The organism is Janthinobacterium woesei, from assembly GCF_051380875.1.
Lineage (GTDB): Bacteria > Pseudomonadota > Gammaproteobacteria > Burkholderiales > Burkholderiaceae_D > Janthinobacterium.
The window spans coordinates 1-56,630 of record NZ_JBNYXW010000003.1 but is presented as its reverse complement, the minus strand read 5'-3'; the positions used below and the strand labels follow the sequence as shown (position 1 = coordinate 56,630).

Below are 56,630 nucleotides of genomic sequence, written 5' to 3'. Positions count from 1 at the left end.
GTCCGCCTTCGCCGCCAAGCCCCTCGTGATGGGCTTTTCGCAGGTAGGCGCCGAGAGCGAATGGCGCACCGCCAATACCGTCTCCATCAAAGATGCCGCCAAGAAAGATGGCGTCACCCTGAAATTTGCCGATGCGCAGCAAAAGCAGGAAAACCAGGTCAAGGCGCTGCGCTCCTTCATCGCGCAAAAAGTCGACGTGATCGCCTTTTCGCCAGTGGTGGAGTCGGGCTGGGATACCGTCTTGCGCGAAGCCAAGGCTGCCAAGATTCCCGTCATCTTGACGGACCGTGCCGTCAATGTGGCTGATAAATCGCTGTATGTGACCTTCATCGGCTCGGACTTCGTGGAAGAGGGCCGCCGCGCCGGCCAATGGCTGCTCGAGCACGCCAAGAAAACCCCGGATGCGACCCTGAACATTGTCGAACTGCAAGGCACGGTCGGCTCCGCGCCCGCTATCGACCGCAAGGCGGGCTTTTTGGAAGTGGTCGGCAAGAATCCGAAGCTGAAGATCATTCGCTCGCAAACGGGCGACTTCACGCGCGCCAAGGGCAAGGAAGTAATGGAAGCGTTCCTGAAGGCGGAAGGCAAGAAGATTAACGTGCTGTACGCGCATAACGATGACATGGCCATCGGCGCCATCCAGGCCATCGAAGAAGCGGGCTTGAAACCGGGCAAGGACATCATCATCATCTCGATCGATGGCGTCAAAGGCGCATTCGAAGCCATGATCGCCGGCAAGTTGAACGTTACCGTGGAATGCAGCCCGCTGCTGGGTCCGCAACTGATGTCCATCGCGCGCGATGTGGTCGCTGGCAAACCCGTGCCGGCCCGCATCACCACGGTGGAAGGCGTGTTCCCTGCCGAGGTGGCCGCCAAGGAATTTCCTAACCGTAAGTACTAAGCTTGCCGCATGATGAATACGCAAGCGCATCAAACGGCCGCGTCAGCTCCCTTGCTGGAGTTGCGCGGCATCAGCAAGTCCTTTCCTGGCGTCAAAGCCCTCAGCAATGTTGCCCTGCGCCTGTATCCGGGCGAAGTGCATACCCTGATGGGGCAAAATGGCGCCGGGAAATCGACCCTGATCAAGGTGCTGACGGGCGTCTACACGCCTGACAGCGGCCAGATTTTGCTCGATGGCAAGCCCATCGCCCCGGCGTCCACCTCGGATGCGCAAGGGCTGGGCATCAGCACCGTGTACCAGGAAGTTAATCTGTGTCCGAACCTGTCGGTGGCGGAAAACATCTTTATTGGCCGTTACCCGCGCCGCTTTGGCGCCATCGATTGGCGTTCCATGAAGCAACAGGCGCGTGCCCTGCTGCAGCAATTGCAGATCGATATCGATGTTACGGCGCAATTGTCCAGCTTTCCGCTGGCCATCCAGCAAATGGTGGCCATTTCCCGTGCGCTGAACATTTCGGCGCGCGTGCTGATCCTCGACGAACCCACGTCCAGCCTGGACGAGGCGGAAGTACACCTGCTGTTTTCCGTGCTGCGCCGACTGCGCGAGCAGGGTATGGCGATTCTGTTTGTCACGCATTTCCTGGAGCAGACGTACGCCATTTCCGACCGCATCACGGTCATGCGCAATGGCGAGCGCGAAGGCGAATATGCATGCAGCGAACTGTCGCGCCTGGCGCTGGTGAACAAGATGATCGGCGTGGCGGCTGACACCCTGGCGCAGGAAGATGATCTGGCGCAAGAAGCGGGCGCGGCCAGCTTCGGCGCCAATGTGCTCGAAGCCACGGGACTGGGCCGCAAGGGCGCCTTGCGACCCATGGATTTCCACATCCGCCAGGGCGAATTGCTGGGCCTGGCCGGTTTGCTGGGCTCGGGCCGCACGGAACTGGCGCGCCTGCTGTTTGGCGCCGACAAGGCCGATTCCGGTAGCATCGTGATCAAGGGCAAGCCGCGCCACTTCAGCGTGCCGCGCGAGGCGATTGCCCTCGATATCGGTTTTTGCTCGGAAGACCGCAAGCACGAGGGGGCGATTTTGTCGCTGTCCGTGCGCGAAAACATCATCCTTGCCTTGCAGGCCCGCACGGGCTTGCTGCGCGCCATCCCGTTCAAACGCCAGCAGGCGCTGGCCGACGAGTACGTCAAGGCGCTGGGCATCAAGACGGCCAGCATCGAGACGCCGATTGGCAGCTTGTCGGGCGGCAATCAGCAAAAAGCCTTGCTGGCGCGCTGGCTGGTGACCGCGCCGAGCATGCTGATTTTAGATGAGCCCACGCGCGGCATCGACGTGCGCGCCAAGCAGGAAATCATGCGCTACGTCAGCAAGTTGTGCCGCAAGGGCATGTCGATCCTGTTCATCTCGTCCGAATTGCCGGAAGTGCTGCGCTACAGCGACCGTATCGTCGTCATGCGCGACCGCAAGGCTTGCGGCGACTATGCGCGCGGCGAGCTCGACGACAGTTCCGTGCTGCAAGTGATCGCCGGAGAGTCAGCATGAGCCTGTCTACACCGTCCAGCGCGCCGCCTGCGGCGCGTCTGGTCTCCACCACGGATTCCTCCATTTTGCATACCGTTTTGCATCAACCCCTGAGTCGCCCCCTGGGCGCGCTGTTTTTGCTGCTGCTGGTGGATTTTTTCGCTATCCCCGGATTTTTCCATCTGGAAATTCGCGACGGCCATCTGTACGGCAGCGTGATCGACATCGTCAACCGCGCCGCGCCATTGATGCTGGCGGCGCTGGGCATGACCCTGGTCATCGCTACGCGCGGCATCGACATTTCCGTGGGCGCCGTCGTGGCCCTGTCCGGTACGGTGGCCGCCATGCTGATCGGCGGCACCATGGTGATGGAGCAGGGCGTGCCCACGTATGTCAGCAGTCTTCCCATGGGCTGGGCCTTGGCGGCAGCCCTGGGCGCGGCCCTGCTGTGCGGCGCCTGGAATGGCGTGCTGGTGGCGGGCCTGGGCTTGCAGCCCATCGTCGCCACCCTGATCTTGATGGTGGCTGGCCGTGGACTGGCGCAATTGTTGACGGATGGACAGATCGTCACCGTCTACTACCAGCCCTTCTTTTTCATCGGCAGCGGCTACCTGTTCGGCTTGCCGTTCTCGCTGTTCCTGGTGGCGGCCGTGTTTGTTATCACTGCCGTGCTGATGCGCAAGACGGCCCTGGGCTTGTTCATCCAGGCCGTCGGTATCAACCCCGTGGCGGCGCGCCTGGCCGGCATCAAGACGGCCACCCTGATTTTCTTCGTCTACGTGTTTTGCGCGGCCTGCGCTGGCTTGTCGGGGCTGATGATCAGCTCGAACATCAAGAGCGCCGACGCCAACAACGCGGGCCTGATGCTGGAACTCGACGCCATCCTGGCCGTCACCCTGGGCGGCACGTCATTGGCCGGCGGCAAGTTCAGCCTGGTGGGCAGCATGATAGGCGCGCTCATCATCCAGACCCTGACCTACACCATCTATTCGCTGGGCGTGCCGCCGGAAGTGAACATGGTCGTCAAATCGGTCGTCGTCTTCCTCGTCTGCCTGTCGCAATCGTCGCAATTCAAGCAATTGCTGCAACGGAGAAAAGCATGAAGGGCTTGCTGCACACCCCGTATTTCACCTCGCTCGTCACCGTCTTGCTGCTGGTGGTGATGCTGGGCCTGGGCGGCGCCGCCTACCCGGGACTGCTGTCCACGCAAGTGATCTTTAACCTGTTGATCGATAATGCCTTTTTGCTGGTGATCGCGGTCGGCATGACCTTCGTGATTGTCTCCGGCGGCATCGACCTGTCGGTCGGCTCCGTGCTGGCCCTGTCGACCATGATCGCTGCCTGGCTGCTCAACGTGGCGCACTGGCCGCCGATGCTGGTGATCGCCACCGTGCTGGCGCTGGGCGCCGTGTTTGGCGGTGGTATGGGCGCGCTGATCCATTACTTCAAATTGCAGCCGTTCATCGTGACGCTGGCCGGCATGTTCCTGGCGCGGGGCCTGTGCTATTTGATCAGCATCAATTCCATCACCATCGCCGACCCGCTGTTCGTCGCCATGTCGCAGACGCAGCTGCAGTTTCTGGGCGGCTTCGTCTCGCCCGGTGTGGTGATTGCCGTGGCTACCTTGCTCTTGGCCATCTGGCTGGCGCACGCGACACCATTCGGCCGCGCCGTGTATGCAATCGGCGGCAATGAACAGTCGGCGCTGATGATGGGCTTGCCCGTGGGCCGCACCAAGGTGCTGATCTATGCGTTCAGCGGCTTTTGCGCCTCGCTGGGCGGCGTGCTGTTTGCGTTCTACATGCTGTCCGGCTATGGCTTGCATGCGCAAGGCACGGAACTGGACGCCATCGCTGCCGTCGTCATCGGCGGCACCTTGCTCAGCGGCGGCTACGGCTACGTGGCGGGCGCCCTGTCGGGCGTGCTGGTGCTGGGCACCATCCAGACCCTGATCGCCTTCGACGGCACGCTCAGCTCGTGGTGGACCAAGATCGTCATCGGCGGCCTGTTGTTTGTCTTTTGCGTCGTGCAAAGACTGATGGCCATGGGCCAGAAAAATACCAACGGGAGCTAGTACGATGATTAGGCAAGGCAAACTTGCCGCAGCCATCGGCATGGCGGCAGCGCTCGCCTGAATACAAGCCAGCCTGCCCCCCTTCGCCACACGCACAAAAAAGGAGACACACCGATATCTATAATATCGATATTGAATTAGAACCGATATCGATCATGATATGATTTATTCATGGATACCCTCAACCCCAACTGGTTCTTGCGAGCCCGCCTGAAGACGCGGCAATTGCTGCTGTTGATCGCCCTTGACGAGCAGCGCAACATCCATCGCGCGGCGGAAGAATTGCACATGACGCAGCCGGCCGCGTCCAAGCAAATCAAGGACCTGGAAGAGATGCTGGACGTGCGCCTGTTCGACAGGTTGCCGCGCGGCATGGAGCCAACGATCTTCGGCGAGACGATGATACGCCACGCGCGCATGGCCCTGAGGAGCCTGTCGCTGGCGCATGACGATATCGTCGCCCTCAAGTCGGGCCTGACGGGCCAGGTGGAAGTGGGGGTCATCATGACGCCGGCCATGGCGCTGCTGCCGCGCGCGATTGCCCGCATCAAGCAGCAGGCGCCTTTGATGCGCATCGGCGTGCACCTGGAGCACAGCAATACCTTGATGGATATGCTGCAGCACGGCAAGCTCGACTTCATGATCGGGCGCATCCTGGAAAAGGAAAGCAGCGCCGGACTGATCTACGAAGAATTGACGGAAGAGCCGGTCAGCGCCGTGGCGCGCAATGGCCATCCTTTGCTCTCGCGCAAGAATTTGCAATTGAAGGACCTGGCGGGCCAGCCGTGGATATTGCCGCCGCAAGGCAGCATCCTGCGCCACCGCTTCGACATGATGTTCCGCCGTGCAGGGCAGGAGCCGCCCGTGGACGTGGTCGACACCACCGCCTTGCTGTTGATCACCTCGTTGCTGCAGCAAACGGACTCGCTGCACGTGATGCCGACCGAAGTGGCGCATTACTACGCCTCCCTCAACGTGCTGAGCCTCCTGCCCATCGAGCTGCCGTGCAAGATGGATGCCTTCGGCATCATCCGCCAGCAAGACCATCTGTTGTCGCCAGGGGCGGATATGCTGTTGAAAGCGGTGCGCGCCACGGCTACAGACATGTATTAGTCCGGTACTTAATCGGGCACTTCAAAGAAAAACAGCTGCACCAGCCGGCCATTTTCCGGCGTGTCGCCAAACACATTGCTGATCGAGTGAAAATAGTGTCCCTTGTACACGATCAGGCGGTTGTGGCGCATGGGCACTTCCAGCAGCGCTTGCCAACTGTCGCGCTGTTCCTGTAAGTCATTGAATTTCTGCACTTTACTGTTCGGCAGCCAGCGCTTCTGGAAATCCTTGAAGCTGGCATAGCCGCCCGCCTTGACGTCCGCATCAAGCAGGCGCCGGTACCAGCCGGAAGGCTGGTGACGCCAGAAGGTGGTGCCGCCCTGGCACTGCTCGGGCGGGTTCAGATACAGCACGCCCGCATAGAAATTGAAGTTGCTGCCTGTCTCGTTATCCACATGGATATCCGTGCGCGCCATGGCGTCGGCATAGCTGAGGCGGTAGGAGCCGTTGTCGGGCGAGCTGAAACGGACGGGGCGGCCCAGCGCCGTGGCGATGCGCTCCATGATGGCCTGGCAAGGCTGGCCATCCGTCTGGCTGCCCGGATAGTTTTGCCCCGCATAGCGCTGCTGCTCGAATGGCAGGGCCAGTGCCTGCGCGCGCCAGGCGGCGGGGTCGGGCAGGAAGTTGTCGAGGATGTGCAGATCTGTTTCGCGCAGGAAGTCGCGCAATGCATCGGCCACTTCCGGCACGCTGACCCGTTCGGGGCTGTCTGTGCTCGGGCTGGCAAAGCCGATGCGGCACGTTTGCGCCAGCGCAGGGTGCAGTGCCAGGCCTTGCGCGTAGCGCGCCAGCGCCAGTTCCTGCTGGCCCGTGCGGTAATACAGCTGGGCCAATCCCTGCAGGGTTTGCCAGCGCTGCGGGCGCAAGGCGTGGGCACGCTCCAGTTCGGCGATGGTTTCCGCCAGCCGTTGTTTGCCCATCAGCAATTCGGCGTGAAGAATGGCGAAATCGTGTTCATCCGGCGCCAGCCGCGCCGCCGTGGCGTAGCTGGCCAGCGCCGCTTCGCTGTCGCTTGCGCGCAGCACATTGCCCAGGTTGTAGTGGAACAGGGCGTTTTCCGGCTGTTGCTTGAGAGACAGTTTCAACAGGCCCAGGCCGATGGTGGCCTGGCCCAGTTCCAGCATGGCCAGGCCCTGAAAATGCTGGGCTTCGGCCAGGCTTGGCGCCAGTTTATACGCGGCCTGGTAAGCATTGATCGCCTCGATCAGCTTGCCCGCCTGCTGCAACCGTTGCCCGTTGGCCAGATGTTGTTCCGCCAGTGTATGTTCGCCCATGTCTCAGATCCCGATGCAATGTGGCCAACAGTGTAACCGAGCCCCTTCTGCAATGCAGCGCTGGCGGGAATTTCTTCCCCGTTCAGCTTGATCGCCACCTCGACGATCTGCGCCTTGAACTGCTTTCGGCCTGCTGTTCTCGCTGCGGGGCGCCAGCGTCGTATTATGGCGGCTGGCGGCACGCCGCATTCATGTATTGCAGGGAATTGACTATGCTTATCATCCGCAACAAAAATAAGGCGGCCGCACTGGCCTTGCTGTTGAGTATGTTCAGCGCGTCTGTACAGGCCGATTGCCTGGGCATGAAGGTGCACGCCCACCGTGGCGCGGGCTATGCGGGGGCCGGCAATGCGCCGGAAAATTCGCTGAGCGCCCTGCGCAACACGTATTTCGGCACCTGGGACGGCGTCGAGACGGACTTGCAGCTGCTGGGCGACGGCAACTGGGTGGTGCACCACGATTTACTCACGGGCCGGGTGGTCGATACGGGATCGCCCCGCACGGTGAAGCAATTGACGGCCGACGACTGGCGCGCCGCCAGCATGAAGCAGCACGGCGTGCTCACGCCGGAAACGCCGCCCTTCGTCAGCGATATCGCCGGCCTGGCGACAGCCTTTCCGCATAAAACCCTGAATGCGGAAATCAAGGATGTCGTGCCCTCGTGCGCACCGATCAGCGCACTGGTGGCGCAGTTGCGCGGTGGCATCAAGCATGGCAACTGGTTCCTGACCTCGGGCGTGCCGAACAACCTGGCCTGCGCACGCCGCGCCGACCCGCACGGCTATCTGGGCTTGCTGGTGTTGGAGGCGCGCCATGCGCAGGCGCAGGCCGGCGCGAAGGGGGGCAGCCGCTTTATCGCGAAAAACGCCCGCGCGCCCAAGCTGGACAAACCCTGGCTGCAGCGCGTGCAACAGCAGATCGGCATGCCCGTCGGCGTGCACGTCGATGCGCGCAGCCTGGACGCCAATCCGAATTTGCTCAGCGACGCGGCCAGCCTGGACATGCCCGTCTTCGTCTACGCCGTCGATGGCGATTCGGCCCTGGCCGCTTCCTTGCTGCGCGCGCAACAGCGCAGCCACCGCTGGCCCAGCGGCGTGATTCTCGATGGCAACCCGGAAACGTTTTGTTCGATGATGCAGTAGTCCCCCTGCTGCCGCCACCACGCCGCCATGCCACGGTGGCGGCCATTTCCCCACGGCGCGCCGTTTTGCCGTGCAGCAGACGCCTTCCCAGCCCCGCGCACAGGCAGGTTTTACGGCTTCCATGGTAACTTTTTTTGCGCATTGCAGCATCGATAATGTTTGCATCGGGCGGTCGGCTGGTTTATAAATGTAATCGATTACATTTTTTTCAAAACCCCATGCCGCCAGCCATTCCTTCTCACGCACCGCCAGAAACCGTCTCCATCAGCGCCGTCGCCGCGCATGCGGGGGTGTCGGTGGCGACCGTCTCGCGCGTCATGAACGAGCAGAGCGGGGTGCGGGCGCCCACGCGCGAAAAGGTGCTGGCGTCGGTCGCCGCGCTGGGCTACCGCATGAACCATCTGGCGCGCAGCCTGCGCACGGCCGAGAGCCGCATGCTGCTCACCATGGTGCCCGACGTGGGCAACCCGTTCTATGCGCAGATCGTGCGCGGCATCGATACGGTGGCGCGCGAACACGGTTACTTTGTGCTGCTGTGCGATACGGGCGCCGATGCGGGCCGCGAGCGCTCGTATTTCGACTTGCTGCGCATGCACCGCGCCGATGGCGCCATCTGCCTGGACCCGGATACGGTGCAGCATGCCTTGTCGCATGAGTCGGCCAGCCTGCCGTGGGTGGCTTGCTGCGAATTCGACCCCGGCGTGGCCGTGCCGTATGTGGGTATCGACAACCACCGCGCCGCGTCCGACGCCGTCGCGCATTTATTGTCGCGTGGACACACGCGCATCGGCCTGATCAATTCGGATGAGCGCTATCTGTATGCGCGGCAACGCCAGCAAGGCTACCTGGACACCCTGGCGGCCGCCGGCCTGCCTGCGCAGCCGCAGTGGGTGCACACGGTGCAAAGCCTCGATTACGCGGCCGGCACGCAAGCGGCGCTGGACATGATGGCCCAGCCCAACGCGCCCACGGCCATCTTTGCCGTCTCCGACACCCTGGCCATCGGCGTCCTGAGCGCGCTGCGCCAGTTGGGCAAGCGCGTGCCGGAAGACGTGGCCGTCATCGGTTTCGACGATATCGCCATTGCCGCGCAGATCGCCCCGGGCCTGACCACCATTGCCCAGCCGATGCGCGAACTGGGCGAGACGGCGGCGCGCTTGCTGCTGCAGCGGCTGGCGGACCCGGCGGCAAGCGTGCCGGGCGTGCTGCTCAACCATCATCTGGTCTTGCGAGGGAGTGCATAGTGAGCGTTGCCGTTGGTTTTGAGGGGGTTTGCAAGGATTTCGGCCCCGTGCGCGTCTTGCATGGCGTCAGCTTTACGCTGGCGCCAGGGCGCGTGTATGGCTTGCTGGGCGAAAATGGCGCCGGCAAGTCGACCCTGATGAAAATCCTCGCAGGCTATGAAAGCGTGAGCGAAGGGCAGTTGCTGATCGATGGCCAGCCGCAGCGCTTTACGAGTTCGCGCGCGGCCGAAAATGCCGGCATCGTGCTGATCCACCAGGAATTCAACCTGGCCGAGCACCTGACGGTGGCGCAAAACATGTTCCTGGGCCACGAAAAGACCCGTGGCTGGCTGCTGGACGAGGCGGCCATGAAGGACGAAGCGTCGCGCTACCTGCGCCAGGTGGGGCTGGAGGTATCGCCCGACACCAGGATTAGCGACTTGATTGTTGCCGAGAAGCAGCTTGTGGAAATTGCCAAGGCCCTCTCGCGCCGCGCCCGCTTTTTGATCATGGATGAGCCCACCGCTACCCTGACGTCGTCGGAGACACAGCGCCTGTTCGCCGTGATGGCGCAGCTGAAAGCGGACGGCGTCACCATCCTCTACATTTCCCACAAGCTCGATGAAGTCGAGCGCAATACGGACGAGGTCATCGTCATGCGCGATGGGCGTTTCGTCACGCGCGAGCCGACGGCCAGCCTCACGCGCCAGCAGATGGCGAACCTGATGGTGGGGCGCGAATTGTCGGACATGTTCCCCGCCAAAGTACCGCTGGCGCCCGATGCCCCGCTGCTCCTGAAAGTCGATGGGCTGTCAGTGCCAGGCTGGTCGAAAGACCTGTCCTTCGAGGTGCGCGCCGGAGAAGTGCTGGGCTTTGCGGGGCTGGTGGGCGCGGGCCGCACGGAATCGTTCGAGGCGCTGCTGGGCTTGCGCCCGCGCAATGCAGGCACGATCACGCTGAACGGCAAGCAGGTGGACATCCGCACGCCCCGTGAAGCGATGCAGCACGGCATGACGTACCTGAGCGAAGACCGCAAGGGCAAGGGCTTGCACGTGAACCTGGGGCTGCGCGAAAACCTCACCATGATGACCATGGAGCGCTATGCGCGGCCCTGGCTCAATGTCACGGCGGAGAAGGCGGCGCTGGCCAAGGCCGTCGGGGATTTCAATATCCGCACGGGCGACCTGGACAGCCGCGCGCGCATGTTGTCTGGCGGTAACCAGCAAAAGCTGGCGCTGGCCAAATATCTGCACTCTGACCCGCGCGTCATCGTGCTCGATGAGCCGACCCGTGGCGTGGACGTGGGCGCCAAGCGCGATATTTACTTTTTGATCCACCGCCTGGCCGCCGAAGGGCGCGCCGTGATCGTGATTTCATCCGAACTGATCGAATTGATCGGCCTGTGCCACCGCGTCGCGGTGATGCGCGCCGGTACCCTGCAAGCCACCCTGGCTGCTGACCACCTGACCGAAGAGGAGTTGATTGCCCATGCAACCGGCACGCACTGACACCACTGTTTCCCCGATTGCCAGACTGGGCGCGCGCATCAAGGGCTTTGGCCCCGTGCTGGGCTTGATTGCCCTGTGCATCGCAGGTACCTTGCTCAACGGCGATTTCGCCACCCTCGACAATCTGATGAACGTGCTCACGCGCACGGCGTTCATTGGCATCATCGCCGTCGGCATGACCTTCGTGATTATCTCTGGCGGCATCGACCTGTCCGTCGGCTCCATGGCGGCGCTGATCGCCGGCTGCATGATTTACTTCATGAATGCGCTGGCGCAAGGAGCGGGGGGGGAATCTGGCGCCGATGACCATGCTGGTGCTGGGCATTGCCATGGCCCTGGTGCTGGGCGCCGGATTTGGCCTGATGCATGGCCTGTTGATTAGCAAGGGCAATATCGAGCCCTTCATCGTCACCCTGGGCACCTTGGGCATCTTTCGCGCCGTGCTCACTTACCTGGCCGATGGCGGCGCGCTGACGCTGGACGCCACCCTGTCCGAGCTGTACAGCCCTGTGTATTACACCAGCGTGCTGGGCGCGCCGATCCCCATCTGGATTTTCCTGATCGTCGCGGCGGCGGGCGCCATCATATTGAACCGCACCACGTTTGGCCGCCATGTGCAGGCGATTGGTTCCAACGAGCAAGTGGCGCGCTATGCGGCCATCAATGTCGACCGCGTGAAAATCGCCACCTACATGCTGCTGGGCGTGTGCGTGGGCATCGCCACCGTGCTGTACGTGCCGCGCCTGGGTTCGGCCACGCCGACCACGGGCTTGCTGTGGGAACTCGAAGCCATCGCCGCCGTCGTGGTGGGCGGCACGGCCCTGAAGGGTGGCGAGGGACGCATCGTCGGCACCGTGATCGGCGCCATCCTGCTGTCCGTGATCAGCAATATCCTGAATTTGACCAGCATCATCAGTGTCTACCTGAATGCCGCAGTGCAAGGCGTGGTGATCATCGCCGTCGCCTTCCTGCAGCGAGGCCGCAAATAAAAGCATAGCGGCGTTCTGAAAGGGCAGCCAACGGGCGCCCACAACCTTGGAGGAGAGCAGCATGAAGAGCTTTATACGGGTAGCAGGCATGGCAGTACTGGTGATGCAGGCGTGGGCCTTGCCCATGGGGCAGGCGCAGGCGGCTGAAAAGCTGGTCGTCGGCGTGGCCATTCCCACGGCGACGCACAGTTTTACCTCCGGCATCGTGTGGTGGGCCAACCAGGCCAAGGCGGAGCTGGAAAAAGCCCATCCTGGCGTGAAAATCATCGTCAAGACGGCCGCCACGGCGCCCGAGCAAGCGAACCAGCTGCAGGATATGTTGACGGTAAACAAGATCAACACCCTGGTCATCTTCCCCATCGAGTCCGCATCCCTGACGCAGCCCGTGGCGCAGGTGAAAAACAAGGGCGTCTACGTGACCGTGGTGGACCGTGGCCTGACGAACACGCAATCGCAGGATGCGTATATCGCGGGCGACAATACGGCCTTTGGCAAGCTGCCGGCCGAATACCTGGCGAAAAGCCTGAATGGCAAGGGCAATATCGTCGTGCTGCGCGGCATGCCGACCACGCTGGACAACGAGCGCTTCGATGCGTTCAATGGCGTCATGAAGGGCCATCCCGAGATCAAGGTGCTGGACGCCAAGTATGGCAACTGGAACCGCGACGATGCCTTCAAGGTCATGCAGGATTACCTGACCCGCTTCAAGCACATCGACGCCGTCTGGGCCGCCGATGACGACATGGCCATCGGCGTGCAGAAAGCCATCGCGCAAGCCAAGCGCACGGACATCAAGCAAGTGTTCGGCGGCGCGGGCGCGAAGGGTGCCGTGAAGAAGATCATGGATGGTTCCGACCCGCAGATCGTGGCCGACGTGTCGTATTCGCCCAAGTTCATGTACGACGCCATCAAACTGACGACGGAAGCGCGCCTGAAAGGGGAGAAATTGCCGGCCAACACCATCATCCCGTCGGTGCTGATCACGCGCGAGAACGCCAAGCAGTTCTACTTCCCGAACTCGCCTTTTTAATGTTGTTGCCCCGGGAGTCACCTCCCGGGGCGTAAAGGAATCTCCATGAAAACCATCCAGGGTCCGGCCATTTTCCTGGCCCAGTTTCTCGGCGATACGCCGCCGTTCGACACGCTCGGGCACCTGGCGCAATGGGCCGCCGGCCTGGGCTACAAGGGCTTGCAGCTGCCCACGGCGCCGCAGTTGTTTGATCTGGAACAAGCGGCCAACAGCCAGCAGTATTGCGACGATGTCATCGCCTTGCTGGCGCGCCACGGCTTGCAGGTGACGGAATTGTCGACGCACTTGCAGGGTCAGCTGATCGCCGTGCATCCTGCCTACGATGTCCTGTTCGATGGTTTTGCGCCCGAGCACGTGCGCGGTGATCCGGTGGCGCGTACGGCCTGGGCCACGCAGCAGTTGCTGTGGGCAGCGACCGCGTCGCAGCGTCTGGGCTTGAAGGCGCACGTGACGTTTTCCGGCGCGCTGGCCTGGCCCTATCTGTATCCGTGGCCGCAGCGCCCCGCCGGCCTGGTGGAAACGGCCTTCGCGGAACTGGCCAAACGCTGGCTGCCCATCCTCGACGCCTTTGACGCCGCTGGCGTGGACCTGTGCTACGAACTGCACCCGGGCGAGGACTTGCACGACGGCGTGACGTTCGAGCGCTTTCTTGCCGCCGTGAATGATCACCCGCGCGCATCGATTTTGTACGACCCCAGCCACTTCGTGCTGCAGCAGCTCGATTACCTGGCCTTCATTGATATTTATCATGCGCGCATCAAGGCGTTTCATGTAAAAGATGCGGAATTCCGGCCGAACGGGCGCCAGGGCGTGTATGGCGGCTATGGCGACTGGCAAGACCGGGCAGGGCGCTTCCGTTCGCTGGGCGACGGGCAGATCGACTTCAAGGCGATCTTTTCGAAGATGGCGCAATACGACTTCCCGGGCTGGGCCGTGCTGGAGTGGGAATGCTGTCTGAAGCACCCGGAGGATGGCGCGGCCGAAGGGGCGCGCTTCATCCGCGAGCACATCATCCACGTGGCCGAGCGCGCGTTTGACGATTTTGCCGGCAGTAACGTTGACCAGGATCAAATCCATCACTTGCTTGGCTTGAAATAAGGAAACGACATGCAGCGACGCATAAGGCTGGGCATGGTAGGGGGCGGGCAGGGCGCATTCATCGGCGCCGTGCACCGCATCGCGGCGCGCATCGACGACCAGTATGAACTGGTGGCAGGCGCGCTGTCGTCAAACCCGGCGCGCGCGCGGGAGAGCGGCGCCGCGCTGCATCTGGCGCCGGAGCGCTGCTACAGCGACTACCGCGCCATGGCGCAGGCGGAAAGTTTGCGCGCGGACGGCATCGAGGCAGTGGCCATCGTCACGCCGAACCACTTGCACGCGCCAATCGCCACGGCCTTTTTGGAAGCGGGCATCCACGTCATCTGCGACAAGCCGCTGGGCATTTCGCTGGCCGAAGGGCAAGCGCTGGCGGCGCTGGCCGCACAGAAAAACCTGCTGTTTGCGCTCACGCATACCTACAGCGGCTATCCGCTGCTGCGCCATGCGAAGGCCATGGTCGAGGCGGGCGAGATCGGCGAATTGCGCCTGGTGCAGGTGGAGTATTCGCAAGACTGGCTGGCCGACGCGATTGCGCTTGGGGGCATGACTGAGGGCAACTGGCATAACGATCCGCTGCGGGCGGGGCCGGGCGGCACCTTGCTCGACGTGGGCGTGCATGCGTATCACCTGGCGCAGTTCGTCAGCGGCCAGACGCCGCAGCAGGTGCTGGCGGAACTGTCGACCTTTGTACCGAACCGGACGCTGGACGATCATGTGCAGGTGATGCTGCGCTACGCGAACGGTGCCAAGGGCACCCTGTGGGCCAGCCAGGTGGCGACGGGCTGCGAAAACACGGTGCGCCTGCGCCTGTTTGGCAGCAAGGCGCAGCTGGACTTTGACCAGGAACAACCGAATGCACTGTGGTTCACGCCGCAGGGCGGCAACCGCCAGCTGCTGCGTCCGGGCCGGGTCGACAGTGCGGCGGCGCGCCATGCCACGCGCGTGCCGGCCGGCCATCCGGAAGGCTATCTGGAAGCGTTCGCGCAGTTGTACCTCGATGCAGCCTTGCATATCCGCGCGCTGCAAGCGGGCTTGCCCGTGCCCGACGCCGCCCGCTGGCTGCCAACGGTGACAGACGGCGTGGCGGGCCTGGCCTTCGCCGAAGCCGTGCTGCGCAGCCATGCGGACGGCGCCCGCTGGACGGAACTGGCGGACTGTTAAACTGGGCGCATGAGCGCGCCCTTTCCCATCACCACCTTTACCATCACCCTCGTCCCGCAAGGCTGGCAATTCACGGCCGAAGCGGGCACGACCCTGCTGGCTTGCGCCGAACTGGCCGGTATTCGCCTGCTCAGTTCCTGCCGCAACGGCACTTGCCGCACCTGCCTCTGCCACATGCCCGAGGGCAAGGTGCGCTACACGGTGGACTGGCCCGGCATCAGCCCTGACGAACGCCTCGATGGCTATATCTTGCCCTGCGTGGCGGTGGCGGAAAGCGATCTGGCATTGCAGGCGCGGGCCGTGCGCACGGGCGGCTGACTCAGGATGGCTTGTCGCCCTTGAGCCGCTGCAGCAGTGCTGCCACGCTGTCGCCCACGGGCAAGCCGTGGCGGCGCAGCAGTTGTACGTGCAGCACCAGGTTTTCCAGCACCAGTTTGGCCGCCACGGCCAGCAGCGCCAGGTTGCGGTCTTCCGGGCTGAAACTTTCCATCGCATCGGCCATCTCGCACAGGTGGTTGGCGATCAGCCCGCGCAGCTCTTGCTCGTTGAAGGGCAGATCGGCAAAGTCGATCGGGTCGGCCACTTCCACTTCCTGCATCAGTAGCGCTAGTTCTTCCGGGGTAATTGTCATGCCTGGCCTCCTTGTGTGCTTGCCTCTATTTTAGGGCATGCGCCATTGGCCATTGTATCGTCCGCAAATCGGACTAGAATGAGTCCAGGCCGATGACGTCGAAGGGCAGCATGGCGCACCTGCATTTTACCCGCCAACTGGCGCGCTTCCTGGACGTCCCGACCCTGGACGTGGCCGCGCCAAGCCTGCGCGCCGCCTTGGAATGCGCTTTTGCGCAGCAGCCGCGCCTGCGCGGCTATGTGCTCGACGAGCAGGGCGTTTTGCGCCCCAATGTGGTGATCTTCATCGATGGCGCACGTTGCCGCGAGCGCCGCTTGCTCGACGATGCCTTGCGGCCCGATAGCCAGGTGTATGTCTTGCAAGCACTCTCGGGAGGTTGACGTGGCACAACGCATGGCACAACGTGCTTATCTGGGTAGCCGCAAGGGTTTGTTCCAGTTCGATGTGGGCGACGACGGCGCCTGGCAGCTGGCGCTGGTGCAGTTTGCGGGCGACCCCGTCTCCATGCTCTTGCACGACCGCCGCGACGGCGCCCTGTATGCAGCCCTGAACCTCGGTCATTTCGGCGCCAAGCTGCATCGCCGCGATGCAGGCGGGCAATGGCAGGAGATCGCCGTGCCCGCCTACCCCGCGAAGCCCGAAGACAGTAGCGATACGCTCGATTGGACGCTGCAGCAGATCTGGTCGCTGGCCCCCGGTGGCGCGGACCAGCCCGGCGTGCTGTGGGCGGGTACTTTGCCTGGCGGCCTGTTCCGTTCAAGCGACCGCGGCGACAGCTGGCAACTGGTGGAGTCCTTGTGGAACGTGCCGCAGCGGGCGCAGTGGTTTGGCGGCGGCTACGACGTGCCCGGCATTCACAGCATCTGCGTCGATCCGCGCGACAGCGCCAGGGTGCTGGTCGGCGTTTCTTGCGGCGGCGTGTGGCAAACGCAGGACGGTGGCGCTAGCTGGGCCTTGAGCGCGACGGGCATGCGGGCCGACTACATGCCGCCCGAGCTTGATGAAAACGAGGCCGTGCAAGACCCGCACCGCATCGTGCGCAGCGCCGGCTCGCCCGATGCGCTGTGGTGCCAGCACCATAACGGCATCTGGCGCTCGCGCGATGCGGGCTGGCACTGGCAGGAAGTGAGCACGGCGCCGCTGTCGCATTTCGGCTTTGCCGTGGCCGTGCATCCGCGCGATGGCGACACGGCCTGGTTTGTGCCGGCGCAAGCAGATGTGCTGCGCATCCCCATTGAGGGCGCGCTGGCCGTCACGCGCACGCGCGATGGCGGGAAAACGTTCGAAGTCTTGCGCGGGGGCTTGCCGCAGCAGCATTGCTACGACCTGGTGTACCGGCACGGGCTGGCGCTGGCCGACGATGGGCGCAGCCTGCTGATGGCGTCAACCACCGGCGGCGCCTGGTATTCCGGCGATGGGGGCGAACACTGGCAGAGCGTGTCTGCCCATTTGCCGCCCGTCTATGCCGTTTGTTTTGCCACGCCGTAATAGGCGAGGAACATATCGACGGCGATATCGATCACTTCCTTTTGCCGCACGGCGTCCAGCAGGGGCTTGCCCATGGTGATCTGTGGCCAGAAGGCAAAGGTTTTCAAAGGCGACACTAACAGGTGCGACACTTCCTGCGGATCGGCCGGCTTCAAGCGGCCATCTTGCTGCGCCTGGCGTATCCAGTTGGTCAGCCCCGTTTCCTTCTCGTCCATGCGCGCCACCATCGCTTGCGCCCGCTCGGGCGAATGGATGGTCTCGGCCATCGCCACCCTGGCCAGGTCGAGGTAATTGTCATCGCTGAGCAGCTGCATCTTTTGCTGCGCCAGTTCCAGCAGTTGCGTGCGCAGGGGCACGTCCGCCTGGTACGGCAGGGCTTGCTGAGTGGCGCTGCCTTCCCACAGGCGCTGCAGGATTTCCGCGAACAACTCGTCCTTGCTGGGGAAGTGGTTGTACACGGTGCGCTTGGAAACGGCGGCCGTGGCGGCGATCTTGTCCATGCTGGTCGCGTCAAAACCGTGCTCGCGGAACTCGGCGATGGCGGCATCGACGATGGCTACGCGCTTGCGGTCGGTGAGGCGTTGCGGTGAGGCCATGGCGAAAAATCTCCTTTGAAAACAATATTTTACACCTCTTGGTTTACTTTGCTTGAATTGGGAACTACACTGTGTAGTGTAATTTATACTTGTATTTTATCCACCGGATCGCATATGCACTTGCACCGAGTCGCACGTCGTCTCTTATTCCTGGGAGTTGTGGTCATCATGAGTTCTTGCACCCTGCGCGCCGCGCCTGCCGCGCCCACCGCGTCTACGTCCCCGTCTCTTACTTCGCCACAACGCCACGACGGCAAGTTCCGCAATCCCGTGCAGATGCACAAGCTGGGCACGGCAGCGACGCTCAAGCTGATGTGGACCTTCTTTTTCAACAAGCCCGACAGCACCGTCCCCGCCGTGGCCGTGCCCATGCAAGCGTTGAGCCAGGCGCAGTTGCTGGCCGCACCGGACAACAGCCTGTTTCGCCTCGGCCATTCGACCCTGCTGCTGAAACTCAATAATGAATTTTTCCTCACCGATCCCGTGTTTTCCCAGCGCGCTTCGCCCGTGCAGTGGGCCGGGCCCAAGCGTTTCCACCAGCCGCCCATCAGCATCGCCGAGTTGCCGCCGATCAAGGCAGTGATCCTGTCGCACGACCATTACGATCACCTCGACCATGCTGCCGTGTTACAACTGGCCGCCAAGACCGAGCATTTCGTCACGCCGCTGGGCGTAGGCGATACCCTGGTGGCCTGGGGCGTGCCCAGGGCCAAGGTGCAGCAATTCGACTGGTGGCAGGGCACAACGATAGACGGCGTCAAACTGGTGGCCACGCCGTCGCAGCATTTTTCCGGGCGCGGCTTGTTTGATGGAAATCAAACCCTGTGGGCTTCGTGGGTCATCGACGCGCCCGAGGTGCGCGTGTTTTTCAGCGGCGACTCCGGCTATTTCGACGGTTTCAAGCAGATAGGCGACAAGTACGGGCCGTTCGACGTCACCATGATCGAGACGGGCGCCTATGACAAATTATGGCCGGACGTGCACATGCAGCCGGAACAGACCTTGCAGGCCCACCTGGACTTGCGCGGCAAGTGGCTGATGCCCGTGCACAACGGCACGTTTGACCTGGGCTTGCACGCCTGGCATGAACCGTTCGACCGCATCACGGGGCTGGCGGCCAAGCGCGGCGTGAACCTGGCCACGCCACAGATGGGCGAAGCGGTCGACCTGAGGCAGCCGGAAAAGGGCGAAAAGTGGTGGCTGGCGATGTTGGCAGAGGAAATGGCGCAGTAATCCCGCTACTGAGTCAGGCCGTCACATCGATCAGGCGCCCCAAGGTCTGGCCGGGCACGGCGACTTTGATTGCCTGCTCCAGTTGCGGCGCCTTGACGGCGCTCGGGGTGCTGGCCTGCGCGCGCTGGCTGCTGCGCTCGGTCTGGCTCAGCGATTCCTGTTCCCGCGCCAGCAACTGACGGCTTTGCGCCAGCTGTTCGCTGTCGCGCTGCACCTGGTTCTGCCCTTGCTCGACTCTTCGCTGTGCCGTAGCCAGCGAGGCTTGCAGGTTATTGATGGAAGTTAGCGATACCACATTGTTCACCTTTTCTCAGTATGCCCAAGCGGGGAAGAGGGCGGGCCGCAGGCTGCTGCGCTGGCGCCATGCACAACATGCCACCTGATAATCTTTACCTGAATCAAGAGTAGGACAAATTCTCGCACAGTTCCAGTAAATTATGCTTTCTTGATAATTCTGGCGTGTGCGGCATGCGTGGCAAAGCTGCCATGTCGGCGCTATTGCCATCGCGTAGGAGTGAGCGCACGCTATCGATGCTAGTGACGCCTGTCTGGCATGGCTATCGACAGTCTCCACAGGGCAAAAGCGGGGCCTGAATCAAAGTATTGCTTTTTCTGCACTGAATTCTTGTTGTTTTTCTACCATTGCCGTCTGCGCTCAGGCGCGGCCAGTTTGGCGCTCTGGGCTATAATTGACGATACGAGTTGGTATGCCATACAGACAGGTAGTCAACATGAATCTCAAGAGCCTCGCAATTGCCCTCGGCATGTCGAAAACGACAGTCAGCAGGGCGTTGAACGGCTATCCGGAAGTCAATTCCCGCACCCGTGAAATCGTCCTGGCCGCCGCCAAGAAGGTGGGCTACCGGCCCAACCCGCTGGCGCGCAGCCTGGCCGTTGGCCGCACCAACGTGCTGGGCATGATTTACCCCTTGCTGCCCAGCGATCTTGGCGACAGCGTCTTCCTCTCCGTGGTCAATGGCATGTCGGACGCCGTCGAAGCGTCGAAGATGAGTTTGATCATCGCCCCCGTTTCGCCGCAGAACGAACAGCCGTCGTATGAAACCATGGTGCGCGGGCGGCAGGTTGACGGCCTGGTGGTGGGCCGCACCAAGGTGATTGATGAGCGCATCGCGTATCTGACGAAGGTGGGTTTTCCTTTTGTCGCGAATGGCCGCACGCGCATCGACGCGCCCTACGCGTATTTTGACTACGACAACGACTCGGGCATCGACCTGGCCGTGTCTTTCCTGGCCGTGCATGGCCACCAGCGCATCGCGCTGCTGAGTGCGCCGCTGGAGTTGCATTTCGCGCTGGAGCGCAAGGAAAGCTTCATCCGCTGCATGACGCAGGCGGGCCTGCAGGCTGACCCCCGCTACCTGCTGGATAACTCGCTCGATCGCCGCGGCGGCTATCAAGCCATGCAGCAATTGCTGGCCTGCTCGCCGCGCCCCACGGCCGTCATCGTCGACAACCATTTGTCCGGCGTGGGCGTGGTGCGCGCCCTGATGGACGCCGGCATCGAGATCGGCAAGGATATCTCCGTCATCGTCTGGGGCAGTGTGGAAGACACCTTGATCGGCATCAACGTCACCACCATAGCCCAGCCCGATCTGCGCCGCGCCGGCGCCAAGATGGTCGAAATGCTGCAAGCCTTGCTGACCGGCACGCCGCCGGAAAGGCTGCAGGAAATCTGGCAGCCGGTGCTGTTGCCGGGGGCGACGGTGGGGCGCTGCCCCGACGCATAAAAAACGCAGAGCCGAGGCTCTGCATTTTCATTTCGGGCTTACCTCGCTGTCCTACGCCGCGTGCTTCGTTCCATCGGCCAGCACGGCCAATAGTCTCGCCTTGTCCTGGCGGTAGGTGGTGACGGCGGCTTCCTTGACGTGGCCGAAGCCGCGGATTTTCTCGGGCAGGGACGCCAGTTCCACGCAGGTGCCCAGATTGTCGGCGCTCAAGCTGGCCAGCATTCCCGCCAGCAGTTCGCGGTATTCGACGATCAGCGCGCGCTCCATCTTGCGCTCGCTTGTATAGCCGAAGATGTCGAAGGTGCCGCCGCGCAATCCCTTGGCTTTCGCCAGCAGGCGGAAGGCGTGCCACATCCAGGAGCCGAACTCAGCCTTGACCAAATGGCCTTTCGCATCCTTTTTCGCGAACAGCGGTGGCGCCAGGTTGAATTTCACGGAGAAACTGCCTTCGAACTGCTGCTGCAATTGTTCGACGAAATGGCCATCCGTGTACAGGCGTGCCACTTCGTACTCATCCTTGTAGGCGAGCAACTTGAAATAGCTTTTGGCCACTGCCATAGACAGCTTCTGGCCCAGTCCCAGTGTATTCTCGCGGTCGCGCACTTGTTTGACCAGGGTCAAATAGCCATTCGCATACGCGCCATTCTGGTACGCGGTGAGGAACTCCACGCGTTTCTTGATCAGGCTATCGAGGCTTTGCGGCATCTGCACGATGATCGCCTGCGACGGCGTGGCGATCTGCGTTACGCGGCGCACGTCGACGGCGGCGCGGCGGCCCCACAGGAAACTTTTCTTGTTCGATTCGATGCCTACGCCATTGAGTTCAATGGCGCGCAGCAGGGCCGCTTGCGTCAACGGGATGCGGCCCTTTTGCCAGGCGTAGCCCAGCATGAACAGGTTGGCGGCAATCGAGTCGCCCATCAGCGCGGTGGCCAGTCTTGTCGCATCGATGAAGTCGGCGGCGTCCGCGCCGCCCACGGATTCCTCGATCAGCTGGCGCACTTCTGCCGTCGGATATTGCCAGTCGGCATTTTGCGCAAATGTGCCCGGCGGCTGCTCGTGCAGGTTGACCACGGCCAAGCTGCGGCCCGGGCGCATTTTCGATACGGCATCCTGCGCGCCGGCCGTCAGCATGTCGCAGCCGAGGATCAGGTCGGCTTCGCCCGTGGCGATGCGCTGGGCGCGGATGTGCGCGGGGGATTTGGCGATTTTCACGTGCGAGGTGACGGAACCGTTCTTTTGCGACATGCCCGTCATGTCCAGCACGGAAGCACCCTTGCCTTCCAGGTGGGCCGCCATGCCCATCAGCGCGCCCACGGTGATCACGCCCGTGCCGCCGATGCCGTTGATGAGGATGTTGTACGGCGCGTCGCAATCGGGCAACTGGGGTTCCGGCAAGGGGCCGAAGTTATCCGTCTCGCCCGGCTTGCCGGCGCCTGTCTTGGTTTTCTTCAGGCTGCCGCCCTCGACCGTGACGAAGCTGGGGCAAAAGCCCTTGGCGCACGAGTAATCCTTATTGCACGAGGATTGGTCGATGCTGCGCTTGCGGCCAAATTGCGTCTCTTTCGGCAAGATCGAGACGCAGTTCGACTGCACGCCGCAGTCGCCGCAGCCTTCGCAGACGGCGTCGTTGATGACCATGCGTTTCGCCACGTCCGGATACTCGCCTTTTTTCCGGCGCCGGCGCTTTTCCGCCGCGCAAGTTTGATCGTAGATGAGTACGGAAACGCCCTGTACCTCGCGCAATTCGCGCTGCACGGCATCCATATCCTTGCGGTCGTGCAAGGTCAGGTGGGCGGGCAGGTTGGAGCGGTCCGCATAGCGCGCCAGGTCTTCCGTCACCAGCGCGATGCGGGCGATGCCTTCGGCTGCCATCTGCTGCGCCATCATGGGCACGCTGATCATGCCGTCCACGGGCTGGCCGCCCGTCATGGCGACGGCGTCGTTGTAGAGGATTTTATAAGTAATGTTCACCTTGGCCGCCTGCGCGGCGCGAATCGCCAGGTAGCCGGAGTGGAAATACGTACCGTCGCCCAGGTTCTGGAACACGTGCGGCAAGGTGGAAAACGCGGCTTGCCCGATCCACGGCGCGCCTTCGCCGCCCATGTGCGTGGTCAGCTTGTTCATTTCCGGGTAGATCGAGGTGGCCATCACGTGGCAGCCGATGCCGGCCAGCGCCAGGCTGCCGTCGGGCACCTTGGTCGAGGTGTTGTGCGGGCAGCCGGAGCAGTAGAACGCGGGGCGGAATGGCGTATTCACGGCTTTCTTCAGCACCGCGTCTTTGGCGTCGAGGAAACTCAGGCGTGCCTTGATCAGGTCGCACGTGACGGGGTCGGAAATCAGGCGCGCGATGCGGCTGGCGATGACCCTCGCCACTTGCGAGACGGAAAAGTCCGCCTTCGAGGTGAGCAGCCATTCGCCGCGCGGCGCCACCCATTCGCCTTTTTCGTCGAACTTGCCGATGACTCTGGGGCGCACGTCGTCGCGCCAGTTGTACAGCTGCTCTTTCAACTGGTATTCGACGATCTGGCGCTTCTCTTCTACCACGAGGATTTCATCGAGGCCTTGCGCGAACTCACGCACGCTGTCCGGTTCCAGCGGCCACGGCATGGCTACCTTGAACAGGCGCAAGCCCACGTCGGCCGCCATCTGCTCGTCGATCCCCAGTTCTTCCAGCGCTTCGAGTACGTCCAGATACGATTTGCCGGAGGCGATGATGCCCAGCTTGGCGTTCGGGCTGTCGATGGTGGTGTGGTTGAGTTTGTTTTCGCGCGCGTAGGCCAGGGCCGCATAAATCTTGTAGTCCTGCATCAGCGCTTCCTGGTTGCGCGCCTGCTGGCCCAGCGGAATGCTCGACAGGCGCGCGTTCAGGCCGCCTTCTGGCATGACGAAGTCTTGCGGAATTTTTACTTCCACGCGGAACGGATCGGCATCGACGGAAGCCGACGATTCGACCGTGTCGGCCAGCGCCTTGAAGGCCACCGTGCAGCCGGAAAAGCGCGACATGGCCCAGCCGTGGAGGCCCAGGTCCAGGTATTCCTGCACATTGCACGGGTACAGCACGGGAATCATCGAGGCCGAGAACAGATGGTCGGACTGGTGCGGCAGGGTCGAGGAATACGCGCCATGGTCGTCGCCGGCCACCAGCAGCACGCCGCCCAGCCTGGACGTGCCCGCATGGTTCATGTGCTTGAAGACATCGCCGCAGCGGTCCACGCCCGGGCCCTTGCCGTACCACATGGCGAACACGCCGTCGTATTTGGCCGGGCCGATCAGGTCGACTTGCTGTGAACCCCAGACGGCCGTGGCGGCCAGGTCTTCGTTGACGCCGGGCACGAACTGCACGTGGTGCGCTTCCAGCTGCTGCTTGGCTTTCCACAGGTTTTCATCCAGGCCGCCCAGGGGCGAGCCGCGGTAGCCGGAAATGAAGCCGGCCGTGTTCAGCCCGGCAGCCTGGTCGCGCAAGCGCTGCATCATGGGCAGGCGCACGAGGGCCTGGATGCCGGACAGGAAGATGGCGCCGGTGGTGGCCGTGTATTTGTCGTCGAGGCTGACGCTGGTCAAGCGGGAAGGTTCGGGGGGCGTAGATGGCGCGGCACCGGCGTTTCTGGCGAACGCTGCGGAGCCGTTTTCCGTGGTCACGGACATGGCTGTCTCCAAAAGGGTGTTTCAGATGACGGCTGTACAAGGGGCGCGCCCGGTAAGGCGCGCGCTGTGCAGACGGGATGGCCGCGTGTGGGCGGCACATGCATTATTTTAAATTTAAAATAATGCATATGCTCAGTGTAGAGCGAGCGTGAGGACGGGGCAAATACGCTTTGACGATGGGGGTATAAGAAATACTTATGGCGCAGTGGAGAGCATGTGCGCGCCCACCCAGCGGCCGCTGTGGCACAGCTCGCTGGCCACTTGCAGGACCAGGTTTTTTACGGCCGCGCCGGCATTGGTGAGGGGAATGTTCTTCGAGGCGCACAGGGCCACTGTGCGCGACAGGGCGGGGCTGTGGATGGCATAGCTGCGCATGGCGCCGCTATCGAGCTCGGCCAGCAGCGGCGCGGCGGGCAGGATGGTGGCGCCCATGCCGGCCAGGATGGCCGACTTCAGGATGGCGATCGAGTTGATCTCGATCACGTTGGCCGCTGCCAGGCCCAGCGCGCGCGCGTGGCTGTCGATGCGCGGCCGCACGCCATGCTGCAGGCCCGGCAGGATCAAGGTGGCGGCCAGTGCCTGCTGGAATGATAGTGTCTGGCCCTCGGGCGCGAACGGCGAATCGCTGCGGCAGATGAAGCGCATCTCTTCTTCCACCAGCGGGCTGCAGGCAAACGGCGTCAGCTGGCCATCATCGAACAGCACGGCCAGGTTGATGCGGCCCGATTTCAATTGCTCGTTCAGGTTGCCCGTGATTTCTTCCGTCAGCTGCAAGGTGATCTCGGGGTAGCGTTCGCGCGCGGCCAGCAGCAGGGGCAGGGCCAGCGCGCCGGAGATGCTGTGCGGCAAGCCCAGGGTGACATTGCCGGACGGCCGCGTGGCGCTTTGCGTGACGGCAGAGCGGGCGTCGGCCACCTGTTTCAGGATCGCTTGCGCGTGTTCGTAAAAGACCTTGCCCGCATCGGTGCTGAGCACGCCTTGCGCCGAGCGGTGCAGCAGTTGCACGCCCAGTTCCTCTTCCAGCTGGCGCAGCTGCTGCGTCAGGGCCGGCTGGGCCACGTGCAGGGTCAGGGCCGCGCGCGACAGCGAGCCGTGGTCGACGATGGCAACAAAGTAGCGTAATTGGCGCAGTTCCATGCTCGGTTGATTCCAGAAGCGGTGCGTGCGCCATTGCCACGCAAGAGGGCAACAGTGCGGTGATGAAAGAAAACAGCCAATTTTGCGCCGCTGCTGAAGATGGCCAGCGGATAGCCAATTTTGTTATACTCATTCTAGCGCCTCCGGTGCTCCAGCCGCGTATTTGTGGGATGAAAGCATGCTCAAGAAAGTCGATTCCGCACAATTAAAAGTGGGCATGTACATCCATGACCTCAGCTGCGACTGGATGACGCATCCGTTCGTGCGCAACCGCTTCCTGCTGCGCAGCGACGAGGAAATCCGCAAGATCGTGCAAGCGGGCATCCATGACGTGGTGATCGACAGCAGCAAGGGACTCGACGCGCAGGATGCGCCCACCGTGGCGCAGGCGCAGGCCGAGACGGAACGCGCGCTGGTGCAGCTTGCCAGTGCGCCGCAAGTGATCACGCGTGTGTCGCTGAGCATGGAACTGGCCCGTGCCACGCAGGTGCGCCGGCAGGCGTCGAGCCTGGTGCGCACGGTAATGGCCGATGTGCGCCTGGGCAAGGCCGTCGAGCTCGACCGCGTGCAGCATACGGTGCAAGATATCACCGAATCGATTTTGCGCAACCCCGGCGCCCTGGTCGGTTTGCTGCGCATCAAGAGCAAGGATGATTACACTTTCCTCCATTCAGTCAGCGTGTGCGCGCTGCTGGTGGCGTTTTGCCGCTCGCGGGGGCTGGATGCCACCACGACCCATCAGGCAGGCCTGGGCGGCTTGCTGCACGATACGGGCAAGGCGCTGGTGCCCGACAGCGTGCTGAACAAGCCCGGCCCGCTCACGCCGGAAGAATTCACCTTGATCAAGCGCCATCCGCGCGACGGCTATGACATCCTGCGCCAGTCGCCCGAGGTAGGCGCGATTCCCCTCGACATCACCTTGCACCACCACGAACGGCGCGACGGCAGCGGTTATCCGGACAAGCTGGCGGGCGACGCCATCAGCGAACTGGCGCAAATGGCCGCCATCGTCGATGTGTATGACGCGCTGACCTCGGAGCGCAGCTATCACAAGGGCATACCGGCCGCCGAGGCCTTGCGCAAGATCTACGAATGGAGCAAATTCCATTTCAACCCCGTGTTTGCGCAAGACTTCATGCGCTGCGTGGGCATCTATCCGGTGGGCACCATGGTGATGCTGGAATCGGGCCGCCTGGCCGTCGTCATCGAGGCGCACGAGAGCAACTTGCTGGCGCCGAAAGTGAATGTGTTTTTCAGCACGAAAAGCAATGCCTACATCAAGCCCGAGACGGTCGATTTGTCGCGCGGCTTTGGCTTCGGCGGTGCCGACAAGATCGTCGGCCATGAGTCCGCTGCCAAGTGGCAGGTTGATCCCATGCGCTTTTTATCCCTCGCGGATGCCTAAATAACTAAAAGAATTCCGCCGTATCGTTGGTGGCAATCGTGGCCAGCATGCCCTCGGCCACCAGCTCATCGTAATGGCACGCCAGGTTGCGGCCGTGGCTCTTGGCATAGTACAAGGCCTGGTCGGCGCGGCCCAGGATGACGACGGGCGCTTCGAAGGCGCTGATGCTGACATAGCCCACGCTGACGGTGACTCTGCCCACTTGCGGGAAAGCATGCGCTTCCACGTTGGTACGGAAGCGGTCGATGATTTTCTGCGCATTTTCCAGGGTGATCGAGCGCAGCAGCACGACGAATTCCTCGCCGCCGAAGCGGAAGATGCGGTCTTGCGAGCGGAATGACGACTGCAGCTGGTTGGCGATCAGGATCAGCACTTCATCGCCGTACAGGTGGCCGAATTTATCGTTGACCAGCTTGAAATGATCGACGTCGATCACGGCCAGCCATTGCCGCTCCGTATCCGTATGGTGGCGCCGCTCTTCGGCGATGGTGTGCGGCTGGTCCGCTTCCGGCTCGCCGCGGCTTTGCAGGATTTTTGCCAGCTGGTCGTCGAAAGTCTTGCGATTGAGCAAACCGGTGAGGGAATCGCGTTCGCTATAGTCGAGCAGGTTCTGAAAATTGCGGTAGACGCTGACGATGCCGCCGATCACCTGGATGGTGGCACCCGTGTACGGCGTGGGATTGGTGATTTCAAGGCAGGTGGTGACCTGGTCGCCGATCCAGATGGGCAGCCACAGCAGGTGGCTGCCGTCGGCGCACAGCGTGTCGGCGCTTGCTTCATGGCGCGCGATGCAGGCGGCCAGTGCCGGGTAGTCCGACAGCGGCTCGCCCGGCAAGATGGTATCACTATGCTCTTCCATGCGAGCAACGCTGCCCGCCTCGATGATGGCCCGCGACCGCACGAACACCTGGTCACGCACGGTGGTCAGGGCCAGCACACGGGTTTGCGACGCGGAAGCGAGTTCCTGGACCGCCGAGATCACGGAGATGTCGAGCATCGTGTGATCGCGGTGTCCTGTCATGTCCACCATGTGTTTTAGTAGGGAATCCATTGTCGATCTCTGGAAAGTAGTCACACAAGTGTCGTCATACCAGCATTGCCTCAAGCAATTCGCGTCTATCTACAAGAAGCCAAGATTTATTTGGTGGCATGACGCACTGTACCGCTGGGCGAGAAGCCATTCCAAAGAAGAGCTAAGCAGGATAATGTCTTTTTGCATAATAGGCAATTAACGTATGCAATTTTTATGTAAATACATGAGATTCATGCACGGCCTGAAAAAAACCTTGCCCTGACGAAGGCTTCCAATCTTCACCGCAACATTCGTTTGCGGCATCCGCCATGTCAACCAGGTTTGATAATTCCCAAGTGGAAACTTGTCGCACGTCAATTTGCCAAGACGTGGGCGCTCTATAGTCAATGCAATGGCGCAGAAATTTATTGCAGGAAACATATTAGCAGGAATGGGCAATGTTTCACACCCGATTGCGCCAGGGACTTGTGATTCACTTTTGGGAGCTTGTCATGCATATCTTCCTGTCGGCAGTGCAGCAATTCGTCAAGGATGAGGATGGGATTACGGCAATCGAATACGGCTTGATCGCGGCATTGATGGCCACTGCCATCACTGCCGGTTTCTTGCTGATCAAGACCAACTTGCTGGCCGTCCTCACCGACATTTCGTCGAACCTGGTGTTGACGCCTTAAGCGGGTGCCCGCCACTAATTAGGTGGCGGGTTTTTTGAGGAGGTGCTGCATGCCTGCGTATGCCTTGTTTGACCTGCTGTTACTCATCTTTGTGACGGCTGCCGCCGTCAGTGATTTGATCCGCCGCAAGATCCCGAATGCGCTGGTGCTGTCCGGTATCCTCGCCGCGCTGGCCCTGCATTGCTGGCTATGGCCGCAGCGCGTGGCGCCGCTGTGGCTGGGCGGCATGGCCATGGGTTTTTTCCTGTTTCTACCGTTATATGTGCTGCGCGGCATGGCCGCCGGCGATGTCAAGCTGATCGCCATGGTGGGCGCCTTTGCCGGGCCCTGGCCGGTCGTGCAGATCTGTCTTGCCACCTTTGCCTTGGGCGGCCTGATGGCCGTGCTGATGGTCACGTACCAGGGCAAGTGGCACGCCTGCCTGCGTAATGTGCGCCAGCTGCTGTGGCCTTTGACCGCGCGCACGGCCCCCGCCGCCCTCGGCAGCCAGGCCAGTGTGGGCAACATGCCTTACGGCCTGGCGATCGCCCTCGCTTGTCTGGTGATGCAAGGGCGAGATTATTTCTGATGCGTATTTATTGCTCTGAATCAATGGGCGCCAGCCCCCGCTGGCTAGAATGAAAACTGTTCAATGCAGTCTTAACCGGCTTGGAGACGCAGCATGACCGAGGTCGACTATTCCATGAGCACCGACAGCGCAGCGCGTCCGGCTGACGCGAAGCTGATGCCGCCCCTGCCGCCGCAGCCCAAGAGCTTGCGTGAAACGGGACTGGAGCGGCAACTGGTGGTCGAGCTGATCGCCAAGCTGATGTTTGTGAACGGCAAGACGCCTCTGTCTGTGCTGACCACGCGCTTGCGCCTGTCGATCAATGTCTTGCGCGAAGTCCTCGATTTCATGGTGGGGGAGCAACTGGCCGAAGTGGCCTGGCGCGGCGAGTCCGACGTCGACGTGCAGTATCAGCTGACGGGCGCCGGCAAGCAGCGCGCCAGCGCTTTCCTCGGGCGCTGCGCCTACATCGGCGCCGCGCCCGTCACCCTGGAAGCCTACCGCGCCATGGTGGCGCGCCAGTCGTGGCAGGCGCAAGAGCAGCGCGTTGCCAGCGATGACCTGGCGGCCGTGCTGGGCGGCGCCCATGCGGGGCCGGGCATGCTCGACGTGGTGGGCGCGGCCCTGCATTCGGGCCGTTCGCTGCTGCTGTACGGGCCGCCCGGCAGCGGAAAATCGACCCTGGCGCTGCAGCTGGGACAATTGCTGCACGGGCTGGTGGCCGTGCCGTACGCCATCGTCGTCGGCCACGACATCATCGAGCTGTACGATCCGGCGCAGCACAGGCCGCCGGCGCCGCAGCATGTCAGCCATACGCGCCTGGCGCTGGAGCGGCGCAGCACGGATATCCGCTGGGTACTGTGCCAGCGTCCCGTGATCCATGTAGGTGCCGAGCTCGACGCCGGCATGCTGGAGCTGCGGCGGGACGCCAGCGGTGGCTGCTACCAGGCGCCGCCCCATTTGCGGGCCAACAATGGCATGCTGATCGTCGATGACCTGGGGCGCCAGCGCCTTGGGGCGGTGGAACTGCTGACGCGGCTGATGCAGCCGCTGGCGCGCGGCGTCGATCAGCTGGGCCTGCCAGGCGGCGTGCCCATCAGCATGCCATTCGATAACGCCCTCGTGCTGGCCACCAGCATGGCGCCGGGCGAGCTGTTCGATGCCGCCTTGCTGCGCCGCATCGGCTACAAGGTACAGGTGGGGCCGCTGGGCGACGGTGCGTATCGTGCCCTGTTCCGCCAGCAATGCCGGCTGGCGGGCATCGCGTTTGACGAGCTGGCCTTGAACCATCTGATGCAGCGGCTGCATGGCGCGCAAGGGCGGCCCCTGCTGGCCAGCTATCCCGGTGAATTGTTGGCGCGCATCGCCGACTTCGCCGGCTTTGCCGGCAGTGAAGCGTGCCTGACGGTAGCGGCCCTGGAACAGGCCTGGAACAGCCTGTTTGCCAGCTGCGACATGGCGGCGGCCAGCGCGAGCGAGCGTATCGCATGAAAAACCGCCGCGCCCTGCTGATGATGGCCCTGGCGATCGTGCTGGGCATGCTGGCCGTGCTGCTGGCCTCGCACTGGCTGCTGCGCCAGACGCCCGCTGGCAAGGGCAAGATCGTCGTCGCCGCCAGCGATGTCAACCTGGGCCAGCGCCTGTCGCCCGAGATGCTGCGCCTGGCCGAATGGCCGGCCGAAAGCCTGCCGCAAGGGGCGCTGCAAGATCCATTGATGCTGGCCGGGCGCGTGCTGAAAACCAGCGTGCTGCGCGGCGAGCCGCTGAGCGAAGCCAAGCTGGCGCCGGCCGGTACCCTGGGCGGCCTGTCGGCCCTGATCACGCAAGGGCGGCGCGCCATCACCGTGCGCGTCAACGATGTGATCGGCGTGGCCGGCTTCGCCTTGCCGGGCAACTATGTCGACATCATCGTGAGTACCCAGCAGGACGCCGGTGACAGGGCATTCCCGCAGAGCCGCAATATTTCCAAGATCGTGCTCGAACGCATCCTCGTGCTAGCCGTGGCGCAGGAAGTGGGGCGCGACGAAACCAAGCCGCGCGTGGTCAATGCGGTGACCCTGGAAGTGACGCCGGAACAGGCGGAAAACCTCGACCTGGCGCGCAGCGTGGGCAGCCTGTCGCTGGTGCTGCGCAACCAGGTCGATCCGCAGCCGGGCGTGACCGTGGGCGCCACCAAGCTGACTTTGCTGGGCGGCGCGCCCGAGCATGAACTCGCGCCGGAGAAGGCAGTGCCAGCGGCCGCGCCCGTGGCTGCCGTGGCGCCGCGCCAGTGCAGCGGCGTCATCGACGGTACGCGCCAGTCGCGCGAATGTTTTTAGTTTTCTGCCCCTGATCAACCATGGACACGCTCACATGAACCGCGCCTTGCTGACCCTTTGCTGTTTGCTGCCGCTCGCCGCAACGGCGGCCGAACCTGGCCCCCGTTGCGGTGGTGTCGCGGCCACGCCCGGCAACTTGCAATTACACGTGGGCAAGTCGAGCATGCTGCACTTGCCTGAAGCGGTGCTTGCCCGCAGCGTCGGCAATCCTGCCGTGCTGCAAGCCATGCTGGTGGCGCCCGATACCCTGTACGTGGTGGGCGTGGACGTGGGCAGCACCAACATGATTATCCAGGGCAGGAGCGGCGAGTGCAGCGTGGTCAACGTCAGCGTCAGCATGGACCCGGCCGGCCTGCAAACGACGCTGGCGGCCCTGATGCCCGAGGAAAAATCCATCCGCGTCACGGCCGTGGCCGACACCCTGGTGTTGTCGGGCAAGGTGCAGGATGCGCTCGCCGTGCTGCGCGCCGCCGAGCTGGCGCACGCCTATGTGCGCCGCGCCATCCTGCCCCTGGCACTGCCTAAGCCCGCCGACGGCGCCGCTCTGCCTTCCATCGCTCCCAACGCCGGTGCTACCAGCCGCATCATCAACATGCTCGACGTCAGTGCGCCGCAGCAAGTGATGCTGGCCGTGCAGATTGCCGAAGTGTCGAAATCCTTGCTGGAGCGGCTGGAAGTGGGCGCCACCCTGCGTTTTGCATCCGGCAGCTGGGCCACCACCTTGCTGTCGAATTTCCTGAGCGGCACGGCGAATGGCTTGCTCGATGCGCGCAAGTCGAACGGCCAGCAGCTGACCATCGAAGCGCAGAAGCAGGATGGCCTGATCCGCATCCTGGCCGAGCCGACGGTGATGGCGATCAGCGGGCAGGAGGGCAGTTTCCTGGCGGGCGGCAAGATTTTCATTCCCGTCGGCCAGGACAACAACAAGATCACGCTGGAAGAGCGCGAATACGGCGTCGGCCTGCGTTTCACCCCGACCGTGCTGTCGGGCGGGCGCATCCATTTGAAGGTGGCGCCGGAAGTGTCGGAATTGTCGCGCGAAGGCGTGGGCATTTCCGCCGCCGGCGTCAGCGGGCGCTCGATCTTGCCCGTCATCACCACGCGGCGCGCCTCGACCACGGTGCAGCTGTTTGACGGCCAGAGCTACGCCATCGGCGGCTTGATCAAGAGCAACCAGGTGAGCAATATCACGGGCGTGCCGTGGCTCAGCGAAGTGCCAATTCTGGGTGCGCTGTTTCGCAGCACGGACTTCCAGCACGACCGCACGGAATTGTTGTTTGTCATTACCGCGCACCTGGTCAAGCCTTTGCCGCCGGACACGCTGCTGCCGACGGCGCAGCTGGCGCCACCCTCGCGCACGCAGTTGATGTTGGGCGGCAAGATGGAAGGGACACTGCCGGCGGCAGTGCCCGCCTTGCCGGCGCCGCGCGCGGCCGGCGGTTTCGAGCTGAAATGAGAACGTTGAAATGAGACCGGGAGCCATGCCATGCCGATATCCCTTTTGAACCTGCCGCGGTGCTTGGCGGCACTGGCGCTGGCGCTGCAGCTGGCGGCGTGCGCGCACAGCAGCACGCCACAGCTGGACCAGCGCTTTGGCGACGCCGTGCGCCTGGCCATGGCGCAGCAGGTGCGCTATCCGGCCAACGTGGGTCGGATTACGCCAGCCGATGGCCTCGACGGCCCCAGCGCCCATGCCGCCATGCAGCGCTACCGCGCCTCGTTTGCCGAGCCGAACGGCCAGGCGCCGCAGCCGGTGCAGTTCATGCTGGGGGGCGGCAATGGCAAATAGATGCCAGGGCCAGCGCGGCGCGATGCTGATCGCCTTTTCCATCCTGCTCATCGTGGTGCTGGGTTTTATCGGCCTGGCACTTGACGTGGGGCAAGTCATCGGCCGCAAGACGGAGTTGCAGAACCTGGCCGACAATGCGGCGCTGGCGGCGGCGGCCGAATTGGTGGGCACGCCCGAGGGTTTGAGCGCTGCCGTGGCGAAAGCCAAGAGCAGCGCGGCCGAGAAAAGCGCCTACCAGCGCCGCACGCAGGGCGTCGTATTGTCGGACGCCAGCATCCGCTTTGCTAGCGCCTTTGACGCGCCCGCCAGCGACTGGCAAGCGTCGGGCGCCGTGGCCAATCCCGCCACGGCCCTGTTCGTGCGGGTCGATACGCAGGCCAGCGAGCCGGCGCTGGGCCGGGTGGCGACGGCCTTCCTGGGCGCCTGGTCGCCGGCGCTGCGCACGCTCGATACGGGTGCGCGCGCCGTGGCCGGGCGTACCAGCCTGCGCCTGGCGCCGCTGGCCGTGTGCGCGCTGTCGGCCAGCGCGGCCAGCCCGCGCACGAATGCGGCGCTGCTGCCGGCGGTGGAATTGCTGGAGTATGGCTTTCGCCGCGGCGTCGCATATAACTTGTTGAAGCTCAATCCGCATGGCGCCACGGCTGAACATTTCGTGCTTAATCCGCTGGCCCAGCCGGGCAGCGTGGGAACCTCGGCGCAGGTCAGCGATGCCGCCATCGTGCCGTTCGTCTGCAGCGGCAGCGTGCTGTACCCGCGCATTGGCAGCGCACTGGTGCACGTGCACCGGCCCTTTCCCGCAGCGCTGTGGCCAGCCTTCAACGCGCGCTTCAACCAGCATGCGGGCAGCGGCTGCCATCCTGTGACGGCGCCGCCCGACACGAATATTCGCGCCTTTCCGAATACGGCCGTGAACTGGTGGATGACGAATGCGCCCAATGCGCCCAGCGCCCTCAGCAGTGGCAACCCGCTGCTGTCCGTGGCCGATCCGGAGTCAAATGCGACGCCGCCCGCGCTTGGCAGCTACGGGCCGCTGTGGTCGTTTTCCAGGGCGGCGAAATACAGCAATCCGAAACCGGCCGGCGGCTACCTGCCGTTTGCTACCAGCGACTGGGCCAAGCTGTATCCGGCTGCCCCGGCCGCGCCGGTCGCCAAGCCTGGCTATCCGGCCGCCAGCACGCCTTATCTGACGCTGGGCTTCCAGACGGCGCCGGTGGGCAACACGGCTGTGGCGCAGCGGCGCCTGCTTAATATCGCCCTGCTGGCATGCCCCTTGCCGGCCGGCAGCGATGTGCTGGCCCAGGTGCGGGGTATCGGCCGCTTCTTCATGACGGCGCCGGCCACCAATGGCGTATTGAGCGCTGAATTTGCCGGCGCCGTGCCGGAACAGGCGCTGCTCGGTTCCGCGGAGTTGCTGCGATGAGGCCGCCATATCACGCCGCGCGACGCCAGGGTGGCGTGGCCGCCATCGAGCTGGCGCTGATCATGCTGTTCTTCATGGGACTGCTACCCATCGTGCTGCTGTTCGGCCGCGCGTTTCTCGCCTATACGGCCTTGCAGAAGGGCGTGCATGATGCGGCCCGCTACATGGCCACCTTGCCGCTGCCGCAGATGGCGAACGGCGACACGGCCGCGCAGCACGGCGCATTTGCCCGGCAGCTGGTACTCGATGCGATGGTAGAAACGGCGCCGCAGATGAAGGCGTTCAGCGTCAGCCTGAGCTGCCTCTATCTCGACGAAGACTATAACTGCGGCACCTTCGTCAACGCGCCGACGCAGGTGCGCATCAAGGTGGCCTTGGACATGCCCGTCACTTTCCTGCCTGACCTGGCGCGCGCGTGGCTGCCAGAGCTGGCGCCAATACCGCTGCGTGCCAACGCGACATTGCGCTATGTCAATTAAGCTGCACCCCCGCCGGCCGCGCCAGGGCGGCGTCTTCGCGGTCGAGTTCGCCATGCTGGCGCTGCTGTTCTTTCTGTTCCTGTTTGCCATGCTCGAAATGGCGCGCGGCGTGTACTTGTGGAACATGGTGCATGAAATTACCCGGCGTGCCGCGCGCGGCGCCGCCATCACCGATTTCAGCGACGCCGGCGCGCTGCAGGCCGTGCGCGAACATGCCGTGCTGCGCGCCGCGCCGGGCGTGCTGCCTTTGGGCGGCGGCATCAGCGACGCGTATGTGCGCATCGATTATCTGTCGCAGGCCAACGGTGGGGGCGCGCTGGCGGCGCTGCCGGTGAATGCCATGCCCGGCTGTCCGCAACGCAACCGCATCAACTGCCTGGACGATCCGCATGGCGCCAGCTGCATCCGCTTCGTGCGCGCGCGCCTGTGCGTGCCGGGCGCTGGTGCGAGCTGCGAGAGCGTGCCGTACCGGCCCATATTGCCGCTGCTGGGGATGATGTTTCCTTCCGGCGCGGGGGCCGTGCGCCTGCCCAACGGGGCCACCATGGCGGTGGCCGAGTCGCTGGGCTACCCGGGCAATCCGAATTTTTGTCCCTGAGCGCCGTTAGCCGGGCGCAGCCGGACGTGTTGACCTGAAGGAAGGAAGTGCGATGAAAGCCTTGATGATTAGCCGCGACGCCAGCTTGCACGATGAAATCGCCGCGCAGGGGGCGGCGCGCATGCCCGTGCTGCGCCTGCTGGAACGGCGCAGCGGCCTGCGCGACGCCACCCTGCACATGCTGCCCGAGGCGCCCGAGCTGGTGATCGTCGACGCCAGCGGCATCGATGCCGACGAGGCCGATTTGCTGGAGCGGCTGGCGCGCCAGTATCCGCTGGCCGTGCTGATGCTGCTCACGCGCGGCCAGCAGCAAGATGTGCTGATCCGCGCCATGCGCGCCGGCATGCGCGAGGTGCTGCAACTGCCTTTGGCGCACAAGGCCTTTCATGAGGCGATGGACCGGGTCGATATCCAGGCCGGCGTGACGCAGATGCGCGATGGCAAGGTGCTCGCCTTTATCTCGTGCAAGGGCGGCAGCGGCGCCACCTTTTTGTCGACGAATTTTTCGTACGCGCTGGCCAGCCTGGCCGGCTGCAAGGTGCTGCTGATCGACCTGCACGGCCAGTTCGGCGATGCCACCTTGTATGTCTCGGAGCAGAAGCCGAGCATGACCCTGTCCGATATCTGCGCCCAGATCGCGCGCATGGATGGCGCCTTCCTCGCCTCGTGCCTGGTGCATGTGACGCCCAATTTTGGCGTGCTGGCGGCGGCCGACGATCCATCGCACAAGGTCGACATGCAGCCCGAGCACATGGACCGCATCCTGGCCGTGGCGCGCCAGCATTACGACTACATTGTGCTCGACGTGGGGCGCCAGATCGATGCCCTGTCGCTGCGCGCGCTCGACAGTGCCGACGCCATCTATCCGGTGCTGCAGCTGGCCCTGCCCGATATCCGCGATGGACGCCGCCTGCTCGATATCTTCCGCTCGCTCGGCTATCCGGGCGAGCGGCTGCGGCTGATCGTCAACCGTTACGCAACGCGAGGGCAGGGCGGGCGCTTGCGCCTGGCCGACCTGGAGCAGGCGCTGGGCGCCGAGGTGGTGCACACGGTGCCAAATGATTACCTGGCAGTCACCGATTCCATCAACCAGGGCATTCCGCTATTGCAGCTGTCGCGCACCAGCGCCGTGGCACGCAGCCTGGGCGAACTGGTGGCGCTGGTGACGGCGCGCCGCGTGACGGAAAGCCGCGGCCTGTTCGACCGCCTGTTCAGCCGTAGCGAAGCGTAACGCGCAGCGCAGCAGGTGCATATGTCAAGGCTCCCGCCGGGGGCCATCATGGGAGCCGAGATGACTTTACGCGAACGCCTGGCGGCGAATGAAACGCTACGCCCTGCCAGCAATGGACAAGGCGCGCTGGCGCTGCACGCCTATCAGGAGCTGAAAAAGACCATGCACCAGACGATACTCGACCGTATCGACCTGGAACGGCTGAAACGCCTGACGGCCGAGCAGTTCAAGCACGAGCTGGCGCTGCTGGTGCAACGCGTCATCGAGGAGGAGCGCATCGTCCTGAACCAGCACGAGCGGCATAGCCTGGTGCTCGACATCCAGCACGAAATGCTGGGCTTTGGCCCGCTCGAACCGTTGCTGGCCGATGCCAGCGTCTCCGATATTCTGGTCAACACCTGCAACAAGGTATATGTCGAGCGGGGCGGACGCCTGCAACTGACGGACGTGACCTTCCACGACAATGCGCACCTGATGAAGATCATCGAGAAAATCGTCTCGCGCGTGGGCCGGCGCGTCGATGAATCGAGCCCGATGGTCGATGCGCGCCTGCCGGATGGCTCGCGCGTCAACGCCATCATCCCGCCGCTGGCCGTCGACGGGCCGATCCTGTCGATCCGCCGCTTTGCCGTGCAGCCTTTGACGATTACCAACCTGCTCGATTACAAGAGCCTGACGCCGCCCATGGTGCAGGTGCTGCAGGCGCTGGGGCAGGCGAAGGTTAACATCCTGATTTCGGGCGGCACCGGCAGCGGCAAGACGACCCTGCTCAACGTGCTGTCCGGCTTCATTCCCGGCAGCGAGCGCATCGTCACTATCGAAGATGCGGCTGAACTGGCGCTGCGCCAGCCGCATGTGGTGCGCCTGGAAACGCGCCCGCCGAATATCGAGGGCAAGGGCGAGGTGAGCCAGCGCGCGCTGGTGCGCAACGCGCTGCGCATGCGCCCCGATCGCATCATCCTGGGCGAGGTGCGCGGCGCCGAAGCGCTCGACATGCTGCAGGCGATGAACACGGGCCATGAGGGCTCTTTGGCGACGATCCACTCGAACACGGCGCGTGACGCTCTGGCGCGGCTGGAGAACATGGTCGGCATGGCGAGCGTGAACCTGACGCCGCGCGCCACGCGCCAGCAGATCTGTTCGGCCGTGACGGTGGTGATGCAGGTGTCGCGCCTGACCGACGGCGCGCGCAAGCTGGTCAGCCTGCAGGAGGTAACGGGCATGGAGGGCGACATCATCGCCATGCATGAAATCTTCCGCTACGAGCAGACGGGCGTCGATGCCGATGGCAAGGTGCTGGGGCATTTTTGCGCCACAGGCGTGCGCCCCCGCTTCACGGAACGCCTGCGCATGTTTGGCGCGCCCGTGCCAGACAGCGTGTTTGATCCGGACCGCATCTACGACTAGAGAATAGAAAAGGGAGGCATCATGGACTTTGTCTTCTACGGCTTTGCCGTGCTGCTGTTCGCCGCCTGCATCCTGATGGTGGAAGGCGCCTGGCTGTGGTGGTCGGGCACGCATGGCAGCGCGGCGCGGCGCATCAACCGGCGCTTGCGCCTGATGGCGGCGCGCGGCGAGGCGGGCAGCGAGCGGGTGTCGATCCTCAAGCAGCGCCGCTATGCGCGCGCGCCTGGCCTGGAGCGATGGCTGCGGCACTTGCCGCAGGCCGCGCGGCTCGACCGGTTGCTGCTGCAATCGGGCCTGTCGTGGTCGGTAGCGCAGTTTCTGGGTGGCGCCGGTGGCCTGCTGCTGGCGGCGCTGCTGTGGCTGGCCATCTGGCCGCTGCCCGTGCCGGGCGCCCTGCTGCTGCTGGGCGTGGCAGGCGGCGGGCCGGCCATGTTCGTGCTGCGCGCGCGCGCGGCGCGGCTGCAAAAGATCGAGGCGCAGTTGCCGGAGGCGGCCGATTTCCTGGCCCGCGCGCTGCGCGCCGGCCACTCGTTTTCCAACGTGCTGCAAATGGCGGGCGATGAATTGAGCGAGCCGATCAGCGGTGAATTCAAGATGGCGCATGAGGAAATCAATTATGGCGTGCCGATGAACGAGGCGCTGCAAAACCTGGCCGCGCGCATCCCGCTGACGGACTTGCGCTACCTGGTCATTGCCGTGCTGGTGCAGCGCGAGTCGGGCGGCAACCTGGCCGAGGTGCTGGTCAGCATCGCGCGCATCATCCGCGCCCGCTTGAAACTGCTGGGACAGGTACGCGTGCTGTCGGCCGAGGGGCGCATGTCGGCCTGGGTGCTGGGACTGATGCCGGTGGTGATGATCGGCGTCATGGCGCTGGTCAATCCGCAATACATTCGATTGCTGTGGACCGACCCCAGCGGCATCCGCCTGCTGTGGTACGCGGCAGGCATGGTGGCACTGGGCGTCGTCTGGATGCGCCAGGTCATCCGTATCAGGATATAAATATAGGGAGTGGCAATGACTGCACAGCAACTGCTGTTTCTCGTGATCGTCTTCGCCGTGGTGGTGGCGCTGGCCCTGCTGGCCTGGCTGATCTTCTTTCCCGGCACCTTGCGCCAGCGCCTGTTCCCCTTCATTGCGCCGGCCGCCAGCGATGCGGTGGTGGACAACGGCTGGGTCGAGCGGGTGGCGCGCGCGGCGCAGCCATTGAGCAAACTGTCGCTGCCGGAAGAAGGCTGGGAGCGCTCGCCGCTGCGCACGCGTTTCATGAACGCGGGCTGGCGGCAAGCCAGCGCGCCGGCCCTGTATTTTGCGGCGAAAACCGTGCTGGCGCTGCTGTTTCCCACCGTGCTGGGCCTGTACGCGGCCAGCGCCATGGCGGCGCAGCTGCGCAGCGTGCTGCTGTTGCTGCTGTGCGTCAGCGCCACCGTCGGCTATTACCTGCCAAACCTGGTGCTGGCCAGCACGGCGAAGCGGCGCCAGCGCGACATCTTTGAAAACATCCCCGATGCGCTCGATCTGCTGACGGTATGCGTGGAAGCGGGCCTGAGCCTGGAGCGCGCGCTGGTGAAGGTGTCGGGCGAAATCCATATCAAGAGCATGGTGCTGGCGCAGGAACTGCAATTGGTGCTGATAGAAATGCGCGCCGGCTTCAGCAAGGAAAAGGCGCTGCGCAACCTGGCCCTGCGCAGCGGCGTGGAAGATGTCGATACCCTGGTCGCGATGCTGATTCAATCGGAACGTTTCGGCACCAGCATGGGCGATTCGCTGCGCGTGCATTCGGAAAACCTGCGCAGCAAGCGCAGTCTGCTGGCCGAGGAAGCGGCGGCAAAAATAGCCTTGAAGTTGCTGTTTCCATTGATTTTTTGCGTCTTTCCCACGCTCATGCTGGTGCTCATGGGGCCGGCTGTGATCGAAGTCTATCGCGTGCTCGTGCCAGCCATGGCCAGCCGTTGAAAGGAGTTGCAATGCGTTTGACGATTTCCCGTCTGGCCGCCGCCTGCGCCTGTCTGGGCCTGGGCGCGTGCGCCAGCCATACGGCGCGCGCGCCGCTGCCGCCGCTGCCTGGCGCCGATGTCGCCTATGCGGCAGGCAGGCGGTATTTTGATGCAGGCGAGCTGCCAGCGGCGCAGGCCGCCTACGCACAGGCCTTGCGCGGTGCGCCGCAGCATGTCGCTGCGCGCAATGGCCTGGCCGTGCTGCACGCGCAGCGGGGCGAGCATGACGCCGCGATTGCGCAGTGGCAGGCGCTGACGCAGGGTGCCGGCACGCCGCGCCCGCAGCAGGCGTATCTGTTCAGTAATCTCGGCCATGCCTATTACTTAAGCGGCCGCGATGCACTCGCCTTGCCCGCGCTGGAACAGGCATGCCTGCTCGACCCGCTCAATGCGCTGGCCTGGCAGCATCTGGCGCTAGTGCTGGAGCGGCTGGGACAACACGAGCGCGCCGCCGTCATGCGGCGCCAGGCGATCAGTTTGCAGGAACACGACCTGCGGCGCGCTATGGCGCTGCGCGGCAAGGAAGAGCCGGCGGTGCCAGCAGTCGCTGCGGCGGTGCAGCAAGAACCTGCCATGGCGCGCATCGAGATTACGCACACTGACGGCGTGGCCCGTTTGCAACGCGTGCCGGCGGCGTCCGGCATGCCCGTTGCCGCGCTTGCCCGGCCGGCAACGGCAACGGCGCCGGCGGCAAGCGTGCCGCGTCCGCGCCTGGAAATCGTGAATGGCAATGGCGTGTCCGGCATGGCCGCCACGCTGGCGCGAAGCCTGGCCGGCGGACCGGTGCAAGTGGTGCGCCTGGCCAATGAAGCGACCTTTCGAGTGGCGCACACGCGCATCGAATACCGGCCCGCGCAGGAGCAGGCGGCGCGCCGGCTGGCACGCCAGCTGGGCACGCAGGTGCAGATGATGGCCGCCGATTGCCCCACCAGCGAGCTGCGCCTGATACTCGGCCATGACCTGGGCAAGCGTGCCAAGTTGCAGCGTTATTATTTGCAGCAGCTGGCGCGGCAGGGCTGAAACATCAGCGCAGCCGCTGGCTATTTCGGCTGGCGGCGGCGCGTGAAGGCCAGGGCGGCCAAGCCCGTTCCCAGCAGGAACAGGGTGCCCGGCTCCGGCACCGCCAGGGGTTCGATGACGACGATATCGGTGCGCGTGGACTTGGAAAAGTTCAAGGTGTAGCTGCCGGCGGGCAGGGCGAAATTCGAGGTCAGGGAAAATTGCGCCGGGCCATTCGTAAAGGCGCGCGAGGTGGCCGGGTCGTTGGTGCCGGCTGTCATGTTCAGGCTGAAAGGATCCCGGCTGCCGAGCGTATGGTTGCCGTTGATGTCGCTGCCATTGCTGGCGTCGCCATCGGGGGCGAATTGGAAGAGGACGCCATCGGCAGTCGCCCGGGACAGGCAGCTGGCGGGGCTGGCGGTGTTGCATGAGATATTGAAGATATCCATGATCGACACGTTCGACTTGTCGCCCAACTCCGTGACGCTGGTGCGCAGGTCGCGCCGTCCCATGAAACTGAAGGTGATGAAGCCGGCGCTCGACAAGGTCAGGTTGACCGAGCCGGTGAGCGTGTCGCCGGCCATGGCCGAGGCGGCGCCAACCGTGTTGCGCTGGGCTTCCGAGACGGCCAGCACGGTCGAGCCAGTCGCCGTGAGCATGTTGCCAAAAGCACGCGCATCGCCGCGGGAAAATTCCAGCGTGGAACTGGTGCTGGGCGCGTAATTATTTTGCGGCAAGCTAGCGCAACCGCTGCCCGAGCACACTTGCAGCACATCGGCGTTAGCGGTCGGGCCCGTGTTGACGGCGCGTGGATTGACGGCCACGCCGCCTTCGAAAAAGGCGCTGTCGCTGGCATTGCGGTTGGCGCCCGCCAGCGACAGCGCACCGGCACTGGTGGTGATGCGGAAATTGCTCAATTCATTGACGGCCAGGCCGTACGCGCCGGCCTGCGCCTGGCTGCTGAGCAGCAGGCTTGCGGCGGCGAACAGGCCCAGCCAGCCCAGGGTCTTGCCTCGTGTGTGATCGACGTTCATCGCAGCCTCTTGTCGTGGTCAGTTCGGAAAACATTCCCGAGGAACAATCCAGAACGGCTTGCCTGGATTCATCTCATAGACAGTGATAAGCAGCTTGCGTGCCACACAAAAAAAGCATATCGAATCAATTACTTGCGCAAAGCAGACCGAACTGGTGCAGGCAAAGTGTAAAAAAGGCCGACGCCGCTTGCCAGGCGCCGCTGGCCAGCATCAGGTGCCGCGGTGATAGCCCAGGTGGCCACCCGCATTGCGCGCGCAGCCGCAGCCGATGCGCGCCACTTCATCGCCTTGCGTCAGTTTCCAGTTGGTAATCGTGGTGTGCTCCCAGTCGATGTCACTTTTCTTGACAGGCTTGACGGTCAGCGTACGCTGCGCGGCATCCGTGTACTCCATCAATTCTTCATCGTCGGCGATATCGAAATGACGGTGGATCAGGGCGATGCCGAAACGTTCGAGTGCGCCGTAGCGCAGCAGCACGTCGCGTAGCTCGCGAAAGCAGGCCACGTCCTCGGGCAGCAAGGGATTCACGGCGGAAATATCGGCAACGGGCTGCCATTGCATGGCTTGTATGTTCAGACTGGGCATGATCTTCTCCTGTCCCCTTGTGCTGGCCCAGGCTGCCAGAGGGGCGCTGGCGCGCCTGGCGAAACCCTTATCTTGGCCGCACTGCATGAGGGTAGCTTGCGCTAGATCAAAGGTGCGGCATATCGCAGTGCGCCCGGTAAAATGCACCATGGCAAACAAAACCCCCACCTTCCCCGGCGCGCGCACGGGCCGCGGCCAGGTCCTGGCCGTGCTGCTGTCGAACCGCGACCAGTCCGGCGCCGAACCGCTGCAGGGCCGCGTCTCGCTGGCCGCCATCGTCAAGGCGTTAAAACGCAAATACCACTGGCCCATCGAGACGCACAGCTTCCCCGCCAACACGCAAGACGGCCGCGCCAGCTGGGCGACCGTGTACAGCTTGCCGGAAAAGGTGATTGCCGCCGCGCTGGACGCGGGTGGGACGCAGTGGCTGGAGAGCCGGAGAATGGAAAAACCGCGCTAGCAGGAAGCGCCGTTCATCGCCATAGCTATCGGCAGCGACCACGCCGCATGGCTATTCGAGCCGGAAGCCGACCTTGAGCGTGACCTGGTAGTGCGCAACCTTGCCGTCGACGATATGTCCGCGCGATTCGATGACTTCATACCAGTCCATGTGCTTGACCGTGAGCGAGGCCTTGGCAATGGCATCGCGTATCGCCTGATCGCTACCCTCGGTCGAGGTTCCGACCAGTTCGAAAAGCTTGTAAGTATGTGCGGACATGATGTTTCCCCAGGTAGGCAAGCCAGACATCGAAAGGTTGTTCTTCGCCAGCAAGTGCCAATATTGCACCTAAAAGGGCCGGCAGTCATTGCGCAGTGCAGCACTGCTTGCGCGAAGCTGGCCGCCTGGCGACGTGTTTCAATGGTCCGGGAGTGTCCTGCGGGAGGGGGAAAGAAAAAAGGGTTACGTGCCGAAGCATGTAACCCTTTGATTTTCCTGCTAAATTCTGGTGCCGACTGCCGGTTTCGAACTGGCCACCTGATGATTACAAATCATCGCAAGTCGGTATTCAGGACTGTTGAAGAGCGTTGAGATTTCATAGTATATTCTTATAAATCAAATACTTACGTAATTTTCATTTTTATTTCATGCAGATGAGTGTTGATCGTTATGCTACCATTTGGGTTACATGGCGGTTACATGGCGGTTACATGGCGCTTACACAGAACGTCTTTTTGAGGTAATTGTGAAAAAAATAAAGTTCGCGGCGGGTAGGGTAGAAGAGTTTGCCTGTGAGGGTGGAAAAAGTCAGTCATTCCTTTGGGATACCGCTTCACCAGGCCTCGGTTTGCGGGTGACTTCGAAGGGCGCAAAGTCCTATATTTTTCAGGGTAAGCTGGACGGCGCCACCATCCGGCTGACGATCGGCGATCCTCGTACATGGGACATTGCCAAGGCCCAGGCCGAAGCACGGCGCCTCAAGGTACTGCTCGATAACGGGCAGGATCCAAGAAAGGTACGGGAAGATGCACTCGCTGCAGAGCGCGACGCGCGCGCAATGCAGGAAGCTGCCGTTGTGGCGGAACAGGAAAAGCAGCTGCGGGAGTCCGTCACCCTGGGCCGCGTCTGGCCTGAGTACATTGCCGACCGCATTGCCACGCGAGAAGCCGGCTGGTCAGAACATCATATTGCCGCGCATCGAAAGATCATTCAGGATGGTGGCCAGCCTCGGAAACGCAGTCCGGCACTGACGAAAGCCGGTCCGCTCTGGTCCTTATCCTCGCTCCGACTCATCGACCTGACAAATGAGCGCGTGGAAGCCTGGGCGCGAGAGGAAGCAAAGATCCGTCCGTCCAGCGCGCGCCTGGCATGGCGACTGCTCAAGGCTTTCATGAACTGGTGCGCTTCGCACAAGACGTATTCAAGCATGGTCACTAGCAATCCGACAAAGAGCGCGCGGGTGCGCGAGAGCTTGGGTAAAGAGAAGCGGCGCCATGACGTTCTCCAGCGCGAGATGCTGCAGTCATGGTTCAGCGCAGTGCGCAAGATCGGAAACCCGGTCATTGCCGCCTACCTGCAAGTTCTGCTGCTCACCGGCGCCAGGCGCGAGGAGCTCGCGGCACTGAAGTGGGCGGACGTGAATTTCCAGTGGGGTAGTATCAAACTGTCCGACAAGGTCGAGGATTTTCGGATGGTCCCGTTGACTCCCTTTGTTGCTCAGCTCCTGGCCAACCTGCCGCGCAGGAATGCTTTTGTCTTCTCCAGTCCCGCTTCCGCATCTGGACATATCGCCGAGCCACGAATCGCGCATAACGAGGCCGTCGCCGTGGCGAATTTGCCGCAACTCACGCTGCACGGCTTGCGACGATCATTTGCCACATTAAGCGAGTGGATCGAGATGCCGAATGGTATCGCCGCGCAGATTCAAGGGCACGCGCCGCAAGGAGTGCGCGAGCAAAATTACATTCGCCGGCCGCTTGACCTGCTTCGTGTTTGGCACGCGAAGATTGAAACCTGGATTCTTGAGCAGGCGGGTGTTGAGCTTGTATCTTTGCCGGCAATATTGCGCGTTGTGGGACCTTAGCCGAAAGACGGCTTCAGCGCGCGCTCATCGAACAGCATTTTGGGCAAGCTCTTGCTCTCCATCGCGTCACGCAGTGCTGGACAGTTCCGACAGGCCGCGGGTGGTCGCCACCCTAGTCTGGACATAACCGGAACTGCGCACCGCCTGGATCCACAACTGGGCCGACGGCCGGTACTGCGCAGCATCTTGCAGCTCACTTTACTTGAGCACGATCTCGACGGCACGGGTGAACAATTCCATCGGGATTTCCAGTGCGCCGGCCAGCCCCGCCTTGTTGTGTATCGCGGCGAAGGCTTACTAGGGCACTTGGGCATCGTCGACCAGGCGATATGCGGCGCCCACAGCCTGCTGGAGATAGAAGCGCCTAAAAGACCAGTCAGTCCCGCGCGGGAAATTGGTCTAGCCATGCCGTAACCGTGTACGTTAACAACAGTTTAGGAGTGGACTTCCGAGACTTATCCCAAGGTCCGCAACGGGGTGGTACGGCCTTTCAGAACGCGAACTCATCTAACAGTTTGTGGCAGATCAAATCGGAACTTCTACACGTTATAGTAGGGATCCTTTACAGCTTGCGGGGTTGCGGTTGTTAGCCGTACCGTATATGAAAACTACGTCAGGCGTGCCGCTCGAATTGTGTAATGCCGACGTTTCTGATCTCGTCAATCCAGGTCCGGGCAATGTCGACATTGGCTTTGTGGAAACGGATTGCGGCATCCTCGAGTATCCGATGCTCGTTTTCAATCGTCGTCGGAAAAATTCCTGGATCATCGCTACCGATACATACCTTCATTGAGCCTTCTCGTAAGCCAAATCTGTTCTGTAGGGTGACGGAAGCGGGCGGTACCCAACGGTAAAGCGGATGCTCGTGAAACGCTTCAAGCCGGCCGATATATAGATTTGAAGAGGGGCATGCCTCGATATGTATGTCGCAGTCGGCTTTGGCATATTTCGTCATCAGGTAGTCCTGCACCGCTTCGATGGCATCCAGTTGCATTGAGCCGACGATTTCTTCGACTTTTCCGTTTCTCATTTCGCCGACACGGCCGAAGCCAGGATCATGTGGCATTAGCCGGAGTACAGCGGTGAAACTTTCAGGCCGTCGACGTGTTGTATCTGTGCGATTTGGCCGATAAAGGTCTTTGTAGGCAAGCCAGATATCTTTCTGCACGCGAGTGGTGCTCAGCTCGATCGTCTCTGTCGTGTCTAGGTCCTCGAGTCGCTCGTATTTTCGCAGCGTCCAAGCAGCGAAAAGGTCGGCGGCGCAGTGCGCACCGCCATATAGATGGTCACTATAAATTCCAATGGAACTTTCTAAGTTGGCGATGCACGGGGTAAAGTCGCGCACCAAGATAACCGAAGGATGGGTTTTGATAATCAATAGGTGGTGGTGCAGCCAAACCAAGTTGTCGAGATGTTCGTCAAGTGGTACGAATGCCACCCGCTGGCGTTGAGCGAAAGAGTAGGGGGCGATTCCGAGTGCGAGCGCGTGGCCTAAACGGTCTCCCTTTTCCATAGCACAGAACCTTACGGTCTCGTCGATACGCCGCAAGCCGGTAAGCAGGTGTGAGAAATCTTCGCCGGCATGAATGCTCAAATATAACGCGGGGACGTTGGAAGAGGGCGTAGCGCTTTTACGACAGTCATTCCGAATTTTTCGAAGCATTGGGGCAAACAATTCGATAGGTCCTGTATTTTCGTTTCCCGCTACATCCAACCCTCTTAGAAGGCGACCAGCATGCCGGATCGGGCTGCTTCCGGTCAGTTCAACTGCGCGGCTTCGCGCTTGCCGAAACAGCGAAGTGAAGGCGTCGCCTTGAGTTTTAAATTTTTTCGATGTCGGATCCTCGCCTCGGCTGAAATGATAGACAAATTGAAAGCGGTCTATGTCTCCGGTTTTCTCGAGGTCTTCGACCAATTTGTTGAGTTTCTTTTCATCCACAAATTGTGGCCCAGCTTTTAGTGAGATGAACCGATTGGGGCGGATCAACGCTGGATGAATAGGCTTAACCGTTCCGGAGCCGCGCACCTTTCGGATGTAGGAAGAGTTGAATGTAATAAACTCGGTTAGCCCTATTCCTCGCATTACTGCATAGCTCCGCAGACAATGGATCGCATGGATGATTGCCAATCGTAGTGCGGCACGTAAAGGTCCGGTAGGGCATGCTGGATTCGACGTTTGCTCGTCGAGTATGAGTGCGGTCAAGAACATGAGCCAGGTGCTCCCAGCGTCGTTCGCAATGTGTTCGCCCTTCATTTCGATTGCTCGGCGAATGATGCACTGCACGGGCTCGGTTGGACTCGTATCCTTAATATAGGTAAGAAAACCCTTGCAGCGTATAAACAGGGTTTCCCAAGGAACGCTTCTTTTTTGTTCTGTTTGGGTATTGTGTGCCATAAACAATGAATTCATCATTTCTAGCTGTTCAGGATCGTCGTTCCTACTCCCGAAGACTTGACGTAACCACTGATTGACCAAAAATGGCAAGATCGCACATAGCTGGGGAATACCAATTCTGTGCGCACGCATTTGAGTGAATTCCTGAATGAGCGGCCAGTTGGCGTCCTCTCTGATAGCTTGTGGTTTGTCGCTGAGCAGCGCAAGGTAAGAGAGACCGATATTGGCTGCGCTTACCCCGGCCATGTGGACATGGCTGTCAGCATAGGGCGTGTGTGCATCGAAGGGCAGCGCGTGCGGACATTGTGACTTCGACCACGTTTCCACATCCCCCCACTGTTTTTTGCCTGTATGGAGGTCGTTTGCCATTAAGGTTGCGGCCAACAATGATGGATCAATCAGTGACATCAAGCCGGCATAGTCCGCCAACTTTTCATTTGGAACTTCGAACCGATCGGCTTTGCCCACAAGCCATTCTTGAGCCAACACGCGCAAGAAATCGAGCTTGTACAGCCCACCCTCGTTGGACACCCAATGCAAGGCAAGCGCATACTCGATGTCCTCTCGCCGCTGGTCATAGTGTGTGTAATCGCATATCGCCGCCGTGCGCACAAGGAGGGCTTTGTCTGTAGCGTATGAATCGTTCTTGATCGATTCGATGCAATGCACCAGCCATCGATCGGAACGCAGCAGGCTTACTGCTGCCAGCAGATCTAGGGGAACGCTCAGCACGGGTCAGTCCCGTACCGGTGTCTGCGCCAGCACTTGCTCCAGCTTGTGCGCATCCGGAACCGCGTATTTTTGCGCCTTATGCAGCAGGAGAGTTAGTTCATTGAAATAGACGGGTGCCACGTCCAGCGTGAGGGATTCCCATTTTGGAATTGCCATCAGGGTCTTGAGCAGCCGTGTAATTCCAGGGCGTCGTGTTCTAGTAGATAAGCCCGCGCTGTCGAGCAAGGTTGCCACGACATTTTTCAATGGGGCGGTAACGGACGGACTGGCCCCGTCACGCTCGGGCTTCAAATCCGACGAATTCCTTTTCTGGGGGCCGATCAAGAAAAGGCCGCGGCGATCGGGATCCACGAGATTGAAAACAGGATGCGTCTGCAGCGCCATGATGAGCGCTGCACGCTCGTCTGTTTGCTTTTGTTTTCCCAGCCCGCGCACATTGATTTGCCATGAGCGATCGGAGTCCCATTTTGCAGGATCGAGATCGATATGTGGTCCTGTCGCTACGTTCTGCTGGACGACCATCAAGTGATTAGGCTTCAAAAAGCTGGCGACCGCGTTTATGACGATCATCTGAAACCGTCGTGCGGCATGGCTTAAGGTATTTTGGGAGCCGGTTTCGTTCAAAAGGGCCGGACCTGCTTTCAGCGCGTTAATCTGGTTAAATGTCTTATTGAACACGAAGTAGAGAAGGTGCAGGAGACCACGTTGTCTTACTTGCTTCAGTACCTTTGCATTCTCAACCTGCCACTTTTTTACTTCAGTATTTAACCAGTTCTGCGCGCGATATAGCTCATCCCAATTTCCGCTCTTATCAGCTTGGTTATTGGCGGACTCCTCTTTCTCCTCGGTCGTGTGGCTAGCGGCAACCTCATTGCTGTCGTCGTCCTCCACTGGTTTTGTAGGAAAGATGGCATAGGTCGAATGAAATGGCGCGGATGTCAGGATTTTGCGTATGTGCGTGGCTCCCCCACGGTGGGCACCTGAAGCCGTTGAATAATCTTGCAAAAGACTGTCTAATAGCAACTCAAACGCCTTACCAAAAAAGACTTGGCGAGTTGCAGTGCCGGAACGCCCGTAAAACTCATGCGTCGTGTACAGATTAAGCAGCATGACCGCCCTTAAAAATTCATCCCTACTGGTTTCCGTATCTTCCTCGAGCATTGCGTACGTCTGCTTGACTGTCGTCTGGGATACAAACTGTAGGTACACGAAGTATTCCAGTGCGGGGTAGGGCACCTGCGTGCGTAATTTTTTCTCTAGCAAGCTTTTTTGGCTCTCGATATACGCTGAGCTGCGGCGCCTTTCCAGCATTCGTAACTGTTTCAGGCATTCGCCACTGAAATCGTAATGGTCGGCATCCTCAGGGATCGAAAACTGACGTTCGACGTTAAAAATTGGCAACTCGCGTAATGGCCGATCCAGCGGTTGTGGCGCATTTACGCCCCAACCCGATGAGGCGGCTAGCAACGTTTCACTTTCCGCGATTCGCCACCCCACCCAGTTTCGATGCGCTTCGCAATACTTCATCCAGCCTTCAAGCAATGTAGCCCGATAGGCGCCATGCTGGGCCTCCACAAACTGCTGTGCGGACCTGGCAATATCTCGATGACGTTTGGAAAGAGGCTTATCTCCTTCGTTGTAGGCTAGTCCGCTCCAAGCCTCCTGTTCACGTTCTAGATAGCGCACCGGTAACTTCACGAGCTGGATAAGTGTGCGTGCAGTGTTCGGAAGGAGAGAGGGTTTGCTGCCTTCTTCGCCATTGGTGAGGGGATAAACGAGCTCAGCCATCCAGGCCAGGTAAATGCTCAAAGGAATACCCTCCCCCTTTTTTGGGTCGCCCTGTATGACTTGGATGTAAGGTTGCAGAAGAGAAAGGGATGTAAAGCGCGTACGCAGGTGTGTCGGGAATAGCTTTTCGAGATAGTTTTCCGCCAGTTTCTCTCGATAGGTATCGTCGATGGCGTGCTTACTATGCTCCGCGAAATACTGTTCAGCCAACTGGCGATAAAGATTAATGTCACCTGAGACGAGGGGAATTGAAAACGGGCATGCCAACCAGCGGCGTAAAGTTTCCAATAGACCGTGCGCTCTGCCGAGAGACATGTCAATATCGTCGATATGGAACACAAACGCAGTTACGCCCAACTCCAGGCTCGCTAGGTACAGAAAGTAATGAAACCGCCATTCCCAGCTTTGCGCAATTTGGTAAGACAGGATGCGGTCGATACCGATGCCCATCGAGCTGCTGTCCGTGGGCGCGAGGGACTCGCCAAGGCTTTCGAGTGCGCGCAAATAGTCGTCGCTTGGCCGATCCAATTTATTGCGTACTGCCTGATGGACTTGTGCTACCAGATAACTGTCGAATCCTTCGTTATCTCGAATGAGGGTTGGATCGATCAGGGGGAGAAAACACAATCCTGATGTATTTGCGGTTGTCGTCCTCGCATCAGCGTCATCAGCAAACTCTTGGACAGACTCGACTTCTGACTGCCGCCACATCATTTCTAGGTTGATCATGAACGCTGTCTTTCCGGCACCGCGCGGTCCGTTGACGAAGATCGCATTGTACGAACGTTCCAACTCGTTTTGTCTTTTCTCTGGACTTGGCCTGTTCGACCACTCTTTCGCGTAGCGCCGCGCATTCTTCATGGCCTCATTCAATGCGCTCCTGACGAATCTAAACGCACCGTGCTGCCAGTTCTCATTGACCGGAAGACGCGTCGCGCTCCCGGTGCGGTCCAGATTCAAAAAAAGAGTTTGTTGTGCCACGTTCATCATCCATCCGCCATTGGCCAAGTTTTTTATCGCCACCGCTGCTCAGCAGTAGTTGTTGCCGTATTGTAATCAACAATGACAGTGGAGTGTAAGGAATAAGGGTTCTGTCGCGTTGTTGATCAGAGGGTAAAATTTTCCTGGAATGGTAGCAGAGTTGGAGGCCAAGAATTTGACACTCCAAGAAGAACTTGAGAAAGTCAGGGCACAACAGTTCGATGAGCCAGGTACGTTTCTGCTTCTCCCTCGCGACACCCACGCTCTGATTGACACAGGATCGCAGCGGAAAAAATAGACCTGGTCCAGCAAAATGGTGCAATCGTCTTCTGAAAATGACAGGTCTCGGATGGTTCATCGATATGATATCCAAATGAGTCGTAACTACGTCCCATTGAGCATAAAATATTGTCATTACTTAATCTCATTGAGGTAAGATGGCATACAAACTCAAATAAATTTCCAATTCGACCTCGCCTCATATGAACCGTACGATTTACTTTAATCTCTGTGCGCAGAAGCTTGCCGCGTTATCCTCTAAGATTGAGATATTGGGGAAGCTGAACATACTCCACGATCACAATCACTCCGAAGATTTTTACCTACATTTCCTCAATAAGTTGTATGGCTACAAGCTTGAAAATATGAATGCAATCCAAAACAATACTGAGGGAATCGATCTTTGTGATAAGGAAAATAAAATAGTCTTACAAGTTTCGTCAACTGCAACAAAGGTTAAGGTGGAGAGTGCGTTAAATAAGAATTTGTCATCGTATACCGGCTATTCTTTTAAGTTTATGTCTATTTCTAAGGATGCGGCAGCTCTACGGGCGCTCACCTATACGAATCCACACAATCTTACCTTCAGTCCACCTACAGATATTCACGATATTACATCGCTGCTGACCACGATCCGTAGTCTGGAAATTAATGCACAGCATTCCATTTACTCTTTTCTACAGGATGAACTTGATCCTGGGAGTCGGCAGATTTTTGTTGAAACAAATTTGGCTGCAGTTATTAATACTCTCTCACGGGAAGATATGCTCGACGGCTACGCGGCAGCTGTTCCTATTGCGTTTGATGTAGATAAAAAATTAATCTTGAATAACCTTAATTCGGCTGCTTTGATTGTAGAGGAGTACAAAATTCATCATCATCGCGTTACCCGACTGTATGAGGAATTCAATAGGGCCGGGAAAAATAAAAGCAACTCCGTTCTGAATGCGCTTATGATGATCTATGCAAAAAACACTTCAAATTATTCTGGCGATGAGTTATTTTTTAAAGTGGTCGATATTGCTATTGAGAAAATACAGTCAAGTGCTAATTACGCTCAAATTCCACTGGATGAGTTGGAACAATACGTAAGTGTACTTGCAGTTGATGCCTTCATTCGATGTAAGATTTTTAAGAATCCATCTGAGGTAATCCATGCTGTTACCTGAAAATATTCATCCATTGGCTAGCTTGTATTACATAGGATCTCACATTATTCAAGCGTTACGTGGAATCCACCGACCCGACATGCTTGAATTATTTGCAGAAACCCGCCTTTATTACAATGTTTCGATGCCGATTTTTGTTCTTTCGCTTGACTGGCTGTTTCTTGCAGATCTAGTAAAGCTTGATGATGATGGAAAGATAGTTCCATGTTTTTAAAAATGCTACAGATAGAAAATCTAAATGGAATCATTCGAAAAATCCCTTTCCATAAAGGACTGAACCTCATTGTCGACGAAACCATTGGCAGTGACCCTGAGGCAACGGGTAATAATGTTGGAAAGACTACGGTTCTGCGGTTGATCGATTTTTGTATGGGTGGAAAACCGCAACAGATTTATACCGATCCGGAAAATAATAAAAAAGAGTATACGGTTGTAAAGGAATTTCTTCAGAAAACCGAAGTATTGGTGACCCTAATACTCACAGAAGACCTCGATGATCAATTTGCAAAACAAGTGGTCATTGAAAGAAATTTTGCCACTCGCAAAGGTATTGTCCGAAAAATTGACGGGAAGTCACTAACGGAAGCAGAATTTCTCATATCGCTTACGAACCTTATATTTAGAGAGCATGGCGAAAAAAAGCCGTCCTTGGCGCAGCTTTTGGCACATAATATTCGTTATAAGGATATCAGCCTTTCAAATACTCTGAAGAATGTTAACCAATGGACAAAAGATGAGGAATATGAGGCTCTCTATCTTTTTATGTTGGGTTGCGACTTCTCTCAAGGCGATGAGAGGCAAAAGATCCTGACGGCGATACGTGTAGAAAATATATTCAAAAGCCGCCTTGAAACGTCGCGCACGCGCTCAGCCTACGAAGCATCCTTGGGCGTACTAATGGGGCAGATAGACGCTTTGAATGCTCGGAGAAGTACGTTCCAGGTGAATCCTGATTTCCAAGATGATTTAACGGAGTTAGATCGTGTCACCTATCTTATAAGCGTCGAAACTGCGGAGATAGGTCGCGCTACGCTACGAAAAAATCTTATTGATGAGGCTGTTCAAGACTTGTCAACGAGTCGTGTCGAGATCGATATAGAGCAGTTGACTAACCTTTATCGCGAAGTAACAACCCGGCTTGGTGGAGTGCAAAAATCATTCGATGAATTAGTTGATTTCCACAATCGAATGATTGATGAAAAAACAAGGTATATCGCAAAAGAGATTCCACAGCTGGAAATTGATATCGCTATGCGTCGACGAAAACTAACGGATCTCCTGCAACTTGAGAAACAATATTCCGATAAAATAGCAAAGAATGGCACGCTCGCTCAGCTCGAATTATTAATCGGCGAACTAAGCGAAAAGGAAAGGCAGCGAGGCGAATACGAAACAGTTATTCTGCAGATACGGGGAGTAGAAATAGAAATTACTAGGCAAACCGCTTTATTAACGAAAATCGACACTGATCTTTTTTCTGATGATACGCGTGCGGCGGTTCAAGTGCAGGTAGATAAGTTCAACAAAGTATTTTCTCGTGTATCTAACGAACTGTACAATGAGAGTTACTTTTTGAGCTTTGATGTTACAAAGAAAAATGGCCAGAACATCTATAAGTTCAATACTTTTAACTTAAACCTTAGTTCAGGAAAAAAACAAGGTGAAATTTCTTGTTTCGATATCGCGTATACATTGTTTGCTGATGAAGAGAATATTCCATGCGTCCATTTTCTTCTAAACGACAAGAAGGAGTTGATGCACGATAATCAACTTACCCAGATAGCGCGTTTAGTCGAGCGAGAAAATGATCATGTCCAGTTTGTAGCATCGATACTACGTGACAAACTGCCTGCGGAATTGAACAACGAGGAATTCTTTATCGTTAAACTATCTCAGCAGGACATGCTTTTTCGTATTAAGGACGGAGCAAATTAATCTATAACGGCCTTGATGGCGTACCCTGGGAAGGAGACTTAGGAACATTTTCCGTACTGGATTCGAGTCTGTAAACCCTACTGTTACGGAGAGTCATTTGGAACCATTCTCATTTTATTTTGGCGTGCAGCGGTGTGATCGGACTCGAAGCGATATACTTTTTCATAGAAAACAAATAAGGACTCGACATGATTGGAAGACGCACGAAATATTCCCTTTCCCAGTTACTTGCACTGCAAGAGCATTCGGTAATCTACGTGCTGTTATCGAAGTACGGTGCCAGGCTTGGAGGGAACAACCTCGTTCAAATAGCCAACTGCGTTGAGTCGTTAGATCCTCATGTCCTGCTTCAGATCCTTGGTGAAGTAGCAAGCACCACGAGCGACTTGCGTGCACCCGTTAGCCCAAAGGTTCGCTTCGATGAACGCATGTACGATCTCACCCAATGTCTGGCGCTCGACGGCTATGCCATCACCGAAAAAAAACTGACTCAGATGGATCCATCCATTGCAGACGTTTCCCCTATAGACGACGATCTCATTGAGGCGCTGAAGAACAGCGGCGCCCCGCGCAGAATGGAAATCATCCAAAAAATTGCCGACTCTGCCCAAGCTTTCAGGAGCAATCCTCCGGACTATAACGGCTCGCTAACCAATGCTCGCGTGGCCCTCGAAACGCTTGCAAGTGATATCGCGCAAAACGTCCAACCGGCGCCGGGCCGACCTCCCGTCAACCAAACAAAATGGGGAGACGTGTTGATGCATCTGCGCTTTGCTGGCGAACTGACAATCGAAGAGGAAAAGGGCTTGGCCGGAGTTTTTTCCTTTCTAAGCCCAGGGGCACACCGCCCCGTAGGAATTCCAGAGGTACAGATGACTAGACTCGGCCGTTCGTTCGCACTGAATATGTGCTGGTTTCTATTGCAGAATCATGTAGCTGGAATGTCGGCCCATAGACCATAATTTCCACCTTCAGCCAATGAGCCCTAATTAAACAAGGACGAAAGTGCGTGATCTAACCGAGCTTGACCAGGAATTTCTTGATGAACTATCCAAGAGAGCAGTTGAGGATTTCCACGTTCAGTTACTTCTTGAGATAATTGCAGAGTTAAATGCCGCACTTCATGAAAAGCGCGAAATTCGAGTGACCTATCACCCGATGCTCGCCCTTACGATGGCAGCACACGGGGCCTCTCAGGTCGATGCAATACGATTCGTATCAGGAGTGAACTCCTTGCGACAGGGCGAGGTAGAATAAAGTGGACCCATCAGTCAAGACACTTTGCCGGTTAGTTTAAGCTGTGCCCATTTCTACTGCATCAGCTGCTCGGCGCTGTCCCGTACTGCTCTTTTTCTGCTGCTTTTCACTGTCGCCGCCGAACCTGTCGACGATCAGCGCGCCGCCTCCGATACCGGCTCTGTAGACCTGGTCGGGCGTTTGGTAGCCCAGCGACTGGTGCGGCCGTTCGGCGTTGTAGAACGCGAAATATTGCGCCAGGCCCACCATCAGTTCCGCCATGTTGGCGTAACCCTTCAGATACACGTCCTCGTACTTCACGTTGCGCCACAACCGCTCGACGAAGATGTTGTCCAGCGCTCGCCCACGTCCGTCCATGCTGATGCTGACGCCTTCGCGCTTGAGCACATTTGTAAAGGCCGTGCTGGTGAACTGCGAACCCTGATCGCTGTTGAACACCTCCGGCCGTCCATGGTGACGCAAGGCATCCTCCAGGCAATCTACGCAAAACGACGCATCCATGCTGTTGCTAATGCGCCAGGACAGCACCTTGCGACTG

At 60.5% G+C, this 56,630-nt stretch carries 51 protein-coding genes and 1 pseudogene (1 of these 52 running past the window's edge); 39 read left to right on the top strand and 13 right to left on the bottom strand.

All coding sequences use genetic code 11. The features are described from left to right. The 5 genes from ACQ4W6_RS03535 to ACQ4W6_RS03515 all read left to right on the top strand — a co-directional run. Positions 1-901 carry the 3' portion of an ABC transporter substrate-binding protein gene (locus tag ACQ4W6_RS03535; RefSeq protein WP_436565805.1) on the top strand. It extends 74 nt beyond the left edge of the window, so the window shows 901 of its 975 coding nt (coding positions 75-975); the start codon falls outside the window, past its left edge; the stop codon is at positions 899-901. A gap of 9 nt (positions 902-910) precedes the next feature. Continuing rightward, positions 911-2,452, top strand: a complete 1,542-nt coding sequence (locus tag ACQ4W6_RS03530) for a sugar ABC transporter ATP-binding protein (RefSeq protein WP_436565804.1) — start codon at positions 911-913, stop codon at positions 2,450-2,452. Then, positions 2,449-3,534: an ABC transporter permease gene (locus ACQ4W6_RS03525; protein ID WP_436565803.1), complete on the top strand. Its 1,086-nt coding sequence runs from the start codon at positions 2,449-2,451 to the stop codon at positions 3,532-3,534. Before ACQ4W6_RS03530 ends, ACQ4W6_RS03525 begins: the two co-directional genes overlap by 4 nt. Continuing rightward, complete coding sequence (gene yjfF, locus ACQ4W6_RS03520; protein ID WP_436565802.1) at positions 3,531-4,505, top strand: galactofuranose ABC transporter, permease protein YjfF; 975 nt, start codon at positions 3,531-3,533, stop codon at positions 4,503-4,505. The genes ACQ4W6_RS03525 and yjfF overlap by 4 nt, the downstream gene beginning before the upstream one ends. Positions 4,506-4,676: 171 nt before the next feature. Continuing rightward, positions 4,677-5,618: a LysR family transcriptional regulator gene (locus ACQ4W6_RS03515; protein WP_436565801.1), complete on the top strand. Its 942-nt coding sequence runs from the start codon at positions 4,677-4,679 to the stop codon at positions 5,616-5,618. A gap of 8 nt (positions 5,619-5,626) precedes the next feature. Here ACQ4W6_RS03515 and ACQ4W6_RS03510 read toward each other — a convergent pair whose 3' ends face one another. Continuing rightward, positions 5,627-6,892 (bottom strand): DUF6445 family protein, encoded by a 1,266-nt coding sequence (locus ACQ4W6_RS03510; RefSeq protein ID WP_436565800.1) that lies wholly within the window; start codon positions 6,890-6,892, stop codon positions 5,627-5,629. A gap of 212 nt (positions 6,893-7,104) precedes the next feature. On the opposite strand from ACQ4W6_RS03510, the gene ACQ4W6_RS03505 reads away from it, so the two are divergent. The 8 genes and pseudogenes from ACQ4W6_RS03505 to ACQ4W6_RS03470 all read left to right on the top strand — a co-directional run bounded on the left by ACQ4W6_RS03505 (position 7,105) and on the right by ACQ4W6_RS03470 (position 15,361). After that, positions 7,105-8,034, top strand: a complete 930-nt coding sequence (locus ACQ4W6_RS03505) for a glycerophosphodiester phosphodiesterase (RefSeq protein WP_436565799.1) — start codon at positions 7,105-7,107, stop codon at positions 8,032-8,034. A 218-nt stretch (positions 8,035-8,252) separates the two neighbouring features. Beyond that, a complete protein-coding gene (locus tag ACQ4W6_RS03500) occupies positions 8,253-9,278 on the top strand; it encodes a LacI family DNA-binding transcriptional regulator (protein ID WP_436565798.1) in 1,026 nt (341 codons plus the stop codon). Further along, on the top strand, positions 9,278-10,765 hold the full coding sequence (locus ACQ4W6_RS03495) for a sugar ABC transporter ATP-binding protein (RefSeq protein WP_436565797.1): 1,488 nt from the start codon (positions 9,278-9,280) through the stop codon (positions 10,763-10,765). Before ACQ4W6_RS03500 ends, ACQ4W6_RS03495 begins: the two co-directional genes overlap by 1 nt. Further along, positions 10,746-11,754: pseudogene (locus ACQ4W6_RS03490) on the top strand (ABC transporter permease). The gene ACQ4W6_RS03495 and the pseudogene ACQ4W6_RS03490 overlap by 20 nt, the downstream one beginning before the upstream one ends. Before the next feature lie 103 nt (positions 11,755-11,857). Continuing rightward, on the top strand, positions 11,858-12,784 hold the full coding sequence (locus tag ACQ4W6_RS03485) for a substrate-binding domain-containing protein (protein ID WP_436566048.1): 927 nt from the start codon (positions 11,858-11,860) through the stop codon (positions 12,782-12,784). A 45-nt stretch (positions 12,785-12,829) separates the two neighbouring features. Beyond that, positions 12,830-13,882: a sugar phosphate isomerase/epimerase family protein gene (locus ACQ4W6_RS03480; RefSeq protein WP_436565796.1), complete on the top strand. Its 1,053-nt coding sequence runs from the start codon at positions 12,830-12,832 to the stop codon at positions 13,880-13,882. A gap of 9 nt (positions 13,883-13,891) precedes the next feature. Beyond that, the gene (locus ACQ4W6_RS03475; protein WP_436565795.1) at positions 13,892-15,043 is read left to right on the top strand and encodes a Gfo/Idh/MocA family protein; all 1,152 of its coding nucleotides are present in this window, start codon (positions 13,892-13,894) and stop codon (positions 15,041-15,043) included. Positions 15,044-15,052: 9 nt separating this feature from the next. Continuing rightward, the gene (locus tag ACQ4W6_RS03470; RefSeq protein ID WP_436565794.1) at positions 15,053-15,361 is read left to right on the top strand and encodes a 2Fe-2S iron-sulfur cluster-binding protein; all 309 of its coding nucleotides are present in this window, start codon (positions 15,053-15,055) and stop codon (positions 15,359-15,361) included. 1 nt (position 15,362) lies between these two features. Here the strand turns inward: ACQ4W6_RS03470 and ACQ4W6_RS03465 are convergent, their stop codons facing one another. Further along, a complete protein-coding gene (locus tag ACQ4W6_RS03465) occupies positions 15,363-15,674 on the bottom strand; it encodes a hypothetical protein (RefSeq protein WP_436565793.1) in 312 nt (103 codons plus the stop codon). A gap of 110 nt (positions 15,675-15,784) precedes the next feature. Here ACQ4W6_RS03465 and ACQ4W6_RS03460 point away from each other — a divergent pair, with 110 nt between their 5' ends. Both ACQ4W6_RS03460 and ACQ4W6_RS03455 read left to right on the top strand, forming a co-directional pair. Further along, on the top strand, positions 15,785-16,054 hold the full coding sequence (locus tag ACQ4W6_RS03460) for a MoaD/ThiS family protein (RefSeq protein ID WP_436566047.1): 270 nt from the start codon (positions 15,785-15,787) through the stop codon (positions 16,052-16,054). Between the two features lie 13 nt (positions 16,055-16,067). Further along, positions 16,068-17,162 carry a WD40/YVTN/BNR-like repeat-containing protein gene (locus ACQ4W6_RS03455; RefSeq protein ID WP_436565792.1) on the top strand — a complete coding sequence of 365 codons (1,095 nt, stop codon included), beginning with the start codon at positions 16,068-16,070 and terminating at the stop codon, positions 17,160-17,162. On the opposite strand, the gene ACQ4W6_RS03450 is transcribed toward ACQ4W6_RS03455, so the two are convergent. Further along, positions 17,135-17,758: a TetR/AcrR family transcriptional regulator gene (locus ACQ4W6_RS03450; protein WP_436565791.1), complete on the bottom strand. Its 624-nt coding sequence runs from the start codon at positions 17,756-17,758 to the stop codon at positions 17,135-17,137. The two genes, ACQ4W6_RS03455 and ACQ4W6_RS03450, sit on opposite strands and share 28 nt — an antisense overlap. Positions 17,759-17,926: 168 nt before the next feature. On the opposite strand from ACQ4W6_RS03450, the gene ACQ4W6_RS03445 reads away from it, so the two are divergent. Then, positions 17,927-18,991, top strand: coding sequence for an MBL fold metallo-hydrolase (locus ACQ4W6_RS03445; protein WP_436565790.1), 1,065 nt, complete (start codon positions 17,927-17,929; stop codon positions 18,989-18,991). Positions 18,992-19,004: 13 nt separating this feature from the next. Here ACQ4W6_RS03445 and ACQ4W6_RS03440 read toward each other — a convergent pair whose 3' ends face one another. After that, positions 19,005-19,295: a hypothetical protein gene (locus tag ACQ4W6_RS03440; RefSeq protein WP_436565789.1), complete on the bottom strand. Its 291-nt coding sequence runs from the start codon at positions 19,293-19,295 to the stop codon at positions 19,005-19,007. A 427-nt stretch (positions 19,296-19,722) separates the two neighbouring features. Between ACQ4W6_RS03440 and ACQ4W6_RS03435 the strand changes: the two genes are divergently transcribed. After that, complete coding sequence (locus ACQ4W6_RS03435) at positions 19,723-20,736, top strand: substrate-binding domain-containing protein (RefSeq protein ID WP_436565788.1); 1,014 nt, start codon at positions 19,723-19,725, stop codon at positions 20,734-20,736. Between the two features lie 51 nt (positions 20,737-20,787). On the opposite strand, the gene ACQ4W6_RS03430 is transcribed toward ACQ4W6_RS03435, so the two are convergent. Continuing rightward, entirely contained in the window at positions 20,788-24,384 is a 3,597-nt protein-coding gene (locus ACQ4W6_RS03430; RefSeq protein WP_436565787.1) for an indolepyruvate ferredoxin oxidoreductase family protein, read from the bottom strand. A 195-nt stretch (positions 24,385-24,579) separates the two neighbouring features. After that, the gene (locus ACQ4W6_RS03425; protein WP_436565786.1) at positions 24,580-25,521 is read right to left on the bottom strand and encodes a LysR substrate-binding domain-containing protein; all 942 of its coding nucleotides are present in this window, start codon (positions 25,519-25,521) and stop codon (positions 24,580-24,582) included. 178 nt (positions 25,522-25,699) lie between these two features. Here ACQ4W6_RS03425 and ACQ4W6_RS03420 point away from each other — a divergent pair, with 178 nt between their 5' ends. Continuing rightward, on the top strand, positions 25,700-26,926 hold the full coding sequence (locus tag ACQ4W6_RS03420) for an HD-GYP domain-containing protein (RefSeq protein WP_436565785.1): 1,227 nt from the start codon (positions 25,700-25,702) through the stop codon (positions 26,924-26,926). Positions 26,927-26,930: 4 nt separating this feature from the next. Here the strand turns inward: ACQ4W6_RS03420 and ACQ4W6_RS03415 are convergent, their stop codons facing one another. Then, entirely contained in the window at positions 26,931-27,977 is a 1,047-nt protein-coding gene (locus tag ACQ4W6_RS03415) for a GGDEF domain-containing protein (RefSeq protein WP_436565784.1), read from the bottom strand. Positions 27,978-28,450: 473 nt separating this feature from the next. Here ACQ4W6_RS03415 and ACQ4W6_RS03410 point away from each other — a divergent pair, with 473 nt between their 5' ends. From ACQ4W6_RS03410 to ACQ4W6_RS03345, 14 genes are all read left to right on the top strand, one after another. Next, positions 28,451-28,633 (top strand): Flp family type IVb pilin, encoded by a 183-nt coding sequence (locus ACQ4W6_RS03410; RefSeq protein ID WP_436565783.1) that lies wholly within the window; start codon positions 28,451-28,453, stop codon positions 28,631-28,633. 49 nt (positions 28,634-28,682) lie between these two features. Next, complete coding sequence (locus tag ACQ4W6_RS03405; protein ID WP_436565782.1) at positions 28,683-29,201, top strand: A24 family peptidase; 519 nt, start codon at positions 28,683-28,685, stop codon at positions 29,199-29,201. 93 nt (positions 29,202-29,294) lie between these two features. Further along, entirely contained in the window at positions 29,295-30,671 is a 1,377-nt protein-coding gene (locus ACQ4W6_RS03400; protein WP_436565781.1) for a DUF8689 domain-containing protein, read from the top strand. Further along, positions 30,668-31,498 (top strand): Flp pilus assembly protein CpaB, encoded by an 831-nt coding sequence (gene cpaB, locus ACQ4W6_RS03395; RefSeq protein ID WP_436565780.1) that lies wholly within the window; start codon positions 30,668-30,670, stop codon positions 31,496-31,498. Before ACQ4W6_RS03400 ends, cpaB begins: the two co-directional genes overlap by 4 nt. Positions 31,499-31,532: 34 nt before the next feature. Further along, positions 31,533-32,954 (top strand): type II and III secretion system protein family protein, encoded by a 1,422-nt coding sequence (locus ACQ4W6_RS03390; RefSeq protein WP_436565779.1) that lies wholly within the window; start codon positions 31,533-31,535, stop codon positions 32,952-32,954. A gap of 30 nt (positions 32,955-32,984) precedes the next feature. Further along, positions 32,985-33,287: a hypothetical protein gene (locus tag ACQ4W6_RS03385; RefSeq protein ID WP_436565778.1), complete on the top strand. Its 303-nt coding sequence runs from the start codon at positions 32,985-32,987 to the stop codon at positions 33,285-33,287. Further along, positions 33,277-34,707: a pilus assembly protein TadG-related protein gene (locus ACQ4W6_RS03380; RefSeq protein ID WP_436565777.1), complete on the top strand. Its 1,431-nt coding sequence runs from the start codon at positions 33,277-33,279 to the stop codon at positions 34,705-34,707. The genes ACQ4W6_RS03385 and ACQ4W6_RS03380 overlap by 11 nt, the downstream gene beginning before the upstream one ends. After that, on the top strand, positions 34,704-35,186 hold the full coding sequence (locus tag ACQ4W6_RS03375) for a TadE/TadG family type IV pilus assembly protein (protein WP_436565776.1): 483 nt from the start codon (positions 34,704-34,706) through the stop codon (positions 35,184-35,186). Before ACQ4W6_RS03380 ends, ACQ4W6_RS03375 begins: the two co-directional genes overlap by 4 nt. Then, positions 35,176-35,784 (top strand): TadE/TadG family type IV pilus assembly protein, encoded by a 609-nt coding sequence (locus ACQ4W6_RS03370; protein ID WP_436565775.1) that lies wholly within the window; start codon positions 35,176-35,178, stop codon positions 35,782-35,784. Before ACQ4W6_RS03375 ends, ACQ4W6_RS03370 begins: the two co-directional genes overlap by 11 nt. A 52-nt stretch (positions 35,785-35,836) precedes the next feature. Beyond that, on the top strand, positions 35,837-37,015 hold the full coding sequence (locus ACQ4W6_RS03365) for a CpaE/TadZ family protein (RefSeq protein WP_436565774.1): 1,179 nt from the start codon (positions 35,837-35,839) through the stop codon (positions 37,013-37,015). Positions 37,016-37,075: 60 nt separating this feature from the next. Continuing rightward, positions 37,076-38,422, top strand: a complete 1,347-nt coding sequence (locus ACQ4W6_RS03360) for a TadA family conjugal transfer-associated ATPase (RefSeq protein WP_436565773.1) — start codon at positions 37,076-37,078, stop codon at positions 38,420-38,422. A 21-nt stretch (positions 38,423-38,443) separates the two neighbouring features. Further along, the gene (locus tag ACQ4W6_RS03355; RefSeq protein WP_436565772.1) at positions 38,444-39,421 is read left to right on the top strand and encodes a type II secretion system F family protein; all 978 of its coding nucleotides are present in this window, start codon (positions 38,444-38,446) and stop codon (positions 39,419-39,421) included. Positions 39,422-39,436: 15 nt separating this feature from the next. Beyond that, positions 39,437-40,375 (top strand): type II secretion system F family protein, encoded by a 939-nt coding sequence (locus ACQ4W6_RS03350; protein ID WP_436565771.1) that lies wholly within the window; start codon positions 39,437-39,439, stop codon positions 40,373-40,375. 11 nt (positions 40,376-40,386) lie between these two features. Next, complete coding sequence (locus tag ACQ4W6_RS03345; protein WP_436565770.1) at positions 40,387-41,436, top strand: LytR C-terminal domain-containing protein; 1,050 nt, start codon at positions 40,387-40,389, stop codon at positions 41,434-41,436. A 20-nt stretch (positions 41,437-41,456) separates the two neighbouring features. Here ACQ4W6_RS03345 and ACQ4W6_RS03340 read toward each other — a convergent pair whose 3' ends face one another. After that, a complete protein-coding gene (locus ACQ4W6_RS03340; protein ID WP_436565769.1) occupies positions 41,457-42,449 on the bottom strand; it encodes an EDSAP-1 family PEP-CTERM protein in 993 nt (330 codons plus the stop codon). Positions 42,450-42,659: 210 nt separating this feature from the next. Beyond that, positions 42,660-43,034, bottom strand: a complete 375-nt coding sequence (locus ACQ4W6_RS03335; RefSeq protein WP_436565768.1) for a hypothetical protein — start codon at positions 43,032-43,034, stop codon at positions 42,660-42,662. A 148-nt stretch (positions 43,035-43,182) separates the two neighbouring features. Between ACQ4W6_RS03335 and ACQ4W6_RS03330 the strand changes: the two genes are divergently transcribed. Continuing rightward, entirely contained in the window at positions 43,183-43,494 is a 312-nt protein-coding gene (locus ACQ4W6_RS03330; protein WP_436565767.1) for a hypothetical protein, read from the top strand. 51 nt (positions 43,495-43,545) lie between these two features. On the opposite strand, the gene ACQ4W6_RS03325 is transcribed toward ACQ4W6_RS03330, so the two are convergent. Next, positions 43,546-43,752: a dodecin gene (locus ACQ4W6_RS03325; protein ID WP_436565766.1), complete on the bottom strand. Its 207-nt coding sequence runs from the start codon at positions 43,750-43,752 to the stop codon at positions 43,546-43,548. 466 nt (positions 43,753-44,218) lie between these two features. Between ACQ4W6_RS03325 and ACQ4W6_RS03320 the strand changes: the two genes are divergently transcribed. After that, positions 44,219-45,556, top strand: a complete 1,338-nt coding sequence (locus ACQ4W6_RS03320) for a tyrosine-type recombinase/integrase (protein WP_436565765.1) — start codon at positions 44,219-44,221, stop codon at positions 45,554-45,556. Between the two features lie 613 nt (positions 45,557-46,169). On the opposite strand, the gene ACQ4W6_RS03315 is transcribed toward ACQ4W6_RS03320, so the two are convergent. Both ACQ4W6_RS03315 and ACQ4W6_RS03310 read right to left on the bottom strand, forming a co-directional pair. After that, complete coding sequence (locus tag ACQ4W6_RS03315; RefSeq protein ID WP_436565764.1) at positions 46,170-48,683, bottom strand: hypothetical protein; 2,514 nt, start codon at positions 48,681-48,683, stop codon at positions 46,170-46,172. Positions 48,684-48,686: 3 nt separating this feature from the next. Further along, positions 48,687-51,461: a hypothetical protein gene (locus ACQ4W6_RS03310; protein ID WP_436565763.1), complete on the bottom strand. Its 2,775-nt coding sequence runs from the start codon at positions 51,459-51,461 to the stop codon at positions 48,687-48,689. A gap of 473 nt (positions 51,462-51,934) precedes the next feature. Between ACQ4W6_RS03310 and ACQ4W6_RS03305 the strand changes: the two genes are divergently transcribed. From ACQ4W6_RS03305 to ACQ4W6_RS03285, 5 genes are all read left to right on the top strand, one after another. Beyond that, positions 51,935-52,900 (top strand): ABC-three component system protein, encoded by a 966-nt coding sequence (locus tag ACQ4W6_RS03305; protein WP_436565762.1) that lies wholly within the window; start codon positions 51,935-51,937, stop codon positions 52,898-52,900. Beyond that, positions 52,887-53,114, top strand: coding sequence for an ABC-three component system middle component 6 (locus tag ACQ4W6_RS03300; protein ID WP_436565761.1), 228 nt, complete (start codon positions 52,887-52,889; stop codon positions 53,112-53,114). Before ACQ4W6_RS03305 ends, ACQ4W6_RS03300 begins: the two co-directional genes overlap by 14 nt. Further along, positions 53,105-54,835 carry a DUF2326 domain-containing protein gene (locus ACQ4W6_RS03295; protein WP_436565760.1) on the top strand — a complete coding sequence of 577 codons (1,731 nt, stop codon included), beginning with the start codon at positions 53,105-53,107 and terminating at the stop codon, positions 54,833-54,835. The genes ACQ4W6_RS03300 and ACQ4W6_RS03295 overlap by 10 nt, the downstream gene beginning before the upstream one ends. 188 nt (positions 54,836-55,023) lie before the next feature. Further along, positions 55,024-55,797: a hypothetical protein gene (locus ACQ4W6_RS03290; RefSeq protein ID WP_436565759.1), complete on the top strand. Its 774-nt coding sequence runs from the start codon at positions 55,024-55,026 to the stop codon at positions 55,795-55,797. 43 nt (positions 55,798-55,840) lie between these two features. Then, on the top strand, positions 55,841-56,092 hold the full coding sequence (locus ACQ4W6_RS03285) for a hypothetical protein (protein ID WP_436565758.1): 252 nt from the start codon (positions 55,841-55,843) through the stop codon (positions 56,090-56,092). Positions 56,093-56,128: 36 nt separating this feature from the next. Here the strand turns inward: ACQ4W6_RS03285 and ACQ4W6_RS03280 are convergent. Beyond that, on the bottom strand, positions 56,129-56,630 hold a 502-nt coding region (locus ACQ4W6_RS03280), incomplete at its 5' end, for an integrase core domain-containing protein (RefSeq protein WP_436565757.1).

Excerpts from the sequence above, each read along its gene's own strand:
- ACQ4W6_RS03530 (WP_436565804.1), top strand. The coding sequence starts at position 911 with ATGATGAATACGCAAGCGCATCAAACGGCCGCGTCAGCTCCCTTGCTG.
- ACQ4W6_RS03525 (WP_436565803.1), top strand. The coding sequence starts at position 2,449 with ATGAGCCTGTCTACACCGTCCAGCGCGCCGCCTGCGGCGCGTCTGGTC.
- yjfF (WP_436565802.1), top strand. The coding sequence starts at position 3,531 with ATGAAGGGCTTGCTGCACACCCCGTATTTCACCTCGCTCGTCACCGTC.
- ACQ4W6_RS03515 (WP_436565801.1), top strand. The coding sequence starts at position 4,677 with ATGGATACCCTCAACCCCAACTGGTTCTTGCGAGCCCGCCTGAAGACG.
- ACQ4W6_RS03510 (WP_436565800.1), bottom strand. The coding sequence starts at position 6,892 with ATGGGCGAACATACACTGGCGGAACAACATCTGGCCAACGGGCAACGG.
- ACQ4W6_RS03505 (WP_436565799.1), top strand. The coding sequence starts at position 7,105 with ATGCTTATCATCCGCAACAAAAATAAGGCGGCCGCACTGGCCTTGCTG.
- ACQ4W6_RS03500 (WP_436565798.1), top strand. The coding sequence starts at position 8,253 with ATGCCGCCAGCCATTCCTTCTCACGCACCGCCAGAAACCGTCTCCATC.
- ACQ4W6_RS03485 (WP_436566048.1), top strand. The coding sequence starts at position 11,858 with ATGCAGGCGTGGGCCTTGCCCATGGGGCAGGCGCAGGCGGCTGAAAAG.
- ACQ4W6_RS03480 (WP_436565796.1), top strand. The coding sequence starts at position 12,830 with ATGAAAACCATCCAGGGTCCGGCCATTTTCCTGGCCCAGTTTCTCGGC.
- ACQ4W6_RS03475 (WP_436565795.1), top strand. The coding sequence starts at position 13,892 with ATGCAGCGACGCATAAGGCTGGGCATGGTAGGGGGCGGGCAGGGCGCA.
- ACQ4W6_RS03470 (WP_436565794.1), top strand. The coding sequence starts at position 15,053 with ATGAGCGCGCCCTTTCCCATCACCACCTTTACCATCACCCTCGTCCCG.
- ACQ4W6_RS03465 (WP_436565793.1), bottom strand. The coding sequence starts at position 15,674 with ATGACAATTACCCCGGAAGAACTAGCGCTACTGATGCAGGAAGTGGAA.
- ACQ4W6_RS03460 (WP_436566047.1), top strand. The coding sequence starts at position 15,785 with ATGGCGCACCTGCATTTTACCCGCCAACTGGCGCGCTTCCTGGACGTC.
- ACQ4W6_RS03455 (WP_436565792.1), top strand. The coding sequence starts at position 16,068 with ATGGCACAACGTGCTTATCTGGGTAGCCGCAAGGGTTTGTTCCAGTTC.
- ACQ4W6_RS03450 (WP_436565791.1), bottom strand. The coding sequence starts at position 17,758 with ATGGCCTCACCGCAACGCCTCACCGACCGCAAGCGCGTAGCCATCGTC.
- ACQ4W6_RS03445 (WP_436565790.1), top strand. The coding sequence starts at position 17,927 with ATGAGTTCTTGCACCCTGCGCGCCGCGCCTGCCGCGCCCACCGCGTCT.
- ACQ4W6_RS03435 (WP_436565788.1), top strand. The coding sequence starts at position 19,723 with ATGAATCTCAAGAGCCTCGCAATTGCCCTCGGCATGTCGAAAACGACA.
- ACQ4W6_RS03430 (WP_436565787.1), bottom strand. The coding sequence starts at position 24,384 with ATGTCCGTGACCACGGAAAACGGCTCCGCAGCGTTCGCCAGAAACGCC.
- ACQ4W6_RS03425 (WP_436565786.1), bottom strand. The coding sequence starts at position 25,521 with ATGGAACTGCGCCAATTACGCTACTTTGTTGCCATCGTCGACCACGGC.
- ACQ4W6_RS03420 (WP_436565785.1), top strand. The coding sequence starts at position 25,700 with ATGCTCAAGAAAGTCGATTCCGCACAATTAAAAGTGGGCATGTACATC.
- ACQ4W6_RS03415 (WP_436565784.1), bottom strand. The coding sequence starts at position 27,977 with ATGGATTCCCTACTAAAACACATGGTGGACATGACAGGACACCGCGAT.
- ACQ4W6_RS03410 (WP_436565783.1), top strand. The coding sequence starts at position 28,451 with ATGCATATCTTCCTGTCGGCAGTGCAGCAATTCGTCAAGGATGAGGAT.
- ACQ4W6_RS03405 (WP_436565782.1), top strand. The coding sequence starts at position 28,683 with ATGCCTGCGTATGCCTTGTTTGACCTGCTGTTACTCATCTTTGTGACG.
- ACQ4W6_RS03400 (WP_436565781.1), top strand. The coding sequence starts at position 29,295 with ATGACCGAGGTCGACTATTCCATGAGCACCGACAGCGCAGCGCGTCCG.
- cpaB (WP_436565780.1), top strand. The coding sequence starts at position 30,668 with ATGAAAAACCGCCGCGCCCTGCTGATGATGGCCCTGGCGATCGTGCTG.
- ACQ4W6_RS03390 (WP_436565779.1), top strand. The coding sequence starts at position 31,533 with ATGAACCGCGCCTTGCTGACCCTTTGCTGTTTGCTGCCGCTCGCCGCA.
- ACQ4W6_RS03385 (WP_436565778.1), top strand. The coding sequence starts at position 32,985 with ATGCCGATATCCCTTTTGAACCTGCCGCGGTGCTTGGCGGCACTGGCG.
- ACQ4W6_RS03380 (WP_436565777.1), top strand. The coding sequence starts at position 33,277 with ATGGCAAATAGATGCCAGGGCCAGCGCGGCGCGATGCTGATCGCCTTT.
- ACQ4W6_RS03375 (WP_436565776.1), top strand. The coding sequence starts at position 34,704 with ATGAGGCCGCCATATCACGCCGCGCGACGCCAGGGTGGCGTGGCCGCC.
- ACQ4W6_RS03370 (WP_436565775.1), top strand. The coding sequence starts at position 35,176 with ATGTCAATTAAGCTGCACCCCCGCCGGCCGCGCCAGGGCGGCGTCTTC.
- ACQ4W6_RS03365 (WP_436565774.1), top strand. The coding sequence starts at position 35,837 with ATGAAAGCCTTGATGATTAGCCGCGACGCCAGCTTGCACGATGAAATC.
- ACQ4W6_RS03360 (WP_436565773.1), top strand. The coding sequence starts at position 37,076 with ATGACTTTACGCGAACGCCTGGCGGCGAATGAAACGCTACGCCCTGCC.
- ACQ4W6_RS03355 (WP_436565772.1), top strand. The coding sequence starts at position 38,444 with ATGGACTTTGTCTTCTACGGCTTTGCCGTGCTGCTGTTCGCCGCCTGC.
- ACQ4W6_RS03350 (WP_436565771.1), top strand. The coding sequence starts at position 39,437 with ATGACTGCACAGCAACTGCTGTTTCTCGTGATCGTCTTCGCCGTGGTG.
- ACQ4W6_RS03345 (WP_436565770.1), top strand. The coding sequence starts at position 40,387 with ATGCGTTTGACGATTTCCCGTCTGGCCGCCGCCTGCGCCTGTCTGGGC.
- ACQ4W6_RS03340 (WP_436565769.1), bottom strand. The coding sequence starts at position 42,449 with ATGAACGTCGATCACACACGAGGCAAGACCCTGGGCTGGCTGGGCCTG.
- ACQ4W6_RS03335 (WP_436565768.1), bottom strand. The coding sequence starts at position 43,034 with ATGCCCAGTCTGAACATACAAGCCATGCAATGGCAGCCCGTTGCCGAT.
- ACQ4W6_RS03330 (WP_436565767.1), top strand. The coding sequence starts at position 43,183 with ATGGCAAACAAAACCCCCACCTTCCCCGGCGCGCGCACGGGCCGCGGC.
- ACQ4W6_RS03325 (WP_436565766.1), bottom strand. The coding sequence starts at position 43,752 with ATGTCCGCACATACTTACAAGCTTTTCGAACTGGTCGGAACCTCGACC.
- ACQ4W6_RS03310 (WP_436565763.1), bottom strand. The coding sequence starts at position 51,461 with ATGATGAACGTGGCACAACAAACTCTTTTTTTGAATCTGGACCGCACC.
- ACQ4W6_RS03305 (WP_436565762.1), top strand. The coding sequence starts at position 51,935 with ATGAACCGTACGATTTACTTTAATCTCTGTGCGCAGAAGCTTGCCGCG.
- ACQ4W6_RS03300 (WP_436565761.1), top strand. The coding sequence starts at position 52,887 with ATGCTGTTACCTGAAAATATTCATCCATTGGCTAGCTTGTATTACATA.
- ACQ4W6_RS03295 (WP_436565760.1), top strand. The coding sequence starts at position 53,105 with ATGTTTTTAAAAATGCTACAGATAGAAAATCTAAATGGAATCATTCGA.
- ACQ4W6_RS03290 (WP_436565759.1), top strand. The coding sequence starts at position 55,024 with ATGATTGGAAGACGCACGAAATATTCCCTTTCCCAGTTACTTGCACTG.